Source organism: Bradyrhizobium sp. ORS 375 (genome assembly GCF_000239775.1).
Lineage (GTDB): Bacteria > Pseudomonadota > Alphaproteobacteria > Rhizobiales > Xanthobacteraceae > Bradyrhizobium.
Window position 1 is genome coordinate 1 of sequence record NZ_CAFI01000273.1, and the last position, 51,143, is coordinate 51,143.

Below are 51,143 nucleotides of genomic sequence, written 5' to 3' on the forward strand. Positions count from 1 at the left end.
TCCTGATGACCGCTGGAGCTGTTGTGCTCGGCTCGCCGGCGGCCGCCGCCCCGCCGACCGATGCGCCCGCCCCCGGGGTCGGTGCCGACATCGCCGGCGGCCGGGCGACGACGCTGATGCAGACGCCCGTGAGCCATCTCGTCCCCGGCGGCTTATCTTCACCACCTGAGCTCAAGAATCCCGCCGCCGGAGATCCGCAATCGGCCGAGCGCGGCATGAACGCCTTCATCAGCATGAACTGCGTCGGCTGCCACGCGCCCAACGGCGGTGGCGGGATGGGACCGGCGCTGAGCAACAACGTCTTCATCTACGGATCGAGCCCGGCGAACATTTATCTCTCGATCTATCAGGGCCGGCCCAACGGCATGCCGGCCTGGGGCGCGATGCTGCCCGACTCCATGATCTGGGACCTCGTCAGCTACATCGGCAAGATCAGCAGTGAGCCGACGACCGAATGGGGCCGCACCTTCTCGGCCGCGCCGCTGTCGCCGGCCATCGAGCAGGTCCCGGTCGAAAAGGGCCTGACGGCCGATCCGTGGGCAACGACGACGACGTTCAAGCAGGGCCAGAAGCCTTGATGATGTCGTCGGACGATAGGCGCCGGGTCGGCGCAGCCTCGCCCGGCCGCGTCGCAGGCGCTGTCGCGTGCGCCATGATCGCAGGCGCCGTCCTTGCGCCCGCAGCCGCGCGGGCCGAGACGCCGCTGGATTACTGGTGGACGCACGGCTCGCGCGCGCAATCGATCTCCCATCTGCTGTGGTTCTCGACCGCCGTGTCGATCCTCGTGATCGTGATCGTCAGCGCGCTGCTGCTCGGCGGCATCTTCCGCCGCCGGAGCCTGCCGGCGCCGGATCTGCCAGGCCAGGCGGCCGTGGCGCGGCCGCACGGTGGCGCATCGTGGATCACGATCGGCGTCGGCATCACCACTGTCGTGCTCGTGTTCACCACCGTCTGGACGTTCGCCACGCTGGCGCATACGGGGCCGCAACCGGGCCCCGCCGCCGTGCGGCTGCAGATCACGGCGCATCAATGGTGGTGGGAGGTGCGCTACCTCTCCGACAAGCCGTCGGAGGAATTCACCACCGCGAACGAGATCCACATTCCAGTGGGACAGATCGTCGAGGTCAAGCTGCGCGGGCCCGACGTGATCCATTCGTTCTGGGTGCCGAAGCTCGCGGGCAAGACCGACGTCATCCCCGGCCAGGAGAACCAGACCTGGCTGCAGGCCGACCGCGAAGGCGTCTATCGCGGCCAATGCGGCGAATATTGCGGCCAGCAGCACGCACACATGGCGTTCGAGGTGATCGCCTCACCTCCCGACGCCTACGCGCAATGGCGTCAACAGCAGCTGCAGCCGGCGCATGCGACCGACGCGACGGAGCCGCAGTCCGGCGAAGGGCTGTTCACGACCCGCTGCGGCATCTGTCACACCGTGCGCGGCAGCCGGGCCGGCGGCATCCTTGGGCCCGACCTCACCCATGTCATGAGCCGGCGTACCATCGCCGCCGACACGCTGCCCAACACCACCGGCAATCTCGCTGCCTGGATCGCCGATCCGCAGCACATCAAGCCGGGCAATCGGATGCCGCGGCTGGCGCTGTCGGGCGAGCAGCTCACCTTGATCCGGCACTATGTCGAGACGCTGAAATAGGGAGCCGCCGATGACCGCCGCGGAATATGATCGCGTCCCCCGGCTTGCGGTGCGCGACTATGCCTCGCCGCTGGCCGAGAAGCTGCGCCATCTGTGGGAGACAAAGCCCGGCGTGATCGGCTGGCTGGCCTCGGTCGATCACAAGGAGATCGGGCTGCGCTATATCGTGACCGCCTTCATCTTCCTGATCGTCGGCGGCATCGAGGCACTGATCTTCCGCATCCAGCTGTCCCAACCGAACCTCACCGTGCTGACGCCCGAGCAGTACAACGAGCTGTTCACGATGCACGGCGCCACCATGATCCTGTGGTACGCCTTCCCGATCCTGACCGGCTTCAGCGTCTATCTGCAGCCGCTCGTCATCGGCACCCGCGACATGGCGATGCCGCGGCTGAATGCCTTCACCTACTGGCTGTTCGTGCTGTCGGGCATCTACCTCTATGTCGGCTTCGCGCTCGGCGCGGCGCCGAACGCCGGCTGGTTCAACTACGTGCCCTATGCGTCGAAGGCGTTCAATCCCGGGCTCAACATCGACTTCTACGCGCTGTCCAACATCCTGCTCGGCATCTCCACCACCTTGGGCTCGCTGAACTTCGTCGTCACCATTCTGCACATGCGCGCACCCGGCATGTCGATCAACCGGATGCCGATCCTGAGCTGGGGCACGCTGACGATCTCGGTCGGCAATCTGTTTGCGATGCCGAGCGTCACGCTCGCGTTCTTCCTGTTGTACATGGACCGCCAGTTCGGCACGCATTTCTACCAGCAGCCGACCGGGCAACCGCTGCTCTGGCAGCATCTGTTCTGGATGTGGGGCCATCCCTGGGTGTACGTGATCGTGCTGCCGGCGATCAGCCTGGTCTCGGACGCGCTTCCGGTGCTGTGCCGCCGGCCGCTCGTCGGCTACACCGCCGTGGCACTCGCCACCGTGCTCACCATGGTGCTCGGCTTCGGCGTCTGGCTGCACCACATGTTCGCGACTGGCCTGCCGGGCCTCGCGCTCGGCTTCTTCAGCGCGGTGTCGATCATCATCGTGATCCCGAGCGCCGTGTCGGCGTTCGCCTGGCTCGCCACGATCTGGACCGGACAGCCGGTCCTCAACACCGCCTTTCATTTCTTCGCCGGGTTCATCGTCGTGTTCGTGATCGGCGGCGTCTCCGGCTTCATGACCGGTTCGGTGCCGGTCGACTGGCAGCTGACCGACACCTATTTCGTCGTCGCGCACATCCACTATGTTCTGATCGGCTGGAACCTGTTTGCCGTGATGGGCGCGAGCTATTTCTGGTTTCCCAAGGTCACAGGCAAGCTGCTCGACGAGCGGCTCGGGCGCTGGAATTTCTGGTTGATGTTCGTCGGCTTCAACGTCGGCTTCTTTCCGATGCACATCTCCGGCCTGCTCGGCATGCCCCGCCGGATCTACACCTTCCCCGAAGGCATGGGGCTGGACTGGCTGAACCTGATCACGACCATAGGCTCCTACGTGTTCGCCTTCGGCTTCCTGCTGTTCCTGATCAACATCGTGCTCAGCCTGCGCCACGGCGTGGAGGCCGGCCCCAATCCATGGGACGCCGCCACGTTGGAATGGACCACGCCCTCCCCGCCGCCGCCCTACAATTACGTGGTCCTGCCGACGCTCGCGACCCGCGAGCCGCTGTGGGAGACCCGGCTCGACGAGGCGCCCTTCCACTCCGACCTCGGCAAGGGCCTGCCGCTCGACCACGGCAAGGAGGCGCTGGCGACCTCGACGCTCGACGGCCAGCCCGAGGCGATCCTGCGCATGCCCGAGGATTCGCTGATGCCGCTGCTGCTGGCGTTGGCGCTCACCCTGATGTTCGCGGGGTTGATCGTGAAGCTGTGGTGGCTGGTGATCGCCTCCTTGCTGATCGGTCTCCTGTTCCAGCTGATATGGCTGTGGCCGCGCGCACAACTTGCCGAGCGGAGGCTGTGAGATGACCATCGTCGCCGTCCCGCGCACGGAGCTTCCGATCGGCAGCGTCACCCCGCGCACCGTCGGCTGGTGGGGCATCATCGCCGGCATCGTCACGGAAGCCTCGCTGTTCGCCTATCTGCTGTTCGGCTATTTCTACTTCGCGATCCAGCCGCACGGCGAGATGTGGCCGGCTGAAATGCCGACCTTCAAGCTCGCCGGACCGAACACCGTGATCCTGCTGATCAGCAGCGTGGCGGTCTGGTATGGCGAGCGCGGCGGCCGTCAGGGTTCGCGCCTGAAGCAGGCCGCGGGCCTCGGCACCGGCTTTCTGCTCGGCGTCATCTTCGTCACCATCCAGGTGCTGGAATGGAAGGCCAAATCCTTCTCCTACAATTCCGGGCCCTATGGCTCGCTGTTCTTCGTCATCACCGGCTTCCACATGGGCCATGTCGTGCTCGGCCTGCTGATGCTGTTTCCGCTCACGATCTGGTCCATGCTCGGCTATTTCGGCCCTGGCCGCGACGCGCCGATCTCGATCGGCGCGATCTACTGGCACTTCGTCGATGCCGTCTGGTTGACCGTGTTCTTCAGTCTCTACATCACGCCTTATCTGGGCCTGCGCCATGGCTGACGTCGAAACCGCCGTCCATCACGGGCATCCCGCGCCGCATCGCCATCGCTTCGGCATCGGCTGGCTGCTGGCCGCGCTGGTCGCGCCGCCGATCGGCTGGTCGCTGCATCTCCTCGCCAACTACGCGCTCGCCAGCCACGCCTGCTATCCGATCGACATGCCGAAATCACCTGTCCGGCCCGACCTGTTGTGGGGCGGCCTGATCGCGATCGATGTCGTCAGCCTCGCACTCTCAGCCGCATCGGCCTTCATCGCCTACAGCGCCTGGCAGACGAGCCGGCAGGAAATGGCCGAGCATCGCGCAGCCATGATCGAGGCCGGCGAAGGCCGCACGCGCTTCCTCGCCGCCTGGGGATTGCTGACGAGCGCGTTGTTCTTCATCACCGTCGCATCGGACTCGGCAAGTCTCTGGATCCTCAAATCATGCAGCTGAGCCTCATCCGCCGGCTATTGCCATTGGCGCTGGCGGCCCTGCCCGCCCCCGTGGCTGCGCATGGCACGGGTCCGCCGCCGGGCATCGCCGAGCTCGTTTTCGGCCATGGCTGGAGGCTGGAAGCCCCGACGGCCGTGCCGATGGCGCTTGCGACAGGCCTGTATGCGCTGGGCATCGGCCGCGCCATGCGTGAGAACAGGACCGAGCTGGTCTCGACGCGACGCACGCTGGCGTTCGCCGCAGGCATGCTGGTCCTTCTGGTCGCGCTGGAGTCTCCGCTGGATACGATGAGCGCAGACCTGTTCTCGGCCCACATGGTGCAGCATCTGCTGCTGATGCTGGCCGCCCCGCCGCTGCTGGTCGCCAGCGACTGCGTCAGCATCTTCCTGCGCGCTTGTCCTTCACCGGCCCGCAAGCGCATCGTGCGGCTCTGGCACAAAGTCGGTCTCGGTTCCACCGTCCATGCTTTGATGCATCCTCTTCTGGTGTTCGTACTGTTCAACGGCAGCTTCGTGCTCTGGCACGCCCCGGGACCCTATCAATGGGCGCTGCAGAATGAGGCCATGCACATTCTCGAGCATTTCAGCTTCTTCGTCAGTGCGCTGCTGTTCTGGTCGGTGGTGCTGCCGGTGCCCAGCCATCGCCGCCGTCTGGCGCATGGCCCGGCGTTGCTACTGATCATTGCGACCGCGGTGCTCAGCGGCCTGCCTGGCGCGCTGATGATCTTCGCGCCGCGGCCGCTCTATCCGGCCCACGCCGATGGCGTGATGAGATGGGGCCTCAGCCTGATGCAGGACCAGGAGCTCGCGGGATTGATCATGTGGATTCCCGCTGGCGGCGCCTACGTACTCGCCGCGGCATTGGTCTTTCTCGGCTGGCTCAACGAGGCCGAGGCGCGCGCCTCCCGGGCGGCGCGCCGCACTGCGAGCCTGCAACGCTTCACGGCAGGTTGAGCATGTCCCAGGCATTGGAGATAGCCGCGGCGGCAACTCGTTGGATACGAGCCTATGAGTTCACGCCGCAGCACGCGCTCTATACCGGCCAGGCCCTGTTTACACTGGGCTGGTCGCTCGTCTGGGCAATTGCGCTGGCGATCATCACCTTCGTGCCGATCGGCGTCGGCCCGCTGCTGATGGCAGCAGGCCTGGCTTGTCCGGCCGCGCAGCGCTGGTGGCGGTCGCGCCGCTAGCCTGGCGCTAGTCCTTGGCAGTCCCCGGCTCGGCCATCTTGCGGTGCTGCTTGGCCAGCGTCTCCGCCGGCATGACATTGGCGATCGTGGTCTGGAGCTTGTTCTTCATCCCTGTGACGACGTCGCTCTCGCCGTCCATCATTGCCTGGAATCCCTGGCGCGCAACGTCGCCGGCATCGTCCTTTTTCTCGGTGCCGACCTTGGTGTCCATCATGTCGGCGCGGCGGAAGAAGTCGGTCTCGGTGGCCCCCGGCATCAGGCAGGTCACGGTGATCTTGGTGTCCTTCAGCTCCTCGCGCAACGCGAAGGAGAACGAGTTGAGGAAGGATTTGCTGGCATTGTAGACAGCCTGGAAGCTGCCGGGCGTAAAGCCGGCGATCGATCCGGTGATGAGGATGCGCCCGGCATTGCGGCTGCGCATCTGGTTGCCGACCTTGTGGATCAGCTCCACCGTTCCCATCACGTTGGTGTTGATGAGGCGGCGGATATCGGCAAGATCCTGATCGAGAAAGGCATGGCCCAGACCACGGCCGGCATTGGCCAGCAGCGCGTCGACAGGACGGCCCTTGGCCGCGGCATACAGCTTCTCGACGCCTTCACTGGTCGAGAGGTCGGCTTGCACGGCCTCGACCTTGGCGCCGTCGGCGCGCAAGGACGCGGCCGCCCGCTCGATCTCCGGCTCGTCGGCTGCAATCAGGAGATCGAAGCCTTCATCGGCGCAACAGCGCGCGAGCTCGAGGCCGATGCCGGTCGATGCGCCGGTGACGATTGCGAACTGGCCTGATGATGCCATTGAGAGTCTCCTGGGTGCGCGCGTGAGCTGGTGATGTCGCCCAATCGCAGCGCGTGCCGATCGTTCCTGACGATCCACACCTGCGTGGGAGCGACGTCAGCGTGAATGGAACCAATGAACCTCTCTCCGCTTGGAGGCGCGACCTCATCTCACAGAAGGTGCGACCTCAGCTCATGCCGCCCGCTCATTCCAACTGGATCGCCGCCGCCAAGCTCGGGCTGGTCAGCAGCACCTTTTCGACCATCGTCAGCCAGCTTGCGGCAGCTCAGTTCGGCCGCGACGCCGCGGTCGACTGGATGACGGTCGCCGCGATCCCGCTGCGCGACGGCATCATCGGCTCGGAGCCGTCCTGGGGCGCGATCATCTCCGGGATCGCGTTTCATCAATGGGCCGACTTCTCCTGGGCGCTGGTGTTCTTCGGCCTGTTCGGTCGCTGGACGGCGGATTTGCGTCCGCTCACAATCCTCGCGCTGGCGCTGCCCTGGGCGGTGTTCACCTCGGCGTCCGAATGGTTCGTGCTGGTGCCTCTGTTTCCGTTCTTCCAGCCGATCTTCACGCTGCAGCAGCCCTACTGGATCGGCCTGCTGGTGCACGCCTCCTCGGCCGTGATGTACCCGCTGTTCGTCTGGCTGCGCTTTCCGTTCGCGACGGCGCCGCAGACCAGCGCTGTCACCTTCGCCAAAGCGTGGGCCATCGGTGGCGTCGCCGTCGTCGCGGCGCTCGGCAGCGTCGCGGCGCTTGGCACGCTCGGTCATCAGCTGCCGTGGATGGGAACGGATCGCGCCGGCGATCAGCACTATATGCGCCACATGACGGCGCATCATCGGCAGGGCATCGCGCTGGCCCGGCTCGGCGCGGAGCGCGCGCGGGATCCTCAGCTCAAGGCACTCGCTCGCCTGATGGTCGCAAGCCAAGCGGGCGAGAACCGCATCTTCGACGCGTGGTGGCAGAACTGGTTTGCAACGGCAATGCCGGCCTGCTCGACCCAGGAGCTCGCCGAGATGCCCGGCTATCTCACCGACGCGCAGCAGGCCGAGGCGCGCAACGCCGCGCCCGACCAGTTTGACGCCACCTTCATCCGCTTGATGAGTCTGCACCATGCGGGGGCGGTGCGAATGGCCGATGCGGAATGGCGCGGTCGTGGCGACACGCGCCTGCGCATCATGGCGCACGCCATCCGCCATGAGCAGCAGGGCGAGATCGCTCTCATGCACAAAGTCAACGGTTTCGATGCGGTTCGCGCGGCGGTCCGCAACATGCTCGCCGACAATGTCAACGCGACGGACGCGGGAACCCGATAGGAACCGACGCGCGCTGGAAGGATTGTACGTTCCGTTTTGATGGATCTCACCATGCGGATCGTCGTGAGCTTAGTGTGCATCGTGACGCTGTGCGGCTGTCAACGCGAGGAACGGCAGCTTAGGCTCGATCCACCGACGGCCGCTGCGCTGGACGGCATCGCGCTGATGCCGAACAAGATCGGCGGCGCGCCGCCGCAGATCTACTTCGCGCTCGATCGGCCCTATGAGACCAATGCCTACAATCTGAGCCAGGGCAAGCGGCTCTACACCTGGTTCGGCTGCAAGGGCTGTCATGGTGACGGCCAGGGCGGCATCGGCCCGTCGTTCCTCGACGGCTGGTGGTACTACGGACCCGAAACCGTCTCGATCTTCGCCTCGATCCGTGATGGCCGGCCGCACGGCATGCCGGCGTTCAGAGACAAGATGACGAGCGAGCAGATCTGGCAGCTCGCCGGCTATGTCCAGACCATCGGCGCCTATTCGGCCAAGACCGCCGCGCCGTCGCGCAATGACGACAAGCAGACGCGGCCCGCGGAGAACCGCGCCCCGGCGGCGATCCTCTTCAATGAGGGACCGACGCCTGTTCATCCCGATCAGGGGCCTCAGCCGTGACGCGCCGGATCAGAACAGCGCTGTCGAGCGTACCGCTGCTGCTGCTCGGAGGCTGCAGCAATTGGCAATCGGCCCTGGACGCGCGCGGCGCATCGGCGATCAGCCTCAAGCACCTCATCGTTCTGATCGTGGCGGTGTGCTCGGTGATCTGGGCGCTGGTGATGATCGCGATGATCCATGCGCTCTGGCGGCGCCGCGAGGCGTGGCGGGCGCCGCTGGACCTGAGGGCGCCGCGCGAGCGACGCATCGGCTGGATCGTGAGTATCTGCGTCGGCCTGACCGCCGTGATCATTGCCGGCTTCACGGTCGCGAGCTTCTTCACCACGCGCAACATCAGCGTCGCCGGGCAGGACGACCTCACCATCCGCATCGGCGGATTGCAGTGGTGGTGGAGCGTCGAATATCTCGGCCCCGATCCGGCCCGGGGCTTCGTCAGCGCGAACGAAATTCACATTCCGACCGGACGCAATGTGCGCCTGCTGCTGCAGGGCGACGACGTGATCCATTCGTTCTGGGTGCCGAGCCTCGCAGGGAAGCAGGACCTCATTCCCGGGCGCATCAACGAGATCACCATCCGCGCCGACAGGCCGGGCACCTATCGCGGCCAATGCGCGGAATTCTGCGGCCTGCAGCACGCGCATATGGGCTTTCTGGTGACGGCCGATACGCCCGAGGAGTTCGCGAAATGGGCCGAGGCGCAGCGCGCCACGGCCGCAAGCACCACCGACGACGAAGAGATCGCCGCCGGCCGCGACACCTTCATGCGCAAGCCTTGCGCCGGCTGCCACAGCATCCGCGGCACGCAGGCGACCGGCACGAGCGGCCCCGACCTCACGCATGTCGGCAGCCGCGCCTTCATTGCCGCCGGCCTGCTGCCGACCTCGCGCGGCGCGCTCGCCGCCTGGATCAGCGATCCGCAGACGCTCAAGCCCGGCAACAACATGCCGCTGGTGCCGCTATCGCCCGATGAGCTGCGCGCGGTATCGGCCTATCTCGCGAGCCTGAAATGACCGACACGATCGCCCACGCTCAGATCCTGGATACCGAGCTGGAACGTCCCAGGCTCACCGGCCAGCTTGCGGAGACCTGGAAGACTGAAAGCGGCCTGTGGGGCGCCCTGTCCACCGTCGACCACAAGATCATCGGCCGCCGCTACATCACCACCGCCTTCGTGTTTCTCCTGCTCGGCGGCGTGCTGGCGATCCTGATGCGGTTGCAGCTCGCAGGACCTGAACAGCGGCTGATCGGCCCCGACCGCTACAACCAGATCTTCACGATTCATGGCGCGAACATGATGTTCCTGTTCGCGGTGCCGGTGATGGAGGCGATGGGCGTGTATCTGGTGCCGCTGATGGTCGGCACGCGCAACATCGCCTTTCCGCGGCTGAATGCGTTTTCCTACTGGATGTTCCTGGCCGGCGGGCTCGTGCTGTGGATCTCGTTCGCGCTGGACATGGGACCTGACGTCGGCTGGTTCGCCTACGTGCCGCTGTCCGGGCCGCAATATGCGCCGGGCAAGCGCGCCGACATCTGGGCGCAGATGATCACCTTCACCGAGGTCGCAGCCCTCGCGGTCGCGGTCGAGATCGTCGTCACCGTGTTCAAGCAGCGCGCGCCCGGCATGTCGCTCGACCGCATTCCGCTGTTCGTGTGGGCGATGCTGGTGACGTCGTTCGTCGTGATCATGGCGATGCCCGCGATCATGGTCGCCAGCACCAGCCTCATCCTCGACCGTCTCGTCGGGACGCACTTCTTCAACCCGGCCGAAGGCGGCGACGTGCTGCTGTGGCAGCATCTGTTCTGGTTCTTCGGTCATCCCGAGGTCTACATCATCTTCATTCCCGCGGTCGGCATGGTCTCGACCCTGGTCGCAACGTTCTCGCGCCGGCCGGTGTACGGCTATCTCGCGCTGGTCGTGGCGCTGATCGGCACCGGCATTCTCGCCTTTGGCCTGTGGGTGCACCACATGTTCACGACCGGGCTGCCGCGGCTCGGCGAGAGCTTCTTCACCGCCCCCAGCATGGCGATCGCCATTCCCTCCGGCGTCCAGATCTTCTGCTGGATCGCAACGCTGTGGGAGGGCCGGCCGGTGTTCAAGACGCCGCTGCTGTTCGTGATCGGCTTCATCGTCACCTTTGTCATCGGCGGCCTCACCGGCGTGATGGTCGCCTCGGTGCCGTTCGACACCCAGGTGCACGACACCTATTTCGTCGTCGCCCATTTCCACTACGTGCTGATCGGCGGCGCCGTGTTTCCGCTGCTCGGCGCGGTGTATTACTGGTTCCCCAAGTTCACCGGCCGGATGATGAGCGAGCGGCTCGGCCGCTGGGCGTTCGGGCTGATCTTCATCGGCTTCCACGCCACGTTCTTTCCGATGCACATTCTCGGCCTCGAGGGCATGCCGCGGCGGGTCTACACCTATCAGCCCGACCTGCCCTGGCACGGGCTCAATCTGTTCGCCAGCGCCAGCGCGGTCGTTCTCGCCGCGGGCTTTCTCGTCTTCTTCATCGACGTCGTGATGAGCGCCCGCTCGGGCAATCTCGCCGGTGACAATCCCTGGGACGCGCCGACCCTGGAATGGGCGACATCCTCGCCGCCGCCGGCCTACAACTTCGCCCACATGCCGGTCGTCAGCGGCGCCCACCCGCTGTGGGAACAGCCGGGCGCATTGAACGTGGCCGATGGATTGCATACCGATAGGCGCGAAGTCCTGGTGACGGCGATCACGACGGCCGCCCCTCAGGCGCGCGAATCCTCGCCGCAGAATTCGATCTGGCCGCTACTGACGGCGATCGCCACCAGCATCATGCTGATCTGGTCGATCTTCTCGCCCTGGGCGGTGGTGTGGGGCTCGATCCCGATCGCGATCACGCTGATCGGCTGGTTCTGGCCCAAGGGCACGCCGGAGGACGAGGCATGAAGGAGCGCGTCGTTCTCGATCTGTCGAAGCTGCCGCTGCACGGGCTCGGCCCGGCCAGCGTGACCTGGTGGGGCACGCTCGGCTTCATGCTGATCGAGGGCACCGGCTTCGCGCTGGTTATCGCGGTCTATCTCTATCTGATGAGCCTCGCGCCGGTCTGGCCGTTGAACGCGCAACCACCGGACGTGCTGGCGGGCACGCTGATGACAGTGGTGCTGGCCGCGAGCGTCATTCCGAACATCATGCTGTCGCGCTGGGCCGAGCACCAGGATCTGCGCAAGGTGCGCATCGGCATGGTCGTGATGTCCGCGCTCGGCATCGTGCCGCTGATCATCCGCGTGTTCGAGTTCGCGGCGCTCAACGTGAAATGGGACACCAATGCCTATGGCTCCGTGGTGTGGACGCTGCTCGGGCTGCACACCACGCACATCGTCACCGACCTGATCGACACGCTGGTGCTGACCGCGCTGATGTTCTCGCGGCATGGCGACAACCTGCGCCGCTACGGCGATGTCCAGGACAACGCGATGTATTGGAACTTTGTCGTGGCGGCGTGGCTTCCGATCTATGGCTGCATCTATTGGCTGGCACGGATATGACCGCACCGACGACCACGGCAAAGCTTTCGGCCTGGGCCGGCCTCGTGATCGGGGGGCTTGCGTGGGCCGCCAACACCCAGCTCGGGGAGATGCTGCCGACCAACGATTGCATCAGCACGATGCGCCCGTCGGCCATCGTTTCGGCAGCGCTGCTCGTCATGGTTCTCGCCGCCGCCGGCCTGTCATGGTGGCTCGACGGCAAGCCATCGGCGCGGGCCGACCGGACGCTGCCGTTCGCGTCCCACTTGAGCGCGCTGACCGCGCTGCTGTTCGCCTTCGCGTTGCTGCTGCAGGCGATCGCCTCCCTGGTGCTGAGCGGATGCGAGCGCTGATCCTCCCTCTGGTGCTGCTGCTTGCGCCCGACGGCGCAGCGTGGGCGCATGGCGGTGCGCCTGATGGCGAAGTCGCGTCCTGGACGTTCGATCCCTGGATCGTCACGCCTCTGCTCACCAGCGGGCTCCTCTATGCGGCCGGCAGCGTGAGGCTGGCTCGCCGCGTCCATCGTCTCAATTCGGTTCGCGCCGGCGCGTTCTGGACCGGCTGGCTCACACTCGCGGCGACGCTGACCTCGCCGCTGCATTGGCTCGGCGAGCATCTGTTCACCTTTCACATGATCGAGCATGAGATTCTGATGGCGATCTCTGCGCCGCTGATCGTCGCCTCACGCCCACTCGGAACGATGCTCTGGGCTTTGCCCCGCGGCGTGAGACGCTGGAGCGGCAGGACGTTGAACCTGCCGATGCTGCGCAGCGCATGGTCCTGGCTCGTACGCGGCGGCAACGCCACCCTGCTCCACGGCGTCGCGATCTGGGTCTGGCACGTCCCAGTCCTGTTCGATGCCGCCGTCGATCAGGTCGCGCTGCATCGGCTGCAACATCTGAGCTTCTTCGGCACCGCCGTGCTGTTCTGGTGGGCCGTGCTGTGGCGCAGCCAGGCGGGCGCCGCGGCGTGGCACGTGGTGATCACGATGCTCCACACCAGCGTGCTCGGCGCGCTGATGGCGCTGGCGCCGCGCGTACTCTACAGCGCCCAGACCGCCAGCTCGGCCGCATGGGGATTGACGCCGCTCGAGGACCAGCAGCTCGCCGGGCTGATCATGTGGGTGCCAGCCGGCACGATCTATGCCGGCGCAGCGCTCGTGCTCATCGTGCTTTGGATCAAGAGCTCCAGCGAGAAAGCGAGGCCGTCCGATGTCCTCCATGCTGTCTAGACCGGTGCTGATCAGCGCCGTCGTCGTCATCGCGCTCGTCGCCATTGCCGGCCCGACCACCATGGCCTGGTCGTCACGCCAGCAGAGCGAACGCGCCGCCCGCGCGATGACCGGCGGAGATCCGGCTCATGCCCCCGAGTTGATGCGGCGCTACGGCTGCGCCGGATGTCATACCATTGCCGGCATCACCGGCGCGGACGGACAGGTCGGACCACCACTCACCGGGTTGCGCCAGCGGGTCTATATCGGCGGCGTCGCCAACAACTCCGCCGACAATCTGGTGCAATGGATCGTCTCGCCGCAAATCTTTTCGCCGCGCACCGCAATGCCGGCCACGGGGATCACCGCGGCCGAAGCCCGCGACGTCGCGGCCTATCTCTATTCGCACTGAGCGGTCACGGCTTCGGCGTCGGTCGCGCCGGCAACGCCTTGATGTAGGCCGCGATCGCATCGCGGTCCTGCTGCGGCAGTTGCGCAGTGTTGATGACGACGTCAGCCATCGACGAGCCGACGCGGCCATGGTCGGGCGTGTTGCCGGACTTCAGCAACTCGGCAATCTGGCTTTGCGACCAGTGCCCGATCCGCGCCGGCGTGATGTTGGGATAGAAGCCGGTGCCGACCGGGTCCTCGCCACCGGCAAACCGCGTCTTGTCCTTGACGCCGCCAAACAGGTCGCGCGAGGAGTGGCATTCGTCACAGTGCCCGAGCGCTTCGACCAGATAGCGGCCGCGATTCCATTGCGCATCGTGCGACGGATCCGGCTTGATCTCGCCCGGCCTGAAATACAGCAGCTTCCAGAAACCGACGACGCGACGGATCTGGAACAGCGGATCGAGCTGATGCGGCGGCGCGCGCCCATGCACCGCCGGCAAGGTGCGCAGATAGGCCATGAGATCGGCCACGTCGCCGACGCTCATATGCGCAAAGCTCGGATAGGGAAACACCGGATAGTAATGGCTGCCAGCGGGCGAGACGCCGCTCAGGAGCGCGTTTCCGAGGTCCTTGACCGTCCAGGCGCCGATCCCGTCGACAGGATCGCTGGAGATGTTCGGCGCGCGGAACGTGCCATAGGGCGAGGCCAGCGCAATGCCGCCGCCAAGCTTCAGCCGGTCCGACTGGCCCGGCGAGGCGTGACAGGACGAGCAATCGCCGGCGAGGAACACCTGCTCGCCGCGCTTGGGATCGCCCACCTGATCATAGAGGCCGGTCGCATCCGCCGAGAAGGCGGGCCTCGGCGCGGTGATCAGCCACGCCACCGCGGCGCCGATCACACAGATGCCAAGAGCTGCTGCAGACAACCTGATCCAGAGCCGCTTCCACCGCCGCGTCAACGCGCTTCACTCCCTGAGCAGACGCGAGCCTGAACGCGATCGCGGCCGCGAATGTTCCTGCGCGGGGAACACAGGCTCACGGAACAATAGGAACGATTCGACCTGCCGATCTTGAATTGGGTTGTGAGTGGGAATGGGCCGCCGGGATCCGACGGCTGATGAGGACGATGCCGGATGCAGGCAGGTTTTGCGTTCACGAAGCTGGCTGACCGCCTGACCAGCCTGTTGGAGCTATCAAGCGACGATCTCGAGTTCCTGGCGCGAATGCCCAGCTCCATCCGAAGCTTCGTCCCGCATGAGGAGGTCTGGCGCAAGGGCGATGAGCCCTCGGCGTGCTGCCTGCTGCTGCAGGGCTATCTCTGCTGGAAGGATGCCGACGCCGGCGCCGGCCAGATCACCGCGATCTACGTTCCCGGCGACGTGCCCGATCTCTTCACCACCATCGTGCCGCAAGTCACCGCGCAGCTCTGCGCGTTGAGCCCGGCCGTGGCGGCATTCGTGCCGCACGCCTTCTTTCGCGAGGCTCGCGCACACTCCGCGCGGCTGGCGCACGCGCTGTCGCTGCTGATGCTGGCGGACGCCGCAGCGCTCAGGACGTGGCTCACCAATCTCGGCAGCCGCGACTCGCTGAGCCGGGTGGCGCATCTGATCTGCGAAGTCACCATGCGGCTGCGCGCGGTCGGCCTCGGGCGCGACCTGCGCTTCCCATCGCCGTTCACGCAATCGGATCTCGCGGCGATCTGCGGCATCTCGCCGGTGCACGCCAATCGGACGATCCAGGATCTCCGCCGCCGCGCGCTGCTGCACTGGCATTCGCGCACGATCACGGTGACGGATTGGGATGGACTGACGCGGCTGGCCGGCTTTCGTCCGGACTATCTGATGCTGCGCCAATCGCCGGCGCTGGAGCCGCACGCTCTCCTGCAGCAGTCCGCAGGCTCTCCGCTCGAATCGTCTGCCCAGAGCTGATCGCAGCAACGCGGCCACGAAGCGCTTGCACGACCTCTGCGACGACCCCGCTCCAGTCTCCAGGAGACTGCTGGTGAAACAGCCTTGCCTGCGGATACCAATAGGTTCGGCATCCCCAGGCGGGCCAGCGCCAATCGCAATCCGCATGCAGCATGATCCAGGCCTCGCACCCGAGTGCGCCAGCCAGATGCGCCACCATGGTGTCGACGGTGATGACGAGATCGAGCGCACGCAGCGTGTTCGCGAGCACCTCGATATCGGGTGAACTTGCGTCGCGAGCCCCGATGTCAGTCACCTCGGCGGCCGGGAGTTCGGGCTGCAATGAGAACGCGGCCACGCCGGGGATCACCAGGGTTCGAACGAGGCTGGCCGGCAGCTCGCGCCGCTTATCCCAATTCCCGACTCGCCACACCAGCCCGACGGAGACTGCATCTCGCGCCGGCAACGCGAGCGGCGGGCCTGCCGGCGCGAGATAAGCTGCGCGCATGCTGACGTCGTGGCGGTCAGCTCGGAGCGCATGCGCAAGCTCCATGATCTCGATGTCGACGTCGAAGCTGACATCAGGCGCGCCGTCATGCAGGGGAAGCACACGCGCTATGCCCGGGATTCGCGCGATCAGACCGCAGAGCGGCGGCTGGCACCACACGATGACCTCTCGGGCGATGCGCGCCAGTGCAGGCAGAAAACGGGCAAACTGAATCGTGTCGCCGAGCCCATGATAGCAGCGCACCAGCACAACCCGGTCGGCGAGGTCCTCGCCGCGCCAGATCTTCTGCAGGTGACGCGGCCCCTCATGCTTGGGCGGGCCGCTGGCCCGGAGCTCCGACAGATCGCGGTCGGCGATCGCCCATGCGCGCGCGAAGTCTTGCCCGCGCATGGCGGCGACCCAATCGTTCTCGTCCGAGCTGTAGCCCCCCGCTTCGCTCACGAGTCGCGGCGAACGAATTTGTGGAACCGGCTGATCTTCCCGTCCTTGGTGCGGTCCTGGTAGAGGAAGGCCAATTCGGACTCATCGAACTTGCGGAAGAATTCGTCCCAATCGATCTCGTCCAACGACTTCTCCTTGGCGCCGAAGTCGATGCGCAGGATGCCTGCGTGACCGTTTTCTTCGGTCGACGCGACCGTGGACGGTCGGCCGTCGCGCTCCTCGGCCCATTTGCGGATCTTGTTGTGATCGGTGGTGGTTGCGCTCTCGCTCATGGCGGACTCCTCACAAGACGTGCGAGGCCGATCATGCCTCGCTGCTGCGATCAAACGCGAGAGCATGAAAATCGTTCGTAGGACGGAGAGTGCTCGGCTGCCCGAGCTTCTTCTTCATCATTGAAGAAGATCGTTCCTCCATGACGTTGTCGGACTCTAACTTGGATCAATGTTTTTCTGCTTTCCGGTAGCAAACAATGACGCGGCGTACAGGCCGGCCGTCTCGGCAGGAACGAACATACCTTTGGCACGTTCGCCGACGTACTTAGGTTTCATTCGCGTCACGCGACAAAGCCATCGCCGGAGGACGACACTCGATGCACTCCCGTCTTCAAGACAGACGCCGCGTCCGCGTCGGTGTCGTCGGGGTCGGCAATTGCGCCAGCTCCTTCATCCAGGGCCTCAGCTACTACCGTAATGCGAAATCCAACGAGCCCGTTCCCGGACTGATGAATGCGGAAGTCGGCGGCTACCACATCAGCGACGTGGAGATCGCCTCCGCGTTCGATGTACATGCCGACAAGGTCGGCCGCGATGTCGCCGACGCGATCTGGGCTCGGCCCAACAACACCTACCGCTTTGCGGATGTGGACGAGACCGGCGTGATCGTCGCGCGCGGCCCCGTGCTGGACGGCATCGGACGCTATCTCGAGGATGATGTTCCCGTTGCAGACGAGCCGGAAGCCGACGTCACCGATGTCCTGAAGCGCTCGCGTACCGACATCGTGGTTTCCTATCTTCCGGTCGGCGCGCAGAAGGCAACGGAATACTATGCCGCGCGCGCCATCGAGGCCGGCTGCGGCTTCGTCAACTGCATCCCGGTCTTCATCGCGTCCGATCCGCCGTGGCGCGAGCGCTTCGAGCAGGCAGGCCTGCCCATCGTCGGCGACGATATCAAGAGCCAGGTCGGCGCCACCATCGTTCACCGCATGCTGGCCAATCTGTTTCGCGAGCGTGGCGTCCGGCTCGACCGCACCTATCAGCTCAACGTGGGTGGCAACACCGACTTCAAGAACATGCTGGAACGCGAGCGGCTGAGCTCCAAGAAGATCTCGAAGACGCAGGCCGTGACCAGCCAGTTCGACGTGCCGCTCGACGCCGACAACGTCCATGTCGGCCCGAGCGACCACGTGCCGTGGCTGACCGATCGCAAGCTCGCTTACATCCGGCTAGAAGGCACGACCTTCGGCGGCGTGCCGCTGAGCGCCGAGTTGAAGCTGGAGGTGTGGGACTCGCCGAACTCCGCGGGCGTGGTGATCGACGCCGTCCGCTGCGCCAAGCTGGCCCTGGACCGCGGCATCGGCGGCGCGCTGACCGGGCCGTCCAGCTACTTCATGAAATCGCCGCCCCAGCAGTTCACCGACGAGGAAGCCAGGCGCAGAACGCGGGCCTTCATCGACGATGTGCCTGTCGACGACGCCGGCTGAAGGCCTGATGATGACGACCACGATCCACATGATCCGGCACGGGCATCATCCTCTGCTCGGCCGCGTCCTCTGCGGCCGCATGCAAGGCGTCGAGCTCGATGATCAAGGCCGCCGCGAGGTGGAGATCTGCGCCGCGCTGATCGAGCCTCCCTCGTTGATCCAGTCGGGCCCGCAGCTGCGCGCACTGCAGACGGCGGACATCCTTGCCGGCCGCTATCGGCTTCCGGTCGAGATTGCGCCGGCGCTGGACGAGCTCGATGCCGGCGACTGGACCGGCCGCAGCTTTGCCGAGCTGGAAATCGATCCGGCCTGGCGGCAATGGAACGAGAAGCGCGCCTCGAGCACGCCGCCGAACGGAGAGAGCATGGCGGCAGTCCAGCAGCGGATCGTATCTCACATCAGTCACCTCTGCCGGAACCGCAGCGGCGAACGCATCGTGCTCGTCAGCCATGCGGAGCCGATCCGGGCTGCGATCATGCATTATGCGCGGATCGCGCTCGACGACTTTCATTCGGTCGAGGTGGCGCCGGCCAGCATCAGCACGCTGATCGCGGATTCAACTGGGATCAAGCTTGACCAGGCCAATCAGAAGGTGCCGGCGTGAAGATCGTGATTTTTGGCCTGACCATCTCATCGTCCTGGGGCAACGGTCACGCCACGCTATGGCGTGGGCTGTGCAAGAACCTGATCCGCGCCGGCCACAGCGTGGTGTTCTTCGAGCGTGACGTGCCCTACTACGCCGAGAATCGCGACATGGCGGAGCTCACCGGCGGCGGCCTGGTGCTCTATCGGTCGTGGCAGGATTGCGCGCCGGTCGCTGCCGCCGAGCTGCGCGCCGCAGATGCCGCTGTGCTGACCTCCTATTGTCCTGATGGACATGAGGCCACAGCGTTGATGCTCGATCGAGCACGCGGGCTCAAGGTGTTTTACGATCTCGACACGCCCGTCACGCTCGACCGGCTGCGCGCCGGAGAAACACTCTCCTACATCGGTCCGCGCGGGCTTGCCGATTTCGACCTCGTGCTCAGCTTCACCGGCGGGCCGCGGCTGGTCGAGGAATATCGCAATCGCCTCGGCGCGCGCCAGATTGCGCCGCTCTACGGCCATGTCGACCCCGACGTACATCGACCGGTCGCGCCGGAGCCGCATTACCGGGCAGCGCTGTCCTACCTCGGCACGTACTCCGCCGATCGTCAGGCGGCGCTCGAGGAGCTGTTCGTCGACCCGGCCCGTACCCGCCGCGACCTCCGCTTCCTGATCGGCGGCGCGCAGTATCCGCAGGATTTCCCCTGGTCGTCCAACATCTACTTCGTGCGCCATCTGCCGCCGGCCGAGCACGCCGCTTTCTTCGCATCCTCGCGGCTGACGCTCAACGTGACACGGCGCGCAATGGCCGAGATGGGCTGGTGCCCGTCGGGCCGGCTGTTCGAGGCGGCCGCGTGCGGCGTCCCGCTGCTCAGCGACAGCTGGGACGGCATCGAGCAGTTCTTCTCACCTGACGCCGAGATCATCTTGGCCGCTCGCGCGCAGGACACGCTTGCCGCGCTCGCGCGCGACGATGGCGAGCTGGCGCGCATGGCGGCCCGCGCCCAGCAACGTACGCTCGACGAGCACAGCTCACAGCAGCGCGCAGCCGAGATGATCAGCCTGTTCGAACGGGCGGTCCGGCGCGCACCGGCATTCACGACTCAGGAGGCCTGACATGTGGGGCATCGTCCCAGCCGCCGGCCGCGGCAGCCGCATTCAGCCCTTGGCGTTTTCCAAGGAGCTGCTGCCGGTCGGCAGTCGCAGCGACAATGGCACGGACCGGCCTTGCGCGGTTTCGGAGTATCTCGTCGAACGGCTGATCCTCGGCGGCGCCGACAAGATCTGCTTCGTCATCTCGCCGGGCAAGTCGGACATTCTCGAGTATTTCGGCGACCGCTATGGCAGCGCGCGTCTCGCTTACGTCGTGCAGCCGGAGGCCGCCGGCCTGTGCGACGCCGTGTTCCGCGCCTCCACCGTGATCGGCGAACGTGAGGACGTGGTGGTGGGGCTGCCGGACACCGTGTGGTTTCCCAAGGGCGCACTGGCGAGCCTGCCCGATGCCGATCTGTCGTTCCTGCTGTTTCCGGTCGAGCATCCCGAGTTCTTCGATGCGGTCGTGCTCGACGGCGACGCGGTCAAGGAGATCCAGGTCAAACAGCGCGATGCCTCGTCGAACTGGATCTGGGGCGCGTTCCGCATGTCGGCCCGCGGTTTCCACGATCTCAACACTCTGTGGGAAGCCCGCAACCGCAGCGATGAGTATTTCGGCACGCTGGTGAACAGCTATCTTGCCGCCGGCGGTTCCGGCGTCGGCATCATGGCCGGCGAGGCCTATGTCGATGTCGGCACCATCAACGGCTATCGCACGGCGATTGCGCTGCTGGCAGCGTCCCAGGACAGCGTCGAGCCGCGGCCGACGGTGCGCGCCGCCGTTCGGACCGGCGTACTTCCAACGCTCAACGGAGGCCGGGCATGACGAGCGATTTGCTCTCGCGCGACGAGATCCGCCGCCGGGTGGATGCGCTCGGCCCGTGGTTTCACAATCTCGACCTCAAGGGCGTGCCGACCGCGCCGACGCACTTCCTCGGCGACTATCCGAATGTCAAGTGGCAACGCTTCGCCGAGATCATTCCGGATGATCTCACCGGCAAGTCGGTGCTCGACATCGGCTGCAATGCCGGCTTTTACGCCATGGAGATGAAGCGCCGCGGCGCGTCCCGCGTGCTCGGCCTGGATACCGATGACGACTATCTGGCACAGGCGCGCTTTGCCGCCGGCGTCAACGGACTGGACATCGAGTTTCGCAAGCTCTCGACTTACGACGTCGGCCAGCTCGGCGAGACGTTCGATCTCGTGATCTTCATGGGCGTGCTCTACCACCTGCGCCATCCGCTGCTCGCGCTCGACCTCATCCGCGAGCACGTGGTCGGCGATCAGCTGCTGTTCCAGTCGATGCAGCGCGGCTCCTCGGAGGTCGACGAGATCGCCCGCAACTACGATTTCTGGACGACCAGTCCGTTCGACAGTCCGGGCTATCCCAAGATGCATTTCATCGAGCACAAATATGCCGATGATCCCACCAATTGGTGGGCGCCGAACCGGGCCTGCGTCGAAGCCATGCTGCGCAGCGCCGGCTTTGCGATCCTCGCCCATCCCGAGGAGGAGGTCTATCTGTGCCGCAAGGTGCCGCGGCCGCAGCAGGACGGTCCGGTCTATCCAGCACGAGGTGAGCGATGATCGAGGCGGCGAAGATCTGGAACGAGCCGAACAACAAGTCGCATTGGGACCTGCAGCTCGATCCCGACTGGGCGCGCTTCGCCGAGACCGCGATCGCGGCTGGCAAGGCGATCCGCTCGGCAAATGCGACGCTGCCGCGCGTGCTCGGCGGCATCTCGCCGATCGATCCCGCCTTCATCAACAACATGAAGGCGCGCGGCGCGCTCGATCACGTCGACGCCGTCGCGGTGCACGGCTTCCCGCTGGATTGGAATCTCTGGAAGATCGACGAATGGCCGGCCAAGCTGGCTGAAATCCAAGCGCTGGTCTCGGTGCCGGTCTGGGTCACCGAGGTCGGCGTGTCCTCGTTCGGCGCCGACGAGGTGCAGGCCTGGGGATTGCAGCGCACCGCGGAGCTGCTCAACGGCCGTTCGCCGCGCATTCATTGGTACAGTCTCTACGATCTGCCGACGGCATGGGAGGCGACGACGCGGCACAAGGAGGCGGAGGGTTCGTCCTACTATCGGCACTTCCATATGGGCCTGTTGCGCGAGGACGGCTCACCGAAGCTGGCCGCCGAGGTGTTTCCGGAGCATTCCCACGGCATGGGCCTGTGCCAATGGTTTCACTTCGAGGACCATCGCCTGGACGAGGCCGTGCGCTGGCTGCGTCGGCTCGGCGTCCGGCACGTTCGCACCGGACTGTCCTGGGCCGACAGCTTCCGCCCCAACGCGCTCGACTGGTTCGATCGCCAGATGGAGGCGCTGGCGGAGTTCGACGTCACCGTGACGTTCTGCTTCACGCCCGAGCATCGCGGCGTCGCTCCGCATCACACCAGCCCACCGATCGATGTCAACGAATTTGCCGATTTCTGCGCCGGCATGATCTTGCGTTATTGCGCAACCACCGGCGTGACAGCTCCGCCTCCGACGCTGCCGGAGCCGCTGCCATGCGCGCCCTGATCCTGGTGATGGATTCGGTCGGCATCGGCGGCGCGCCTGATGCGTCCAGCTATGGCGACGACGGGGCCGATACGGTTGGCCACATTGCCGAGGCCTGTGCCGCCGGCCGCGCCGACAACGGTCAGCGTCAGGGACCGCTACAAGTTCCGTATCTGGCTGCGCTCGGACTTGGCGACGCCTGCCAACGCGCCACCGGCCGCAAGCCACCAGGTCTCACGCAGCGAGCCGGCGCCGGGGCGGCGTTCGGCATCGCCCACGAGCAGTCGCGCGGCAAGGATACACCATCGGGACACTGGGAAATCGCCGGCGTGCCTGTTCCCTTCGAATGGGGCTATTTCCCGAGGACCGTCCCAACCTTTCCGCCCGACCTGATCGAGCAGCTGTGCGCGTCCGCTGGCCTGCCCGGCATACTTGGTGATTGCCACGCCTCGGGCACCGAGATCATTGCCGAGCTGGGGGAGACGCATATGCAGACCGGCCGGCCGATCTGCTACACATCCGCCGACTCCGTATTCCAGATCGCCGCCCATGAAGAGGCATTCGGGCTCGACAGGCTCTATCAGCTCTGCGACCTCGCGCGCCCGCTGGTCGATCGCTTCAACATCGGCCGCGTGATCGCGCGCCCCTTCGTCGGAGGCTCCTCGGCCGATTTCCGACGAACAGCCAATCGTCGCGACTACGCCGTCCCGCCGCCGGAGCCGACGATCCTCGACATCGCCTCTGCGGAGCAGCGCCACGTCGTCACGATCGGCAAGATCGCCGACATCTTCGCCCATCGCGGCACAGGCCATAACCTCAAGGGCGAGAGCAACGATGTGCTGTTCACGCGCATGCTGGAGGGTCTCGATACGCTGGAGGACGGCGGCCTGCTGTTCGCCAACTTCGTCGACTTCGACACGCTCTACGGTCATCGCCGGGATATCGCGGGCTATGCCCGTGCGCTGGAAGCCTTCGATGCGCGATTGCCTGAGTTGCTGAACGCGCTGCGCACCGACGATCTCCTCATCATCACCGCCGATCATGGCTGTGATCCGACCTGGAGTGGCTCCGACCATACGCGAGAGAGCGTTCCCGTGCTGATCGCAAACGGCCGCAGCGCCGGCCCGATCGGCGCGCGCAGCAGCTTTGCCGACATCGGCGCTACGGTTGCTCAGCAACTCCGGCTGACACCAACGTGTCATGGCTCTGCGTTCTGGTGAGAGCGCCGTCTCATGTGGGTTATTGATATAGGTTAGAGAAACTATTGTTTGTACGTCGCGTAGGAACCAACATTCGTTGCGCCGCTTCTCACCGGGAGAGTTCGTTCCAAAATCGCTTAGAGGGAGTAGCTCGGCATGACACGTGTCCTGATTACCGGAGGCGCTGGGTTCATCGGCTCCCATACGGCCGATGCGCTGATCTCCGCAGGCTACGAGGTCAGGCTGCTCGACTCGCTCTCTCCTCAGGTGCACGGCCAACAGCGCCAGCGTCCTTCCTATCTGCACGCCGACGCCGAGCTGCTGATCGGCGACGTCACTGATCCGATCGCCGTCGAGCGCGCGCTGCGCGGTGTGGACAAGGTGCTGCATCTCGCCTCCAGCGTCGGTGTCGGCCAGAGCATGTACGACATCGAGTCCTACGTGCGCACCAACGAGCTTGGCACCGCGGTGTTGCTGCAGGCTTTGGCCAACCGTCCCGTGGCCCGTCTGGTCGTCGCCTCCTCGATGAGCGTCTATGGTGAGGGCGCATGCCGCGCCGCCGACGGATCGATCGTCGCGCCCGACGAGCGCTCGCTGGATCAGCTCAAGCGCGGCGATTGGGAACTCACCGACACGGCCGGTGGCCTGCTCGCCCCGATGCCAACCCCGGAAACCAAGCAGCCGACGCTCAGCTCGATCTATGCCTTGAACAAATATGCGCAGGAGCGGATGTGCCTGATCACCGGCAAGGCCTACGGCATTCCGACGCTGGCGCTGCGCTTCTTCAACGTGTTCGGCCCGCGCCAGGCGCTGTCAAATCCCTACACCGGCGTGCTCGCGATCTTCGCGGCGAGGCTGCTCAACGACCGCCCGCCGCTGGTGTTCGAGGACGGAAGGCAGCGGCGCGACTTCGTCCATGTCCATGACGTCGCCCGCGCCTGCGTGCTGGCGCTCGAAAGCGACCATGCCGACGACGTGTTCAACGTCGGCTCGGGCCAGAGCCGCAGCATCGTCTCCGTCGCCGAGGATCTCGCCCGCGTGATGGGGCGCTCGCAGATGACGCCGACGATCACGGCCAAGTATCGCGCCGGCGACATCCGGCACTGCTTCGCCGATATCAGCAAGAGCGAGCGCCTGCTCGGCTTCAGGCCCGCGGTGCGGTTCGAGGACGGGCTCGACGAGTTGGCGCATTATCTCGCCGATCAGATCGCCGACGACCAGGCGGAGAAGGCGACCGAAGAGCTTTCGCGACGCGGGCTTGTTGCATGATGGACGCGACGACGAACCAGGCTCCGATCGTGATCACCGGCGGCTGCGGCTTCATTGGCTGCAATCTCGCCGACCGGCTCGCGACGCGTGGCGATCATGTGCTGATCCTCGACAATCTCGTCCGTGCCGGCGTGCGCGAGAACGCACAATGGCTGAAATCACGCCACGGCGACCGGATCACCATCACTGTCGGGGACATCCGGGATCCGATCACCGTGATCGACAGCGTGAAGCAGGCCAAGGCCGTGCTGCACCTCGCGGCACAGGTCGCCGTGACCTCCAGCCTCGACAGCCCCGTCGACGATTTCGAGATCAACGCACGCGGCACCTTGAACATGCTCGAGGCCGTTCGCCTGCATAATCCAGGCGCACCCGTGCTGTTCGCCTCAACCAACAAGGTCTACGGCCGGCTGATCGGCGACGACGAGATCACCCGCACCGGCCAGCGCTATCAGCCGATCAGTGACGCGCTGGCGCACGGCGTCTCGGAGCGCGCGCCGCTCGACCTCTACAGCCCCTATGGCTGCTCGAAGGGAGCCGCCGACCAATACGTTCACGACTATGCCCGCGTCTACGGCCTCAAGACCGCCGTGCTGCGGATGAGCTGCATCTATGGCCCGCGGCAGTTCGGCAATGAGGACCAGGGCTGGATCGCCCACTTCGTGCTCTCCGCCCTGCGCGGATCGCCGCTGACAATCTATGGCGACGGCTGCCAGGTGCGCGACGCGCTCTACGTCGCCGACGCCGTCGACGCCTGGCTCGCCGTGCTCGATCAGATCGACACCACGCGCGGGCATGTGTTCAATCTCGGCGGTGGGCCGTCGAATGCGATCAGCCTGCTGGAGCTGATCGATCAGATCGGACAACTCTCCGGACCTGTCAAATACAGCTTCTCGGAATGGCGCCCCGGCGACCAGCCCTGGTACGTCACCGACATCAGCGCGCTGGCCCGCGCGACCGGATGGCGGCCGCGGACATCCTTTGCCGACGGACTTCGCGGGCTGCACGGCTGGCTCGCTGGTCGCTTTGCCGAGCAGCGGGGCCAGGAGGCGCTGGCATGACCCGTGTCGCCCTGATCAATCCGAACTGGACGTTCGACGGCAGCATCTATTTCGGCTGCCGCAGCCCGCATCTACCGATCGAGCTGGGCTTGTCCCAACGTCTGCTGGACGAGGCCGGTCACACAACGCTGCTACTGGACGCTCACATGTTCGACCTGTCGCCGTCGGACATCCTGGCCGAGCTCGCGGCGTTCCGGCCCGACATGATCGTGCTGACGACGGCGCCGACCTATTTGTTCTGGCGCTGCGCGCCCCCCGAGCTGCGCGTCCCGCAGGAACTCGTGCTGACGCTGCGAGAGAGCGGCGCCGTCGTCGTCGCAGTCGGCCCGCACGGCTCGACAACGCCGCGCATGACGCTCCGCAAGCTCGGCGTGGACATCGTCGTGATGGGCGAATGCGAGCACGGCGTGCTGCGCCTCGCCAACGGCGAGCGCGACTTCGCCGGCATCTGCTTCACGGCCGCCAATGGCGACATCATCGTCAATGGCGGACCACAGGCGGCAGTCTTCACCGACCAGCTCGCGCTGCAATGGCCGGAGGAGATGATCCGCCGGCACCATCATCACCATCACCGCTTCGAGGCGACTCCGGTGGGCCCCGGCGCCGAGATCGAGGCGTCGCGCGGCTGTCCCTATCACTGTACATTCTGCGCCAAGGACAATTTCCGCAACGGCTATCGCAGACGCCCGCCGACCGTCATTCTCGACGAGGTCGATCGGCTGCGCGCGCAGGGCGTCGAATACGTCTATTTCATTGACGAGATCTTCCTGCCCAATGCCGAGCTGTTGCAGGGCCTCGTTGCGCGCGGACTCAAGTTCGGCGTGCAAACCCGCATCGATCTGTGGAAGCCCGAGATGCTGGAGCTGCTTGGACGCGCCGGTTGCGTTTCCATCGAGGCGGGGATCGAGAGCCTAACGCCGGAGGGCCGCGCGGCGCTGGCCAAGAACTGCCGGATGACAACCGAGCAACTCGCCGACCGGCTGGTCGAGGCGCGACGTCACGTGCCCTTCGTGCAAGCCAACCTCATCGAGATGCCGCAGGATGACGATCCCGTCGTGCAGCGCTGGCGCCAGCGGATGCAGGATGCCGGCGTGTGGGCCAACGATCCGGTGCCGCTCTACCCCTATCCGGGATCGCCGGACTATCAGAAGCTCTGGGGCTTGCCTGATGATCATGCCTGGGAGCGCGCGCACGCGCATTATCTGACGCTGTTCAGCCAGTTCAGCGACGTGCAGAACGAACGTCCCATCCCGCTTCCCGCCCTCGAGCTGCAGGTCGCGCCATGAGCACGCTTGCCGGGGTCAGCATCCTGATGACGACCGACACCGTCGGCGGCGTGTGGAGCTATGCGACGGCGCTGGCGACGACGCTCGCCGCGCGCGGTGCCGACATTCATCTGGTGACGCTGGGTCCGGCCCCACGGGCGGATCAACGCGCGATGCTGCAGGGAACGAGCGTCGAGCTCGTCGAGACGGACCTCGCGCTGGAATGGCAGGATCCGGACGCCGGTGACCTCGACCATGCCCGCAATGTGCTGCTTGCCCTTGAGCGCGACATCCGGCCCGACATCGTTCATCTCAACAGCTTTCGTGAGGCCACATTCGACTGGCGCGCGCCGGTGCTCGTCGTCGCGCATTCCTGCGTCCATTCGTGGGGCCTTGCCTGCAATGAGACCGGCTTTCTGCAGGAGCCGGGTTGGCAGCGCTACCGCGCGCTGGTCGCCGACGGTCTGCGGCGTGCCGATGCCTGGGTGGCACCGAGCTGCGCCTTTGGCGAGGTGATCGGCCGCATGCACGAGCCGCATCGCCCCGGTGCTCTGATCTGGAACGGCGCGGCCCCCGCGCGCCAGGTGCCGACCGCGAAGGACACCTTCGTGCTCGCGGCGGGACGGATGTGGGACAAGGCGAAGAATCTCCAAGTGCTTGCGGAGTGCGCCGACGGTCTGCCCTGCCCGATCCGCGTCGCAGGAGCCGGCACCGACATCACTCGTCCTCAATCGTCGCTGCAGCAGCTTGGCGAGCTTGCACATGGCGAGCTGCGCGACTGGATGAGCCGCGCTGCGATCTTTGCAAGTCCGGCGCTGTACGAGCCGTTCGGCCTGTCGGTGCTCGAGGCGGCGTCTGCCGGCTGTGCACTCGTGCTCGCGGACATTCCGACCTTCCGCGAACTCTGGCAGGATGCGGCCGTGTTCGTCGTTCCGAGCGATGTCCGCGCGCTCAGGAGCACTCTGAGCTGGCTCGCAACCGATCATCGCGCGCGCGTCATGCTCCAGGACGCCGCACGCCAGCGTGCGGCCCGCTACACGCTCAGTCGCATGGCCACGTCCTACGGCGAGCTCTATGGCAACCTGCTCGCGCAGACCGCGCCCGATCATCGTACGAAAATCCTCGCCGAGGCCTGTGCATGAAGTGCGTGCTGCTCTACCATGCGTTCTCGTCGTGCTGGAACAATGGCAACGCCCATTTCCTGCGCGGCGTCGCACGCGAGCTGCATACGCTGGGTCACGAGGTCATCGTCTATGAGCCCGCTGATGGCTGGAGCCGCCTGAACGCAATCAAGGACGGCGGCAATGACAGCCTGCGCGCGGTCCCCAGGCTGTTCCCCGGCGTGACTGTCAGAGCCTATGATTGCACGCTCGACCTCGACGAGGTGCTCGACGGAGCCGAGCTCGTGATCGTGCATGAGTGGAACGAGCCCGATCTCGTCAAGGCGATCGGCCGCCATCGCATCGCGAACGGGCGATTCGTGCTGCTGTTCCACGACACGCATCACCGCGCCGTCACCGCCCCGCATGAGCTTGGCCGCTTCGACCTCGCCGGCTATGACGGCGTGCTCGCCTTCGGCGAGGTGCTGCGTCAGATCTATCTCGCACTCGGCTGGACGTCGCGCGCCTTCACCTGGCATGAGGCCGCTGACACCGCGCTGTATCGTCCGCTGCCCGATGTCATCGCGCGACACGATCTTGTCTGGATCGGCAATTGGGGCGACGACGAACGCAGTGCCGAGCTCAGGGAATTCCTCATCGCGCCGGTCGCAGCGCTTCAGCTCGACGCCACCATCTACGGTGTCCGCTATCCCGACGACGCGCTCGCGGCCATGCGGCAGGCAGGCATCCGCTACGGCGGCTGGCTGCCGGCCCACCGTGCGCCGCAGGCATTCGCGCAGGCCCGCGCCACCGTCCACGTGCCCCGCGCCCCCTATGCGCGATCGCTACCGGGGATCCCGACCATCCGCATGTTCGAGGCGATGGCCTGCGGCATTCCGATCGTGTCAGCGCCATGGAGCGACGTCGAGGCGCTGTTTCCGGAAGACAGCTATCTGCGCGCCGCGAACGGCGCCGACATGCGCGAAGCACTCCGACTGCTGCTGTCCGTTCCCGATGTCGCTGCCGAGATCGCGGAGAAGGCCCGCAGCGCCGTGCTTGCCCACCATACCTGCCGGCACCGCGCGCAAGAGCTGCTGCACATAGCGACCAAGCTGCGCGGCCAGGGTCAGGCAGCCTCCACGCAACTCGCAGGAGCCGCATCGTGAACATCTGCTTTTTCGGCTCCAGCCTGGTGTCGTCCTATTGGAATGGAGCAGCCACCTATTATCGCGGCATGCTGAAGGAGATTGCCAGGCTCGGACATCAGATCACCTTCTACGAGCCGGACGCCTTCGAGCGGCAGGCCCATCGCGACATCCAAGATCCCAACTGGGCCAGGGTCATCGTGTATCCCGCGTCGCCCGATGGCTGGCAGCGTTCGGTGGACGACGCCGTGCGCTCGGCCGACCTCCTGATCAAGGCCAGCGGCGTCGGCGTGTTCGACGCCGAGCTCGAGGACGCGATCGCCACGATCTCGACCGATGCCCTGCGCATCTATTGGGACGTCGACGCGCCCGCGACCCTGGATGCGATCGCTGCCGACCCGCAGCATCATCTCCGCCGAGCGATTCCGCGCTATGACGCGGTCCTGACCTATGGTGGCGGCGATCCGGTCGTGCGGGCCTATCGCGCCGCTGGCGCTCGCGATTGCGTACCGATCTACAACGCGCTCGCCCCCGACACTCATCATCCGGCGAGCCCGCGCGCCGAATTCGAATCCGATCTCAATCTGCTCGCCAACCGCCTGCCGGACCGTGAGGCGCGGATCGAACGCTTCTTCATCGATGCCGCCGCGCAGCGTCCGGGACAGCGCTTCGTGCTCGGCGGCTCGGGCTGGCACGACAAGCCGATGCCGGCCAACGTCCGCGCCATCGGCCATGTTGGCACCGCCGATCACAACGCCTTCTTCTGCTCGGCACGCGCAACGCTGAACGTCAATCGCGACAGCATGGCAGCCTATGGCTTCTCGCCGCCGACCCGCGTGTTCGAAGCCGCCGGCGCCGGCGCCTGCCTGATCACCGACCAATGGGAGGGCATCGATCTGTTTCTCGAACCCGACCGCGAGGTCCTGGTCGCCGCCGACGGCGCCGCCGTTGCCGCGCACCTCGACGCACTGTCGCCGGACCGCGCCCGCGCGATCGGCGAGCGCGGCCGCGCGCGCATCCTGGCGCATCACACCTATCGCCAACGCGCTCACCAGTTCAACACCCTGCTCGAGGGCATGAGCACCCGCATCGAGGCCGCAGAATGAACCTGAACATCGTCGTCATCGGATTGTCGGTCACATCGTCCTGGGGCAACGGCCATGCCACGACCTATCGTGCGCTGCTGTCGGCGCTCGCGCGGCGCGGCCACAGCGTGACATTTCTGGAGCGCGACGTGCCCTGGTATCGCGAGCACCGGGACCTCACCGATCCGGACGGCTGGAGCGTGAAGCTCTATCAATCGCTGCAGGATCTGCCCCGGCTGTTCGGCACGACGGTGCGTGACGCGGATCTCGTGATCATCGGCTCCTATGTGCCTGACGGCATCGCGATCGCCGACTGGGCGACATCGCATGCGCGCGGCGTCACCGCCTTCTACGACATCGACACGCCCGTGACCCTGGCGCAGCTCGAGCACGGACTGGCCTATCTGTCGCCAGCGATGATCCCTCGCTTCGACCTCTACCTGTCGTTCTCCGGCGGGCCGGCACTGGCGATGATCGAGGACCTCTATGGCAGCCCGCTGGCGCGCGTGCTGTATTGCAGTGCCGATCTCGACCTCTATCAACCGCGCGAGACGCCGCAGCGCTGGACGCTGGGTTATCTCGGCACCTACAGCGCCGACCGCCAGCCACAGCTCGAGCGCCTTCTGCTCGAGCCGGCGCGCGGCCTCAACGCGGACAGATTTGTCGTCGCGGGCGCGCAATATCCCGATACGATTACATGGCCTGCTAATGTCGAGCGGATCGCTCATCTCCCGCCGCGCGAACACGCCGACTTCTTCTCCGCTCAGCGCTTCACGCTCAACGTCACCCGCGCCGACATGCGGGCCCTCGGCTTCTCGCCGAGCGTTCGGCTGTTCGAAGCCGCTGCCTGCGGCACGCCGTTGCTGTCAGATCATTGGCCCGGCCTCGAAACCATCTTCGCGCCAAACAGCGAGATTCTCGTCGTCTCGACGCCGCAGGAGGTCAGCGCAATCCTGCGGGAAATGACCGAGGATACGCGACGTGGCATCGCCGAGCGCGCCAGCCGCCGCGTCCGCCGTGACCACACGCCCGATCACCGCGCCCGGCAGCTCGAGGACTACTACCGCGAGGCGCTGTCCCGCCGGACACGTCCGGTACGCCAGGCGCTCAAGCAGACCTCGCCCGAGGCCGTCGAACTGAAACTGGGATTGTCATGACCATTCAGATCTCCATCCCCACACGACGCTCATTCCGTACACTGGTCGCCGGCGGCGCAGGCTTCATCGGCTCGCACATCTGCGACACGCTGCTCCGGCGCGGCGACACCGTGATCTGCGCCGACAATCTGCATACGGGCTCGCTGCGCAACATCCGCCCGCTGCTCAATCATCCGAATTTCAGCTTCATCGAGCACGACGTGCGTGAGCCGCTCGAACTGGAGGGTCGGCTCGACCGTGTCTACAATCTGGCCTGTCCGGCCTCGCCGCCGCATTATCAGCAAGATCCTGTTGGCACGATGAAGACCTGCGTGCTCGGCACGCTCAACCTGCTCGAGCTCGCGCGGGAGAAGTCAGCGCGAATCCTGCAGGCCTCGACCAGCGAGGTCTATGGCGATCCCGAGGTGCATCCGCAGCCAGAAAACTATGTCGGCCATGTCAACACGATCGGACCTCGTGCCTGCTATGACGAGGGCAAGCGGGCCGCCGAGACGCTGATGTTCGACTATCAGCGCATGTACGGCATCGAGATCAAGGTCGCACGCATCTTCAACACCTATGGCCCCCGCATGCATGAGAACGACGGCCGGGTGGTGTCGAACTTCATCGTCCAGGCGCTGCGTGGCGCGCCGATCACGGTGTATGGCTCCGGCAGCCAGACGCGCAGCTTCTGCTTCGTCGACGACCTCGTCCGTGGCCTGGAGATGCTGATGGAAAGTCCGGGTTCGGTCACAGGCCCCATCAATCTCGGCAATCCGCACGAGATGAGCATCGAGGCGATCGCACGCGAGGTGCTGACCTGCACGCAGTCGCGCTCGACGCTGGAGTTCAAGCCGCTGCCGGTCGACGATCCGAAGCGGCGAAAGCCGGTGATTGCGACAGCAGAGCGACTGCTCGGCTGGCGTCCACAAATTCCGCTGCGCAAGGGCCTGGAAGCGACGATCGCCTATTTCGCCCTGGAGGTCGCCGGGCGCGGCCCGTCAGACCCGGACAAGCGGACGCCATCGCGGCGTGCTGGACGAGCGCAGCTCGCCTTGGCGCGATCTCAGTAGACGACGATCTCAGGAGACGAAATGGCATCGCCCGGGACCAGCCCGGGCGATACTCCGTCGAGGCGACCATTCTCGACGATCACTTGCTCAGCGACTTGGCCATGTCGAGATGCTTCTGCAGCACCGGCACGGTCTGCTGGGCGAAGTCCGACAATGGCGAGTTCGCCGACGCCTCCTTCTGATACTTTTTGATGTCCTCCTGATGGTCGCGCACCATCGCCTGGGCAAAGGCGCGGTCGAACCGATCGCCGGAGAGACCTTCGAGCTTGTTGTAGACGGCCAGCTGCTTCTTGCTGGGCTGTGACGGCGCCTGCATCCCGTTCTGGCTCGCCAGTTGCTGCGCCTTCTGCAGATGCTCGCCGTGGTCCTGCTGCAGCGCCTGGCCGAACTGCTTGACCTGGTCACTCTGCCCCTTCTGCTGCGCCAGCTTGCCCATGTTCACTTCGGACAGATCGCCCTGGATCGCCTCCGTCATAAAATGCTGATCCTTTGCCGGCGACTGCCCCTTCGGCGCAGCAGCGGCGCTACCGACAACGAGCAGGGTCACTGCGCATGCCGAAAGGACGGTCGGGATCATTCTCATCTGATTGGAAGGTGCCATCTTGCTTCGCATTTGGATCTCCGGGGTTCGAATCTGGTCGTCGCGACGGCAAGATTCAGCGCCTTCGATCGTTCCTATGCCTCTCGCCACAGAGGGCCTGAGCTCGGCGACGCCTCGAGTTCCGCGAGCTCGCGGCTGCCGATCGATCCCGGACAGCTCTGCGCACGCTCAGGCGGTGCGCACGCGCGCGAGAAAGTCGACGACCTCCTGCTTCAGGCGCAGACCGTCGGCGGAGAGCGACTGCGCCGCCGTCAGCACTTGCGATGACGCCGCACCGGTGCTGGTCGCGCCGGACTGTACCTCGACGATTCCGGACGAGACCTGAGTCGCGCCCACCGCGGCCTGCTGCACATTGCGGGAGATTTCCTTGGTCGCATTGCCCTGCTCCTCGGCGGCAGCGGCAATGGCGCCGGTGATATCGGACATGCCCGCGATCGTCGACATGATGTCCTTGATCGCACCGACCGCCATCGAGGCCGCGGATTGGATTTCGGCGATATAGCCGGAGATATCCTTGGTCGCGTCGGCGGTCTGCGCAGCAAGCTCCTTCACCTCGGAGGCGACGATGGCGAAGCCGCGTCCGGCGGAGCCGGCGCGCGCGGCTTCGATCGTGGCGTTGAGCGCCAGCAGATTGGTCTGCTGGGCGATCGCCGTGATCATGCCGACGATGCTGCCGACCTTGTCCGCAGCCGTGGCAAGCTTGGTCATCGACTGGTCGGTGCTCGTCGCCTGCGTCACCGCGTTCTGGGCGACGCGCGAGGCGCCGTCGATCTGGCGGCCGATCTCGGCCGCGGTCGCCGCCATCTCCTCGGTCGCTGCGGCGACCGACTGGACGCTGGCCGAGGCTTCCTCCGAGGCGGACGCCACCGTGGTCGACAGCTCCCTGGTGGTCGATGCCGTGTTCGCCAGAGTGGACGCCGCCTGCTCCAGACTGACCGAGCTCGATGAGACACGATCGACGATGCCGCCGATCGCGCCCTCGAACGCGGCAGTGAAAGCTTCGACGTCCTGTTTGCGCTGGGCTTCCGCGCGCGCTTCCGCCGCGACCTGCTCGGCACGCAGGCGCTGCGTATCGATCAGGCTGGTCTTGAACACCTGCGTCGCCCGCGCCATGTCGCCGACCTCGTCGCCGCGCTCGAGTCCGGTGATCGAGATCGACAGCTCACCGCCCGCCAGCGCGGCCATGTTCTGCACCATCAACCCGATCGGCCGCGACACGGCGAAGACGCTCATCAGGCCTGCCGCGCCCAGCACCAGAATAGCGATGGCGCCAACCGTGACAGACGTCGTTTCGGACCGGGAAATGACCGTCCAGACCGCACGCTTGTCCGCCGTTGCCTTCGAGGAGGCGAAGCTCACGATGCCGTCGGCCAGATCGTCGATGGTTTTCGCGATCGGCAAGGTGACGTTGCGCGCCAGCTCGGCCGCCTCGGCCTCGAGCGCACCATTGTCTACGGATGTGCCGGCCGCGAGGTCATCCGCGATCCGCTGCCGGATCGCAACGATGCGCTTGGCATTCCCGGCGTACGCATCGATTGCTTTCTGCAGCGTCTGGACACGGGCCTTGTTCTCGGCCGAGACCGATCTGAGCATCATCTCGGCGCAGAACTTGTCAGCTGCACGACGCCCGTCGGCAAGATGCTGCTCAGCCGCGCGGATCTCTGCGTCCGACCTTGCGAGCCGGATGTCACGCACGGCGAGCTGCATCTGCCTCGCCGCGGCTTTGGTGTCGATCGCCAGCCCGGCGACCTCCTGCTGCTCAAAGGCGCGGCCAAGATCGCGATCGATGCTCGCGTTGCCGACGACTTGGCTCGTGATCATGATCACGACGAAGACCATTCCGCCGAGCGTGGCGGTCACGAGCTTAGTCGAGATACGGAAACGGTTGAGGAAGCGGAACATGACCGGTTGAGACTTGTGAGTTGACCTCCGCGCAGTCTCGCACCCGCCGAGTGGAAGATCGTTGTGTCAGCACAAGCAGATACGTGAGTTTTCTCACACCACAACCACACGACTTAACGCGCTGTTCATGACTCTTCGGATGAGCCCGAGACCGGCCTTCCGGAGACCGCGTGCACGGACGACCCGAGCCGCCGCCCCGCGCTGCGATGTCGCGTTCATTTGGAGAGGACCTCGCGCCGCACTCAGTCAGCGCAGCACATGCGAGGTGAAATCGGGAAGCGTGAATTGTCACGCCAGAAATGGTCGGAGCGGCAGGATTCGAACCTGCGACCCCTGCGTCCCGAACGCAGTGCTCTACCGGGCTGAGCCACGCTCCGACTTGGGAAGCCGGCTTATAGCGTCGGGTTTCCGTCTTCGCAAGGCACACGAGGCAGGAAATCGCATCGAAATGGCAGATCGCAGGACAGGGGGGTAACCGCTTGAGGGGGCGAGACTTTACCCGCCAGCCATGGCGCCTGTGCAGCCTGGCCGCCGATTTGCGCGCTTCATTCGGACGCCTGCGCCCGCTATAGGCGAGCGCGGAAGCCACCGCCGTTCCGTACCAGTGATGCCCGCGCCAGACACACACGCGATCGAGACCCGGATCCTGCCCGCCGATGCGGCTGGAATCACGCAAGCGGCTGCGACGTTCGCACGCGGCGGGCTGGTCGCGTTTCCGACCGAGACCGTCTACGGCCTCGGCGCCGACGCGGCCAACGCGACGGCGATCGCACACCTGTACCAGGCGAAGGGCCGCCCGGCGTTCAATCCGCTGATCGCCCATGTCGCCGACATCGCCGCCGCCCGGCGGATCGGCCGCTTCGAGGCCACGGCGGAGCGGCTCGCCGCGGCGTTCTGGCCGGGGCCGCTGACCCTCGTGGTGCCGCAAGCGGATCAATGCCCCGTGGCGGATCTCGCCACGGCCGGTCTCGACACCGTCGCGATCCGCGTGCCGGCGCACCCGATTGCGCGGGCGCTACTCGCCGCATTCGGCGGCGCTGTGGTCGCGCCCTCGGCGAACGTCTCCGGCCATGTATCCCCAACCAACGCGGCGCATGTCGCCGCCGACCTGTCCGGGCGCATCGACCTGATCCTGGATGGCGGAGCCGTCGATGTCGGCGTCGAATCGACCATCGTCGGCTGCTTCGACAAGCCGACTTTGCTCCGCCCTGGCGGGGTTCCGAGCGAGGCGATCGAAGCCGTGCTCGGCGAGCCGCTGGTCCGGCCGCCCGCTGCGGAGATGCATGCCGCCGAGCAGCCGCTCGCACCGGGCATGCTGGCCTCGCATTATGCGCCGCGCGCCGCCGTGCGGCTCGATGCGACCGAGGTCGCGCCCGGCGAGGCCCTGCTCGCCTTCGGACCCCTGACCTTGCCTGGCGCCGCGCAGGCCGCCGCTGTTCTTAACCTCTCGGTCGTCGGCGATCCGGCAGAGGCGGCCACGCACCTTTTCGGCTATCTTCGCAGCCTCGACGCCACGGCCGCGCGCAGCATCGCCGTGATGCCGATCCCGAACGACGGGCTGGGCGAGGCCATCAACGACCGGCTGCGCCGCGCCGCGGCGCCGCGATAATACTGGAAGCGACCGACCATGAACATCAGCCAGCCTGCCGTCCCGCCGCTGCCTCCCGAGCTGATCGCGCAATTCGCCGCCATCGTCGGCGAACGCCAGGCGTTGACGGCGGAGGCGGACGTCACGCCTTACGTCACCGAGGAGCGCAACCTGTTCCACGGTCGCTCGCCGCTGGTGCTGCGTCCCGGCTCGACTGCGGAGGTCGCCGCGATCTGCAAGCTCGCCAGCCAGCACCGCATCGCGCTGGTGCCGCAGGGCGGCAACACCGGCCTGGTCGGCGGCCAGACGCCGCATAATGGCGAGGTCGTGGTGTCCTTGAAGCGGATGGACAAGATCCGCGACGTCGACACCGCGTCCAACACGATGATCGCCGAGGCCGGCGTGGTGCTGCAAGTCGCGCAGCAGAAGGCCGCGGAGGTCGATCGCCTGTTCCCGCTGTCGCTCGGTGCCGAGGGCAGCTGCACCATCGGCGGCAATCTCTCGACCAATGCCGGTGGCACCGCCGCGCTCGCCTACGGCGTCGCGCGCGAGATGGCGCTCGGCGTCGAGGTGGTGCTGGCTGACGGGCGGGTGCTGAACGCGCTGTCCAAACTGAAAAAGGACAACACCGGCTACGACCTGCGCAACCTGTTCATCGGCGCCGAAGGCACGCTCGGCATTATCACGGCGGCGAGCCTGAAGCTGTTCCCAAAGCCGCGCGCCATCGAGACGGCCTTCGTCGGACTGAAGTCGCCGGAGGATGCGCTGAAGCTGCTGGCGATCGCGCAAGCGGAGGCCGCGGGCAGCCTGACCAGCTTCGAGCTGATCGCCCACATCGCGCTCGACTTCTCGATCCGCCATGTCGCCGGCAACCGCGCGCCGCTGTCCGGCCCGCATCCGTGGTTCGTGCTGATGGAGCTGTCGTCGTCGCGCGACGATGCACGGGCAACGCTGGAGACCATCCTCGAACAGGGCTTCGAGGGCGGCATCGTCGACGACGCCGTGATCGCCGACAATCTCACCCAGCGCATGGCATTCTGGAAGCTGCGCGAGGACATCTCCTGGGCGCAGAAGCCGGAGGGCGGCTCGATCAAGCACGATATCTCGGTGCCGGTTGCTGCCGTGCCGGCGTTCATCGCCGAGGCCAATGAGGCCGTCGTCAGGAAAGTGCCCGGCGCGCGTCCGGTGCCGTTCGGTCATCTCGGCGACGGCAACATCCACTACAATGTCAGCCAGCCGATCGGCGCCGATACCGCCGACTATCTGGCGCGCTGGCACGAGGTGAATGCGGTCGTGTTCGAGATCGTGCTGCGCATGGGCGGCTCGATCTCGGCCGAGCACGGCATCGGCGTGCTCAAGCGCGACGAGCTGCCGGACGTGAAGGACCCGACCGCGATCGCGCTGATGCGCGCGATCAAGGCGCAGTTCGATCCGCTGGGGATCATGAACCCCGGCAAGGTGCTCTAGGCTTCCGACGCACTCATGGACACGACCTCCGCTCTCACCATCTCCGACATCACCGATGCCGACGTGCCCGCGATCATCGCGCTGTGGCAGCGCTGCGGCCTGACGCGGCCGTGGAACGATCCGGCCGCCGACATCGCGCTCGCCCGCCGCGGCGATGAGTCCACCGTGCTCGTCGGCCGCAGCGGCGGCGCGATCGCGGCCTCCGCCATGGTCGGCCATGACGGTCATCGCGGCTGGGTGTATTACGTCAGCGTCGATCCTGATCATCGCGGCCAGGACCTTGGCCGCGCCATCATGGCCGCCGCCGAGGATTGGCTGCGCGGGCGCGGCATCGCCAAGCTGATGCTGATGGTGCGCGGCGACAACACCAAGGTGCAGGCGTTCTATCAGGCGCTCGACTATGCCGTGCAGGACAGCGTGGTGTTCTCGAAATGGCTCGACGGGCGCCCGCCGACTCCCGGCATGAAGTAGAGGTTCCGCATGAGCATCTCCGACCGCATCCGCGTGCACGAGCGGCGCGTGCTCTCCGACCATTACGGCACGCTGACCTCGACCAGGTTCGAATGGCGGCGCGACGACGGCACCTGGCAGATGCAGAGCCGCGACGTGTTCGAGCGCGGCAACGCGGCGGCGATCCTGCCCTACAATCTGGTCCAGCGCAGCGTCATCCTGGTCAAGCAATTCCGCTATCCCGCCTTCATCAACGGCTACGATGATCTCCTGATCGAAGCCGCTGCTGGCCTACTCGACGAAGCCTCCCCGGAGGAGCGCATCCGCCTCGAGGCCGAGGAGGAGACCGGGTTCCGGCTGCACGACGTCAAGTTCCTGTTCGAGGCGTTCATGAGCCCGGGCGTGGTCACCGAGAAGATCCACTTCTTCGTCGCCGAGTACGAGCCGCATATGCGCGTCAGCGCCGGTGGCGGGCTGGCGCATGAGGGCGAGGAGATCGAGGTGCTGGAGGTCAGCATCGACGAGGCGCTCGCGATGATCGCCGACGGCCGCATCCAGGACGCGAAAACCATCATGCTGCTGCAGCATGCGGCGCTGCGGATTTTCGTCTGAGCGCGGCCAACGCCTCAGTCGCGGGTCTTGCTCCCCTGTCGTCCTCCGCGAAAGCGGGGGACCCAGGATTCCACCAGCAGTCGTTTCAACACGAGAAGCCGCGGCGTACTGGATCCCCGCTTTCGCGGGATGACGACCTTTTGCGTTGTTACAGCCTGCCTCAGAACAAACTTCCCTGACCATCATCCACTGGCGCAATTGCAATCTTACGCGATGCAACCTTCTTCGCCGGCTTGCGCTGCGCATCTTCCGCCGCGCGCATCTCCTCGGTCATCGGCAGCAGCAATCGCTCGTCGTCATTGGCCACCGCGTTGACGCGGGTCGACACTTCGTACCAGGAGAACTCGCCGTCTTCCGGCGCGACCAGCAGCCGCATCGCGTCGGTCGGATCATCGCTGCGGCAGTCGAGCCACAGCGAGAAATCATCCGGCCTGATGGTCACCGGAACCCGATGATGCAAGGCAGCGAGAGCGGGGTTGGCAGCCGCGGTCACGATGGCGACCGTATCGACCTCCTCGCCGTTCGGTCCCATCCAGGTTTCGGCGAGTGCGGCGAAGCCGAATGGCGCGCGATCGCTGCGATGGATGAAGAACGGCCGCTTGCGGCCGTCGATCACCTGCCACTCGTAATACCCATCAGCGGGCACAAGCACACGCCGTCGACGAATCGCGTTCTTGAAGGCGGGCTTCTCGCGTACGGACTCCGAACGCGCATTGATCAGCAGCGTGAAACTACGGGGATCCTTGACCCACGCCGGCATGAAGGCCCAGCGCATCAAGCGATAATGTCTGACGTCGTGATCCAGCAAAACTACGGGAATCGGCTGCGTCGGCGCAATGTTGTGGCGCGGCGGAAAGTTCGGTTGTTCCTCGTAGCCGAAGATCTGCCTGAGAGCCGCGGGTGGTGAAGTGATGACGAAGCGTCCACACATAATGTCACTCAAATCCTGCTGTGTTCAGCACCTTTTAACCGGGGTTGGGAACACTGCAGCGGATGACCGCAGCGGCGACCCAATCCGTGCCTTCCGATCGCACGACCCAACGACCGGCTGGCAGCGCTATCGATCCGGCGCGCGCCGCGATCCTGCGTGCCGCCAACATCAATCCGCGCACCGGCCTCGCCACCGACTATCTGAATCATTTCAACGAAGCCGTGATGCTGCTCGAGATGATTCCCGATATCCCGGAATGCGCCGAGGATTTCCTGGCGTGGTCGCCGCTGACCTATCCAGAACATTTCACGCACACCAATTTCAAGGCCCGCGATCTCGTCATCGAAGCCTATGAGCAGGCCGAGCCGGCGATCCGCGACCGCTTCGACCATCTCACCAAGACCATGACCGACATCCTGCTCGCGGTCGGCAGCGCGATGCGCGAGGCCAAGCAGGACGCAACCAAGGCCAAGCTCGCCGAGCAGGCCGCGGGCTGGGTCAAGCCGCTGGTGTCGCAGGCCGGCGGCATCATCAATGGCGACATCGATTTCGATCCGGAACCTGTGGCGGAGGTCGACGAGGTCGACGCCGTCGACGCGATCATGGCGAGCTTCTAGTGTCGCACGGAGCTGCGGCCGTGCGCTCTTCACGTTAGAGTGCACACTGCGCCCCGGAGCAGACCTGCCATGATCCTCGCCCCACCTCCCCGCCACCCCCAGCTCGCCGTCAGCGCCGCAATCTTCCGCGACGGCAAGATCATGCTGGTGCGCCGGGCGCGGTCTCCGGCGAAGGGCGCCTACACCCTCCCGGGCGGCCGGGTGGAGTTCGGCGAGAGCCTGCACGACGCGCTGGCGCGCGAGGTGATGGAGGAGACCGGGCTGTCGATCACGATCATCGGGCTGGCCGGCTGGCGCGAGGTGCTGCCAGCCAAGGGCGGCGGCGGCCATTACGTGATCCTCCCCTTTGCCGCGCGCTGGCAGGCCGGCGAGCCCGTGCTGAATGACGAGCTGGACGACGTGCTGTGGCGCGCTCCCCACGACCTGGACGGACTGTCCCTCACCGAGGGCCTGCCGGGCATCATCGCCACCGCCCGGGCGCTGCTGTAGGCGCCTTGCGTCCGCCACCGGGCGAAGGCATATGACGGCGGTGCTCCTGATGGTCCCCAAACGCCTGCTGGCTGTTCTCGTCCTCGTTGCGGCCTGCGCCGCCGCGCCTGCGCGGGCGCAGGATGCGGCTGCGCCGTTCGACGGCGATCTGCAGCGGCTGGCCGAGATCCTCGGCACCCTGCATTACCTCCGCGGCATCTGCGGCAGCAATGAAGGCGCCAAATGGCGCAACCAGATGCAGGCGCTGATCGACGCCGAGACGCCTTCGGGCGAACGCCGCGCCCGCATGATCGCCGGCTTCAACCGCGGCTATAACGGCTTCCAGCAGACTTACCGGACCTGCACGCCGGCGGCGATGGTGGCGATCCGCCGCTACATCGACGAGGGCTCGAAGATTTCGCGCGATCTCACCGCTCGCTACGCCAATTGACGGGGCCGGCGCGTTATCCACGTTTGTGTTAACCTTGTTAACCTTTCCTAAAGAACTGGCCTAGGCGTCCGCGTTCCCCGTGATACACCTGCCTTGTCCGGCGCGCCCGCGTTCGGATTTCCTTGCGCCCCGGCGCGCCGCCAGACTGAACTCAATGAGCTTCCCCGTTACCTTCAGTGCCCTTCCCGCCGCCCTGCCCGATCACGAGCAGAAGCAGGCCGCGCTCAGCTACCTCAACGAGGCCTGGGCCGAGGCGCGCCACGACGGCGTCGACGGCGATTGCCTCGCGCAAGCCAGCCTGTTCGCGGCGTTGGCCGAGCTCGTCACCACCTATGGCGAGGACGCGGTCGCCAGCTTCGTCGAGGGCATGCCTGAGCGCGTCCGCAACGGCGAGTTCTCGCTGTCCCGCGCGATGCAGTAGTTACACACGGGCTGTCGTCGTCCGGCTTGACCGGACGACCCAGTATTCCAGAGCCGCCAGTGTGTCCTCGATAGGCCGCGGCGTACTGGATCCCCGCTTTCGCGGTGATGACAGTGGTGGATGCCGAACGGCCTCCGGGCCACCGCAGCGCTGATCAGCGCGGGGCTGTCTTTGCGAGCTTGCCGTCCATCTACACATTTCAAATAGCAGGACACGCCTCATCATCCTCGCGGCGCGATGCACCCGAGCGATGACCGACGTTCGTCCCCCGCAAGATCGAGGGCGCAGGGAAGGCTGGGCGTCGGCTGACGCCCATGGCCCCCGTGCGAACAAGAATGCACGGGGCAGGAACCACAGGTGCAGCCGGATGAGCCCAGCCTTCCCTGCGCGATGGGTTTAACGCTTACTCCGTGCTCTCCCTGGGGACCGGCTGTCTTGCCCCCATCATCAGCGCCGACGCTCTCGCATCGACAGCCGACTTGACCTCGGCACCGGGAGGTCAGAACCACACGGCTTGACGTCCGCATCGAGATTGTTCGTCCGCGCGGACAAGCCACGCTGCAACCCGACACGTCCACCGCCTCCCCGCCTCGCGTCTCGTGACGACCGCGCGTACGCCCCTCTCGTTGAGGCGGGATGCGAGAGCAGTGGCATGAATTCTGGAAAAAAGAAAGATGTTTCTGAACCCAGACGGGACGGTCGACGCGATGGCATTGAGGCGACGCGCAAAATTGTCGTTTCGGCGCATGTGCTTTGTAGAGTCGTCGTGGCTGAGAGTACCGCCCTGACCAACCTGATCGCGCACTGATTTGCCCGACGAGCAGCCGGGCGCGGCAGCAGCCTACTTCATTCGGTCGGCGCGAAATCAGGAATTGCGATCGAGCACGCTGAACTTGCCGGAGAGCCCGCGTCACCGATGTTCTCAATGAGCAAGCACGCTCCGACCCCTCAGACCGGCACCAGCGGAACACGCCGCTTCATGGATTCCGATGTTCGAGGAATTCCTTCACCGGCCCGACGAAGGGGTGCATGAACTGGCCGAGCATGCCGCCGGGGATCGGCTTCACCGTGCCGTATTTGACCGGCCAGCGATCCTTGGGCAGGTGCCAGGTTCGGCCCAGCATATCGAACAGCGGCGTATGCGCCGCGTAGTTCTTGTCGATCGCCTCGGCGTCCGACGCGTGGTGCCAGTGATGGAATTGCGGCGTGACGATCACGTAGCGCAGCCAGCCGACATCCATCTTGATGTTGGAATGGATCAGCACCGACTGCACGGAGATGAAGATGAGATAGGCAAAGATCGTGTCCTGCGGGAAGCCGAGCAGGACGATCGGCACCAGCACCAAAGCGCGCGTGGCCAATGGCTCGAGGAAATGCAGGCGCGATCCCGACAGCCAGTCCATGTGTTCCGGCGAATGATGGACCGCATGGATTCGCCACAGCCACGGCACCTCGTGATAGGCGCGGTGGGCGACGTATTCGACGGCATCGGCCGCCAGGATGACAAGCAGGAAGCGGACGAACGCCGGCAGGGCCACGACATGCGCCTGCAGGGACGGGCTGATCGCCCAGGCGAAAGCGTCATGGGCAAAATGGGTCGAGACCACCAGGAAGACGCCGATCAGCAGGTGGTTGACGCCGAAATAAGCGAGATCGAGCCGCCAGCCGGGGCTGAGCGGCCCCTGCTCCGGCCGTACCCGTGGGAAGACCCACTCCAGCAGCATGAAGGCTGCGCCGGTGAAGAAGAGATCGAGCACCAGCCAGTCGAGGCCGAGATAGAAGCGCGGCTGGAGAAAATCCGGCGTGGACACGTAGGGCCCGCCCAGCAGCATGGCGAGGAACAGCGCGCTGAGGCCGATCGCAGCGCTCAGCCGCAAGCCGCCAAGGACGATTCCGATGACGCCGAACCAGGCACCTGCGACCATGGCGATCGCCAGCGTGAGGCGGAGCAGTTCGACGTCGTAATGGACGCGCAGCTCGGGCGTCGTGAGAAAGGCGGGATAGCGCAGGCACAGCACCGCAGCGACACTGAGCACGCCGATCGCAGCGCAGAGCGAACTGCCGATGCGCCCTTCGCCAATCCGCGGCCTCGAACTTGCTTGAGCCATCGACGCTCTCCCCCAAACGCTCTCCAGCGCGGAAGCAGGCGCGCGAGAGTTTTCTCACATCCATCGCTACGGTAAGTAGATGCCCGACAAGAGTTAAAATTGCCGGAAGCCAAAGTCTGCTTTGGGCCAAAGCGGTCTTCCGACCCCGCGACTGCGTCCTTTCGCTGCTCCCTGAGAGCGGGCATCGCCAGGGACGACGAGACGATCCGAGCTAGGTCAATGGACGACCTTTGGCGTTCAATGACAAAAGGCCGCGAAGGAAAACGAAAGCAGGCTGCTTTTCACCTGCCGTGACCACCGTCCGTGGCTCGGATGAGCGAAAGCGATCCCCGGGGTCTCACATGCGGCATTGGTGAACCCGGATGTCGCTACGCTCATCCGGGTTACATGATCTGCACCCGTCCTCTCTCGCTCTCGTCGGCCGTATCGCTTCCGAAACCTTCACAATAGAAATTTGCGGGCTTTTGACGCGAATGAACATGTCCCCTTAACGAAAACGGGAAATACTAGGCAGCTGATTTTTACCTAAATGGCCGCAGGACCGTTTCGAGCTTACGCGAGATCTCGATGGCCATATCGCGAGCTGGTCACCACCGAATCGAAATCCGAGATGCCATCACAGAAGAGCACGCCGGAGTCTGCACTGACCACGTGAAGACTTTAGTAAGAAACGTCGAAGGGAAAGTCGGGGATTACTGATGATTGCGCCGGAAGAAGAGAGATTGCTGAAAACCTACCTGGTCGAGATGTTCGGCCAGATCAGCAGCATGCGGCGCGAGCTCGCCGCTCTTCAAGGCGACGGCAAGGGCAGTTTCGCCTCGATGACCGACACGCTCGACGCGATCGTGGAAAACACGGAAGCAGCCGGGAACACGATCCTCGAAAGCATGGAGGCGATCAGCGAGAGCGTCGGGAAGCTGCAGGGCGTCAAGGACCCGAAGACCGTAGCGGTCTGCGAGGAGATCGTCGACAGCACCAACAAGGTGTTCGAGGCTTGCGCGTTTCAGGACCTCACGGGGCAGCGGATCACGCGCGTGGTCAAGTCGCTGAAGTTCATGGAGGACCACATCAACAAGCTGGTCCGCATCTGGGGCAAAGAGGAGCTGGCGCGGATGGCCGCCGAGCTGACTGCGGCGCCCAGCGAGCCGGACCTGCTGGAGGGCCCGAAACGGCCGGGCGTGGCGATTTCCCAGGACGATATCGACAAGCTGTTCGGGTGAGTTGCCGCGGGGCGCGAGACTCTCCGTCCCCTGCGCTGTCAGATACAGTGCCCTCTCTCCTCGTGGGAGAGGGCATCTCCGAACTATCAACGTCCTCGGTTGGGTGAGGGGTTTGTCTCCGCAAGCGCGGCACGCCGATAGAGACCCCTCACCCGACCGAGCTTGAGGATGCGCCGTACCTGCCCTCTCCCACCCTGGCGAAGCTTCGCTTCGCCTTGGGGGAGAGGGCACTGTATCTGACAGCGCGTCGCTAACCACGCCAGCTCAATCCGGTGCGAGGATTGAGCGATCTAACTCAGTGCAGCAGCGCCTTACGGCCGCAACGTCTCCATGAACCTGACCGGCTCGCCCGTCGCGGGCGTCAGCAGCTCGCCCTGCCACATCACCCGGCGGCCGCGGACGAAGGTGCCGACCGGCCAGCCGGTCACGCGTACACCGTCGTAAGGCGTCCAGCCAGCCTTGGAAGCCACCCATTTGTTGGTGATGGTCTCGCTGCGCTTGAGGTCGACGATCGTGAGGTCGGCGTCATAGCCGGCGGCGATGCGGCCCTTGCGGGCGATGTTGTAGATGCGGGCGGGGCCGGCGCTGGTGAGGTCGACGAACCGTTGCAGCGACAGGCGGCCGGCGTTGACGTGGTCGAGCATGATCGGCACCAAGGTCTGCACGCCGGTCATGCCGGACGGCGAGGCCGGATAGGTCTTGGCCTTCTCCTCGGCGGTGTGCGGCGCGTGGTCGGAGCCGAGGATGTCGACGATGCCCTGGTGGACGCCCCACCAGATGACGTCGCGATGATCGGCTGAGCGCACCGGCGGGTTCATCTGCGCGTAGGTGCCGAGCCGCTCGTAGCACTCCGGCGCCGCCAAGGTGAGATGATGCGGCGTGGCCTCAACGGTCGCGACGTCCTTGTGGTCACGCAGATACACGATCTCTTCCTTCGTCGAGATATGCAGCACGTGGATGCGCTTGCCGGTCTCGTGCGCGAGGTTGACCAGGCGCTGGGTGGCGCGCAGCGCCGCCTCCTCGTCGCGCCAGACCGGGTGCGAGCGGGGGTCGTTCTCGACGCGCAGGCCCTTGCGCTCGTTGAGGCGGTATTCGTCCTCGGCGTGGAACGCGGCGCGGCGGCGGATCACCTGGAAGATGCGGCGGAGACTGTCGTCGTCCTCGACCAGCAGCGAGCCGGTGGATGAGCCGACGAACACCTTGACGCCGGCGCAGCCCTCGGCGCGCTCCAGCACCGGCAACTGCTCGACGTTCTCGCGGGTGCCGCCGATGAAGAAGGCGAAATCGCAATGCATGCGATGCCGGCCGGCTTCGATCTTGGCGGTGAACGCCTCCTCGGTGACCGTCAGCGGATTGGTGTTGGGCATCTCGAACACCGCGGTGACGCCGCCCATCACGGCGCCGCGCGAGCCGGTTTCGAGATCCTCCTTGTGGGTGAGGCCGGGCTCGCGGAAATGCACCTGGGTGTCGATCACGCCGGGCAGCACGTGCAGGCCCTTGCAGTCGACGATCTCGGCGGCCGAGGCCGCGCCGAGATCGCCGATCTCGACGATGCGGCCAGCGGTGATGCCGATGTCGCGGACACCTTCGCCGTCCTGATTGACCACGGTGCCGGATTTCAGAATGACGTCGAACCGCTGGCTCATGAACCCCTCATAGGATTTCATTCTCCTGATCACCCCAAGGCAGTTCGATCATGCTGCGCGCCTGCCCATTTGCTGGCCTCTGAGGGCGCGCGCATCTCAATCTTTAGAATGAAGCCACCGCGCAGGGGTGTTTCAGCCTTGTGGTTTATGCCAGGGCGGCTTACGTTTCAGTGCGGCGTGTCGCAAGAGGTTTTTCGAATGAAAGCGACGTTTCTCGACGACCGGGGCGTGGTCCAGGTCAGCGGCGACGATGCACGCAAGTTCCTCAACGGTCTGGTTACCACCGACGTCACCAAGCTCGTTCCGGGCGAGGCCCGGTTCGGCGCGTTGCTGACGCCGCAGGGCAAGATCATCATCGATTTCCTCGTGACGCAGGTACCGGCAACAGAAGGCGGCGAGCGCTTCCTGCTCGACGTTCCCCGCGCGCTGGCGCAGGCGCTCGCCGACAAGCTCAACGTCTACAAACTCAGGGCCAAGGTCGCGGTCGGCAACCTCTCTGATAGGCTCGGCGTGATCGCGGTCTGGGATGGCGCGGTCGGCACAATGCCGGAGCAGAGCTTCATCGATCCGCGGCATGAGCGTCTTGGCGCGCGCGTCATTGCGTCGCAGGATGCGCTCGCCGACATCGCGGCCAGGCTCGGCGCCGAGATCGCCGGCGCGGAGGCTTATGAGGCGCATCGCATCGACTGCAGCGTGCCGCGCGGCGGGCTCGACTTCATGTATGGCGATGCCTTCCCGCACGAGACCAACATGGACCGGCTGCACGGCGTGGACATCGGCAAGGGCTGCTATGTCGGCCAGGAGGTCGTGAGCCGCATGCACCATCGCGGCACCACGCGGACGCGCACCGCTCAGGTGCTGCTCGATGGCCTGAGCCCCGAGCCCGGCACGCCGATTCTCGCCGGCGAGAAGACGGTCGGCACCATGGGCTCGGCCGCGCAGCGGAAGGGCATGGCGCTGCTCCGGATCGACCGCGCCACCGAGGCGATGGAAGCGGGCACGCCGCTGACGGCAGGCGGCCTCACCCTGCGCGTGGCCGATCCGGACGCGCTGCAGGGCGCGCCGAAGCAGACGGTCGCCTGAGCCGTCCGCATGGGTCGCTCCTCTGTCGTCCATCCCGATGGCCTGACGCGCTGCCCCTGGCCGGGCAGCGATCCGCTCTATGTCGCCTATCACGACACCGAATGGGGCGTGCCGGAATATGACGATCGCGCATTGTACGAGAAGCTGATCCTCGACGGCTTCCAGGCCGGCCTGTCGTGGATCACGATCCTGCGCAAGCGCGACAATTTCCGCCGCGCCTTCGATGATTTCCAGCCGGACAAGATCGCGCGCTATAGCGACAAGAAGATCCACGCGCTGATGAACGATGCCGGCATCGTCCGCAACCGCGCCAAGATCGAGGGCGCTGTTCTCAGCGCGAAATCCTGGCTCGACATCCAGGACAAGGGCCCCGGTTTCTCGAAGCTGTTGTGGGGCTTCATGGACGGCGCGCCGAAGGTCAATCAGTTCAAGACGACGGCGAGCGTGCCGGCCTCGACGCCGCTGTCAATCAAGATGTCGAAGGAGCTGGCCTCGCGCGGCTTCAAGTTCGTCGGCCCCACCATCGTCTACGCCTTCATGCAGGCGACCGGCATGGTCAACGACCATCTCGTCACCTGCTTCTGCCACGAGACCTGCAGCGGCAAGCGCCGCGCTCCGCGCCTCAAACCTCCCAAATGACAACTGAGAAGTCCCCGAGCGGGCAAGATCGTGTCTGGCAGCGCATGCTCTCAGGACGGCGGCTCAACCTCATCGACCCCTCGCCGCTCGATGTCGAGATCGGCGACATCGCGCACGGGCTGTCGCGCGTGGCGCGCTGGAACGGCCAGACGTCCGGCGCGCACATCTTCTCGGTCGCGCAGCACACGCTGCTGGTGGAGACGGTGATGCGCGCGAAGAAGCCCAACATCGATGCCAGGCTGCGGCTCGCGGCGCTGCTGCACGATGCGCCGGAATACGTCATCGGCGACATGATCTCGCCGTTCAAGGCGGTGCTCGGCGGCAGCTACAAATCGGTCGAGAAACGGCTGCTCGGCGCCATTCACGTCCGCTTCGGCCTGGCCGCAGAGCTTGCGCCCGAGATCGAGCGTCAGATCAAGGCGGCCGACCGCGGCTCGGCCTATCTGGAAGCCACCCGGCTCGCCGGCTTCTCGGAGAGCGAGGCGAAGAAGCTGTTCGGTCGCGACCCCGGCCTCCCCGACGCGACCGTCACCGAATATCTCACGCCGTGGAGCGCAGCCAAGGCGGAGAAGCGGTTCCTGACCCGCTTCAACCTGGTGCTGGGGTCATGCTGAGATGCCGCTGACGCCGGAGGAACGCCAGAACGAGCGGCTGAAGCTGTTGGCCAACTGGATGAACACGCTGGCGACCGCGATCGTCACCGCCGGGACATTCGTGCCGCTGGCCCAGTTCGTCTACGGGGTGCTGCCGCCGGGCACCCCGGCCGGCCTGATCTATGGCTCGGGCGTGGTTTGCATTGCCACCGGAGTCCTCCTACATTTGCTGGGTCAGTGGATCCTGGGAGGTCTTCGATGACCACGCACCAGCTCGTTGCCCTGAGCTTCCCGCTCCTGACCGCCCTGGCCGTCGCCGTGGTGGCTCTGTTCGTGCGCCGCCCCTGGACCGAAAAGCCGGTCGAGGTCGGCTCGCCGAGCCGCGAGCGCGTGCTCGAGCACGTCGAGCGCCTCAACGCCGAGATCGAGGTCAAGACCCATCTGGTCCGTCAGGAGCTGCGGCACCTCAAGAACACGCGCTGACGGCTGCTCGCCCACGCATGCGCCGGAGCGGGACATATGCGCCCGCCCGACAGCTGACATCCAAAACGCGCTTTTGCCCTTGTGTCGCCGTTCGTATAATCGGGCGTCCAAAGGCTCCTCATGATCCACGTCTGCTCACTCGCCGCTTTGCCCGAGACCGTGCGCCTGACCGGCGCCAGTCACGTGCTGACCATCATGGCCAATGTCGAGCAGGTGCAGCGGCCCGAGAGCATCCGGCCCGAGAACCACCTGCGGGTCTCGGTCGACGACATCACCGAGCAGCTGCCGGGCTTCATGGCGCCGAGCGACGACCATGTCACCCAGGTGCTGGAGTTCGTGCGCGGCTGGGACCGCGCGGCGCCGCTGGTCATCCACTGCTATGCCGGCATCAGCCGCTCCACCGCCAGCGCCTTCGCGGCGGCTTGCGCGCTCAACCCGCACCGCGACGAGCTCGATATCGCCTGGGCGATCCGCCAGGCCTCGCCGATCGCCTCGCCCAACCGCCTGATCGTCAGCCTTGCCGACCGCGCGCTGGGCCGCCAGGGCCGCATGGTGCGCGCGCTGGATGCGATCGGCCCGGGCGCGATGATGGTCGACAGCCAGCCCTTCCGCATCGACTTGGAATGAGCCGCAGCCGTCTCAGCCCCGTCGTTCCGGGGCGCCGCGCCAGCGGCGAACCCGGAACCTCGAGCTGGTCGCGCTCGATAGACCGCCCGGACTCAAACCTCTGGGTTCCGGGTTCGCGGGTCGCGCGCCCCGGAACGACGGTGCATCGAAAGGCGCGCGCCGAGTAGCCGTGTACCAGCGCAGCTTGAACTTCCCGTCCGCCGTTTGACACTCAAGGAACTGCAGCCATCGTGACGGCACGCGCGTGCCGTCACGTCGATTCGCGGCGCGAGCCGCGGGCCGGCATGGCCCTGTTCCCTCCCCATGACGCCGGCGGGCGCCATCGATTTCAGGACTGCGACTTCGTGATGTTCGACTGGCCTCTGGACTGGATTGCCCTCCTGGTTGCGTTCGCGGCGCTCGCCTTCGCGCGCCGCACCTCCGACCGATTGGCCGAGGTGCAGGCCCGGCTGGCCAAGCTGGAAGCGGCACGGGCCGTCGTCGCTGGCCCGGCGGTGCCGGACGCTCCGCCGCTGAGCCCGCT

The 51,143-nt window shown here is 65.9% G+C and carries 55 protein-coding genes and 1 tRNA gene; 47 read left to right on the forward strand and 9 right to left on the reverse strand.

Going from position 1 to position 51,143, the window contains the following annotated elements; translation table 11 throughout:
• Nucleotides 1–5: 5 nt before the first annotated feature.
• Genes BRAO375_RS19720 through BRAO375_RS19750 form a run of 7 tightly spaced genes read left to right on the forward strand, consistent with a single transcriptional unit; the run spans nucleotide 6 to nucleotide 5,834 of the window.
• Complete coding sequence (locus BRAO375_RS19720) at nucleotides 6–578, forward strand: c-type cytochrome (RefSeq protein WP_052536109.1); 573 nt, start codon at nucleotides 6–8, stop codon at nucleotides 576–578.
• Nucleotides 575–1,651, forward strand: coding sequence for a cytochrome c oxidase subunit II (coxB, locus tag BRAO375_RS19725; RefSeq protein ID WP_009029204.1), 1,077 nt, complete (start codon nucleotides 575–577; stop codon nucleotides 1,649–1,651). Before BRAO375_RS19720 ends, coxB (BRAO375_RS19725) begins: the two co-directional genes overlap by 4 nt.
• Before the next feature lie 10 nt (nucleotides 1,652–1,661).
• Nucleotides 1,662–3,599 carry a cytochrome c oxidase subunit I gene (locus BRAO375_RS19730; protein ID WP_009029205.1) on the forward strand — a complete coding sequence of 646 codons (1,938 nt, stop codon included), beginning with the start codon at nucleotides 1,662–1,664 and terminating at the stop codon, nucleotides 3,597–3,599.
• Nucleotide 3,600: 1 nt separating this feature from the next.
• Nucleotides 3,601–4,212, forward strand: a complete 612-nt coding sequence (locus BRAO375_RS19735; protein ID WP_009029206.1) for a cytochrome c oxidase subunit 3 — start codon at nucleotides 3,601–3,603, stop codon at nucleotides 4,210–4,212.
• Nucleotides 4,205–4,645, forward strand: coding sequence for a hypothetical protein (locus BRAO375_RS19740; protein WP_009029207.1), 441 nt, complete (start codon nucleotides 4,205–4,207; stop codon nucleotides 4,643–4,645). Before BRAO375_RS19735 ends, BRAO375_RS19740 begins: the two co-directional genes overlap by 8 nt.
• Nucleotides 4,636–5,598 carry a cytochrome c oxidase assembly protein gene (locus BRAO375_RS19745; RefSeq protein ID WP_009029208.1) on the forward strand — a complete coding sequence of 321 codons (963 nt, stop codon included), beginning with the start codon at nucleotides 4,636–4,638 and terminating at the stop codon, nucleotides 5,596–5,598. The genes BRAO375_RS19740 and BRAO375_RS19745 overlap by 10 nt, the downstream gene beginning before the upstream one ends.
• 2 nt (nucleotides 5,599–5,600) lie before the next feature.
• Entirely contained in the window at nucleotides 5,601–5,834 is a 234-nt protein-coding gene (locus BRAO375_RS19750) for a hypothetical protein (RefSeq protein ID WP_035641365.1), read from the forward strand.
• 7 nt (nucleotides 5,835–5,841) lie between these two features.
• Here the strand turns inward: BRAO375_RS19750 and BRAO375_RS19755 are convergent, their stop codons facing one another.
• The gene (locus BRAO375_RS19755; RefSeq protein WP_009029210.1) at nucleotides 5,842–6,627 is read right to left on the reverse strand and encodes an SDR family NAD(P)-dependent oxidoreductase; all 786 of its coding nucleotides are present in this window, start codon (nucleotides 6,625–6,627) and stop codon (nucleotides 5,842–5,844) included.
• Between the two features lie 173 nt (nucleotides 6,628–6,800).
• Between BRAO375_RS19755 and BRAO375_RS19760 the strand changes: the two genes are divergently transcribed.
• Genes BRAO375_RS19760 through BRAO375_RS19795 form a run of 8 tightly spaced genes read left to right on the forward strand, consistent with a single transcriptional unit; the run spans nucleotide 6,801 to nucleotide 13,660 of the window.
• On the forward strand, nucleotides 6,801–7,928 hold the full coding sequence (locus tag BRAO375_RS19760) for a DUF305 domain-containing protein (RefSeq protein WP_009029211.1): 1,128 nt from the start codon (nucleotides 6,801–6,803) through the stop codon (nucleotides 7,926–7,928).
• A gap of 51 nt (nucleotides 7,929–7,979) precedes the next feature.
• Nucleotides 7,980–8,540 (forward strand): c-type cytochrome, encoded by a 561-nt coding sequence (locus BRAO375_RS19765; protein WP_009029212.1) that lies wholly within the window; start codon nucleotides 7,980–7,982, stop codon nucleotides 8,538–8,540.
• Nucleotides 8,537–9,550, forward strand: coding sequence for a cytochrome c oxidase subunit II (gene coxB, locus BRAO375_RS19770; RefSeq protein WP_009029213.1), 1,014 nt, complete (start codon nucleotides 8,537–8,539; stop codon nucleotides 9,548–9,550). The genes BRAO375_RS19765 and coxB (BRAO375_RS19770) overlap by 4 nt, the downstream gene beginning before the upstream one ends.
• Nucleotides 9,547–11,460, forward strand: a complete 1,914-nt coding sequence (gene ctaD / locus BRAO375_RS19775) for a cytochrome c oxidase subunit I (protein WP_009029214.1) — start codon at nucleotides 9,547–9,549, stop codon at nucleotides 11,458–11,460. Before coxB (BRAO375_RS19770) ends, ctaD begins: the two co-directional genes overlap by 4 nt.
• Nucleotides 11,457–12,059, forward strand: coding sequence for a cytochrome c oxidase subunit 3 (locus BRAO375_RS19780; RefSeq protein ID WP_009029215.1), 603 nt, complete (start codon nucleotides 11,457–11,459; stop codon nucleotides 12,057–12,059). The genes ctaD and BRAO375_RS19780 overlap by 4 nt, the downstream gene beginning before the upstream one ends.
• Entirely contained in the window at nucleotides 12,056–12,391 is a 336-nt protein-coding gene (locus tag BRAO375_RS19785) for a hypothetical protein (RefSeq protein WP_009029216.1), read from the forward strand. The genes BRAO375_RS19780 and BRAO375_RS19785 overlap by 4 nt, the downstream gene beginning before the upstream one ends.
• Nucleotides 12,379–13,269: a cytochrome c oxidase assembly protein gene (locus BRAO375_RS19790; RefSeq protein ID WP_009029217.1), complete on the forward strand. Its 891-nt coding sequence runs from the start codon at nucleotides 12,379–12,381 to the stop codon at nucleotides 13,267–13,269. Before BRAO375_RS19785 ends, BRAO375_RS19790 begins: the two co-directional genes overlap by 13 nt.
• Complete coding sequence (locus tag BRAO375_RS19795; RefSeq protein ID WP_035641367.1) at nucleotides 13,250–13,660, forward strand: c-type cytochrome; 411 nt, start codon at nucleotides 13,250–13,252, stop codon at nucleotides 13,658–13,660. The genes BRAO375_RS19790 and BRAO375_RS19795 overlap by 20 nt, the downstream gene beginning before the upstream one ends.
• Nucleotides 13,661–13,664: 4 nt before the next feature.
• Here BRAO375_RS19795 and BRAO375_RS19800 read toward each other — a convergent pair whose 3' ends face one another.
• The gene (locus tag BRAO375_RS19800; protein WP_052536108.1) at nucleotides 13,665–14,600 is read right to left on the reverse strand and encodes a c-type cytochrome; all 936 of its coding nucleotides are present in this window, start codon (nucleotides 14,598–14,600) and stop codon (nucleotides 13,665–13,667) included.
• 174 nt (nucleotides 14,601–14,774) lie between these two features.
• Between BRAO375_RS19800 and BRAO375_RS38960 the strand changes: the two genes are divergently transcribed.
• Complete coding sequence (locus tag BRAO375_RS38960; RefSeq protein ID WP_009029221.1) at nucleotides 14,775–15,569, forward strand: Crp/Fnr family transcriptional regulator; 795 nt, start codon at nucleotides 14,775–14,777, stop codon at nucleotides 15,567–15,569.
• A 924-nt stretch (nucleotides 15,570–16,493) separates the two neighbouring features.
• On the opposite strand, the gene BRAO375_RS19810 is transcribed toward BRAO375_RS38960, so the two are convergent.
• Nucleotides 16,494–16,769 (reverse strand): hypothetical protein, encoded by a 276-nt coding sequence (locus BRAO375_RS19810; protein ID WP_009029223.1) that lies wholly within the window; start codon nucleotides 16,767–16,769, stop codon nucleotides 16,494–16,496.
• 317 nt (nucleotides 16,770–17,086) lie between these two features.
• Between BRAO375_RS19810 and BRAO375_RS19815 the strand changes: the two genes are divergently transcribed.
• The 15 genes from BRAO375_RS19815 to BRAO375_RS19885 all read left to right on the forward strand — a co-directional run bounded on the left by BRAO375_RS19815 (nucleotide 17,087) and on the right by BRAO375_RS19885 (nucleotide 32,713).
• Entirely contained in the window at nucleotides 17,087–18,196 is a 1,110-nt protein-coding gene (locus BRAO375_RS19815; RefSeq protein ID WP_009029225.1) for an inositol-3-phosphate synthase, read from the forward strand.
• A gap of 28 nt (nucleotides 18,197–18,224) precedes the next feature.
• Nucleotides 18,225–18,800: a histidine phosphatase family protein gene (locus BRAO375_RS19820; protein ID WP_502688932.1), complete on the forward strand. Its 576-nt coding sequence runs from the start codon at nucleotides 18,225–18,227 to the stop codon at nucleotides 18,798–18,800.
• Nucleotides 18,797–19,897 (forward strand): CgeB family protein, encoded by a 1,101-nt coding sequence (locus tag BRAO375_RS19825; protein WP_009029227.1) that lies wholly within the window; start codon nucleotides 18,797–18,799, stop codon nucleotides 19,895–19,897. The genes BRAO375_RS19820 and BRAO375_RS19825 overlap by 4 nt, the downstream gene beginning before the upstream one ends.
• A gap of 1 nt (nucleotide 19,898) precedes the next feature.
• Nucleotides 19,899–20,699 carry a nucleotidyltransferase family protein gene (locus BRAO375_RS19830; protein ID WP_009029228.1) on the forward strand — a complete coding sequence of 267 codons (801 nt, stop codon included), beginning with the start codon at nucleotides 19,899–19,901 and terminating at the stop codon, nucleotides 20,697–20,699.
• Nucleotides 20,696–21,460 (forward strand): TIGR04290 family methyltransferase, encoded by a 765-nt coding sequence (locus BRAO375_RS19835; RefSeq protein ID WP_009029229.1) that lies wholly within the window; start codon nucleotides 20,696–20,698, stop codon nucleotides 21,458–21,460. Before BRAO375_RS19830 ends, BRAO375_RS19835 begins: the two co-directional genes overlap by 4 nt.
• Nucleotides 21,457–22,401: a glycoside hydrolase 5 family protein gene (locus BRAO375_RS19840; protein WP_009029230.1), complete on the forward strand. Its 945-nt coding sequence runs from the start codon at nucleotides 21,457–21,459 to the stop codon at nucleotides 22,399–22,401. Before BRAO375_RS19835 ends, BRAO375_RS19840 begins: the two co-directional genes overlap by 4 nt.
• Nucleotides 22,389–23,600, forward strand: a complete 1,212-nt coding sequence (locus tag BRAO375_RS19845; protein WP_009029231.1) for a phosphopentomutase — start codon at nucleotides 22,389–22,391, stop codon at nucleotides 23,598–23,600. The genes BRAO375_RS19840 and BRAO375_RS19845 overlap by 13 nt, the downstream gene beginning before the upstream one ends.
• Nucleotides 23,601–23,735: 135 nt before the next feature.
• Nucleotides 23,736–24,848, forward strand: coding sequence for an NAD-dependent epimerase/dehydratase family protein (locus tag BRAO375_RS19850; RefSeq protein ID WP_009029232.1), 1,113 nt, complete (start codon nucleotides 23,736–23,738; stop codon nucleotides 24,846–24,848).
• Nucleotides 24,845–25,909, forward strand: coding sequence for an NAD-dependent epimerase/dehydratase family protein (locus BRAO375_RS19855; protein WP_009029233.1), 1,065 nt, complete (start codon nucleotides 24,845–24,847; stop codon nucleotides 25,907–25,909). Before BRAO375_RS19850 ends, BRAO375_RS19855 begins: the two co-directional genes overlap by 4 nt.
• Nucleotides 25,906–27,195 carry a TIGR04295 family B12-binding domain-containing radical SAM protein gene (locus tag BRAO375_RS19860; protein ID WP_009029234.1) on the forward strand — a complete coding sequence of 430 codons (1,290 nt, stop codon included), beginning with the start codon at nucleotides 25,906–25,908 and terminating at the stop codon, nucleotides 27,193–27,195. Before BRAO375_RS19855 ends, BRAO375_RS19860 begins: the two co-directional genes overlap by 4 nt.
• Nucleotides 27,192–28,316 (forward strand): glycosyltransferase family 4 protein, encoded by a 1,125-nt coding sequence (locus tag BRAO375_RS19865; RefSeq protein ID WP_009029235.1) that lies wholly within the window; start codon nucleotides 27,192–27,194, stop codon nucleotides 28,314–28,316. Before BRAO375_RS19860 ends, BRAO375_RS19865 begins: the two co-directional genes overlap by 4 nt.
• Nucleotides 28,313–29,440 carry a CgeB family protein gene (locus tag BRAO375_RS19870; RefSeq protein WP_009029236.1) on the forward strand — a complete coding sequence of 376 codons (1,128 nt, stop codon included), beginning with the start codon at nucleotides 28,313–28,315 and terminating at the stop codon, nucleotides 29,438–29,440. Before BRAO375_RS19865 ends, BRAO375_RS19870 begins: the two co-directional genes overlap by 4 nt.
• The gene (locus tag BRAO375_RS19875; protein WP_009029237.1) at nucleotides 29,437–30,525 is read left to right on the forward strand and encodes a CgeB family protein; all 1,089 of its coding nucleotides are present in this window, start codon (nucleotides 29,437–29,439) and stop codon (nucleotides 30,523–30,525) included. The genes BRAO375_RS19870 and BRAO375_RS19875 overlap by 4 nt, the downstream gene beginning before the upstream one ends.
• On the forward strand, nucleotides 30,522–31,661 hold the full coding sequence (locus tag BRAO375_RS19880; protein WP_009029238.1) for a CgeB family protein: 1,140 nt from the start codon (nucleotides 30,522–30,524) through the stop codon (nucleotides 31,659–31,661). The genes BRAO375_RS19875 and BRAO375_RS19880 overlap by 4 nt, the downstream gene beginning before the upstream one ends.
• Nucleotides 31,658–32,713 (forward strand): UDP-glucuronic acid decarboxylase family protein, encoded by a 1,056-nt coding sequence (locus BRAO375_RS19885; protein ID WP_009029239.1) that lies wholly within the window; start codon nucleotides 31,658–31,660, stop codon nucleotides 32,711–32,713. Before BRAO375_RS19880 ends, BRAO375_RS19885 begins: the two co-directional genes overlap by 4 nt.
• 79 nt (nucleotides 32,714–32,792) lie before the next feature.
• Here the strand turns inward: BRAO375_RS19885 and BRAO375_RS19890 are convergent, their stop codons facing one another.
• The 3 genes from BRAO375_RS19890 to BRAO375_RS19900 form a co-directional block, all read right to left on the reverse strand.
• The gene (locus tag BRAO375_RS19890; protein ID WP_009029240.1) at nucleotides 32,793–33,326 is read right to left on the reverse strand and encodes a DUF4142 domain-containing protein; all 534 of its coding nucleotides are present in this window, start codon (nucleotides 33,324–33,326) and stop codon (nucleotides 32,793–32,795) included.
• Between the two features lie 156 nt (nucleotides 33,327–33,482).
• Nucleotides 33,483–35,216, reverse strand: a complete 1,734-nt coding sequence (locus BRAO375_RS19895; protein WP_009029241.1) for a methyl-accepting chemotaxis protein — start codon at nucleotides 35,214–35,216, stop codon at nucleotides 33,483–33,485.
• A gap of 300 nt (nucleotides 35,217–35,516) precedes the next feature.
• Nucleotides 35,517–35,593, reverse strand: a tRNA-Pro gene (locus BRAO375_RS19900).
• Nucleotides 35,594–35,823: 230 nt separating this feature from the next.
• On the opposite strand from BRAO375_RS19900, the gene BRAO375_RS19905 reads away from it, so the two are divergent.
• The 4 genes from BRAO375_RS19905 to BRAO375_RS19920 are packed head-to-tail and all read left to right on the forward strand — an operon-like array spanning nucleotide 35,824 to nucleotide 39,333.
• Nucleotides 35,824–36,825 carry an L-threonylcarbamoyladenylate synthase gene (locus tag BRAO375_RS19905; RefSeq protein ID WP_009029242.1) on the forward strand — a complete coding sequence of 334 codons (1,002 nt, stop codon included), beginning with the start codon at nucleotides 35,824–35,826 and terminating at the stop codon, nucleotides 36,823–36,825.
• 18 nt (nucleotides 36,826–36,843) lie between these two features.
• The gene (locus BRAO375_RS19910; protein ID WP_009029243.1) at nucleotides 36,844–38,271 is read left to right on the forward strand and encodes an FAD-binding oxidoreductase; all 1,428 of its coding nucleotides are present in this window, start codon (nucleotides 36,844–36,846) and stop codon (nucleotides 38,269–38,271) included.
• Between the two features lie 15 nt (nucleotides 38,272–38,286).
• A complete protein-coding gene (locus BRAO375_RS19915; RefSeq protein ID WP_009029244.1) occupies nucleotides 38,287–38,742 on the forward strand; it encodes a GNAT family acetyltransferase in 456 nt (151 codons plus the stop codon).
• A gap of 9 nt (nucleotides 38,743–38,751) precedes the next feature.
• A complete protein-coding gene (locus BRAO375_RS19920; RefSeq protein WP_009029245.1) occupies nucleotides 38,752–39,333 on the forward strand; it encodes an NUDIX domain-containing protein in 582 nt (193 codons plus the stop codon).
• Between the two features lie 160 nt (nucleotides 39,334–39,493).
• Here BRAO375_RS19920 and BRAO375_RS19925 read toward each other — a convergent pair whose 3' ends face one another.
• Nucleotides 39,494–40,264 carry an SOS response-associated peptidase gene (locus tag BRAO375_RS19925; RefSeq protein WP_083842505.1) on the reverse strand — a complete coding sequence of 257 codons (771 nt, stop codon included), beginning with the start codon at nucleotides 40,262–40,264 and terminating at the stop codon, nucleotides 39,494–39,496.
• A gap of 62 nt (nucleotides 40,265–40,326) precedes the next feature.
• Here BRAO375_RS19925 and BRAO375_RS19930 point away from each other — a divergent pair, with 62 nt between their 5' ends.
• The 4 genes from BRAO375_RS19930 (at nucleotide 40,327) to BRAO375_RS19945 (ending at nucleotide 42,221) form a co-directional block, all read left to right on the forward strand.
• A complete protein-coding gene (locus BRAO375_RS19930; protein ID WP_035641374.1) occupies nucleotides 40,327–40,881 on the forward strand; it encodes a hypothetical protein in 555 nt (184 codons plus the stop codon).
• Nucleotides 40,882–40,950: 69 nt separating this feature from the next.
• The gene (locus tag BRAO375_RS19935) at nucleotides 40,951–41,370 is read left to right on the forward strand and encodes an NUDIX hydrolase (protein ID WP_009029248.1); all 420 of its coding nucleotides are present in this window, start codon (nucleotides 40,951–40,953) and stop codon (nucleotides 41,368–41,370) included.
• Between the two features lie 31 nt (nucleotides 41,371–41,401).
• Nucleotides 41,402–41,800 (forward strand): TIGR02301 family protein, encoded by a 399-nt coding sequence (locus BRAO375_RS19940; protein WP_009029249.1) that lies wholly within the window; start codon nucleotides 41,402–41,404, stop codon nucleotides 41,798–41,800.
• Nucleotides 41,801–41,954: 154 nt separating this feature from the next.
• On the forward strand, nucleotides 41,955–42,221 hold the full coding sequence (locus tag BRAO375_RS19945; RefSeq protein WP_009029250.1) for a hypothetical protein: 267 nt from the start codon (nucleotides 41,955–41,957) through the stop codon (nucleotides 42,219–42,221).
• Nucleotides 42,222–43,198: 977 nt separating this feature from the next.
• Here the strand turns inward: BRAO375_RS19945 and BRAO375_RS19950 are convergent.
• Nucleotides 43,199–44,329, reverse strand: coding sequence for a sterol desaturase family protein (locus BRAO375_RS19950; RefSeq protein WP_009029252.1), 1,131 nt, complete (start codon nucleotides 44,327–44,329; stop codon nucleotides 43,199–43,201).
• A gap of 698 nt (nucleotides 44,330–45,027) precedes the next feature.
• On the opposite strand from BRAO375_RS19950, the gene BRAO375_RS19955 reads away from it, so the two are divergent.
• A complete protein-coding gene (locus BRAO375_RS19955) occupies nucleotides 45,028–45,549 on the forward strand; it encodes a protein phosphatase CheZ (protein WP_009029253.1) in 522 nt (173 codons plus the stop codon).
• A gap of 311 nt (nucleotides 45,550–45,860) precedes the next feature.
• Here BRAO375_RS19955 and BRAO375_RS19960 read toward each other — a convergent pair whose 3' ends face one another.
• Nucleotides 45,861–47,195 (reverse strand): dihydroorotase, encoded by a 1,335-nt coding sequence (locus BRAO375_RS19960; protein ID WP_009029254.1) that lies wholly within the window; start codon nucleotides 47,193–47,195, stop codon nucleotides 45,861–45,863.
• A gap of 198 nt (nucleotides 47,196–47,393) precedes the next feature.
• Between BRAO375_RS19960 and ygfZ the strand changes: the two genes are divergently transcribed.
• The 7 genes from ygfZ to BRAO375_RS19995 form a co-directional block, all read left to right on the forward strand.
• Nucleotides 47,394–48,278, forward strand: coding sequence for a CAF17-like 4Fe-4S cluster assembly/insertion protein YgfZ (gene ygfZ, locus BRAO375_RS19965; RefSeq protein WP_009029255.1), 885 nt, complete (start codon nucleotides 47,394–47,396; stop codon nucleotides 48,276–48,278).
• 9 nt (nucleotides 48,279–48,287) lie between these two features.
• Nucleotides 48,288–48,917 (forward strand): DNA-3-methyladenine glycosylase I, encoded by a 630-nt coding sequence (locus tag BRAO375_RS19970; protein WP_009029256.1) that lies wholly within the window; start codon nucleotides 48,288–48,290, stop codon nucleotides 48,915–48,917.
• On the forward strand, nucleotides 48,914–49,531 hold the full coding sequence (locus BRAO375_RS19975; protein ID WP_009029257.1) for a YfbR-like 5'-deoxynucleotidase: 618 nt from the start codon (nucleotides 48,914–48,916) through the stop codon (nucleotides 49,529–49,531). Before BRAO375_RS19970 ends, BRAO375_RS19975 begins: the two co-directional genes overlap by 4 nt.
• 1 nt (nucleotide 49,532) lies before the next feature.
• Complete coding sequence (locus BRAO375_RS19980; RefSeq protein WP_009029258.1) at nucleotides 49,533–49,772, forward strand: hypothetical protein; 240 nt, start codon at nucleotides 49,533–49,535, stop codon at nucleotides 49,770–49,772.
• Nucleotides 49,769–49,993 carry a hypothetical protein gene (locus BRAO375_RS19985; RefSeq protein ID WP_009029259.1) on the forward strand — a complete coding sequence of 75 codons (225 nt, stop codon included), beginning with the start codon at nucleotides 49,769–49,771 and terminating at the stop codon, nucleotides 49,991–49,993. The genes BRAO375_RS19980 and BRAO375_RS19985 overlap by 4 nt, the downstream gene beginning before the upstream one ends.
• Nucleotides 49,994–50,113: 120 nt before the next feature.
• Nucleotides 50,114–50,620, forward strand: a complete 507-nt coding sequence (locus BRAO375_RS19990; protein WP_009029260.1) for a tyrosine phosphatase family protein — start codon at nucleotides 50,114–50,116, stop codon at nucleotides 50,618–50,620.
• Nucleotides 50,621–50,904: 284 nt separating this feature from the next.
• On the forward strand, nucleotides 50,905–51,143 hold a 239-nt coding region (locus BRAO375_RS19995; protein ID WP_035641376.1), incomplete at its 3' end, for a hypothetical protein.

Bases quoted from the DNA above. Each gene is read 5' to 3' on its own strand.
- BRAO375_RS19720 (WP_052536109.1), top strand. From the start codon at position 6: ATGACCGCTGGAGCTGTTGTGCTCGGCTCGCCGGCGGCCGCCGCCCCG.
- BRAO375_RS19730 (WP_009029205.1), top strand. From the start codon at position 1,662: ATGACCGCCGCGGAATATGATCGCGTCCCCCGGCTTGCGGTGCGCGAC.
- BRAO375_RS19735 (WP_009029206.1), top strand. From the start codon at position 3,601: ATGACCATCGTCGCCGTCCCGCGCACGGAGCTTCCGATCGGCAGCGTC.
- BRAO375_RS19740 (WP_009029207.1), top strand. From the start codon at position 4,205: ATGGCTGACGTCGAAACCGCCGTCCATCACGGGCATCCCGCGCCGCAT.
- BRAO375_RS19745 (WP_009029208.1), top strand. From the start codon at position 4,636: ATGCAGCTGAGCCTCATCCGCCGGCTATTGCCATTGGCGCTGGCGGCC.
- BRAO375_RS19750 (WP_035641365.1), top strand. From the start codon at position 5,601: ATGTCCCAGGCATTGGAGATAGCCGCGGCGGCAACTCGTTGGATACGA.
- BRAO375_RS19755 (WP_009029210.1), bottom strand. From the start codon at position 6,627: ATGGCATCATCAGGCCAGTTCGCAATCGTCACCGGCGCATCGACCGGC.
- BRAO375_RS19760 (WP_009029211.1), top strand. From the start codon at position 6,801: ATGCCGCCCGCTCATTCCAACTGGATCGCCGCCGCCAAGCTCGGGCTG.
- BRAO375_RS19765 (WP_009029212.1), top strand. From the start codon at position 7,980: ATGCGGATCGTCGTGAGCTTAGTGTGCATCGTGACGCTGTGCGGCTGT.
- ctaD (WP_009029214.1), top strand. From the start codon at position 9,547: ATGACCGACACGATCGCCCACGCTCAGATCCTGGATACCGAGCTGGAA.
- BRAO375_RS19780 (WP_009029215.1), top strand. From the start codon at position 11,457: ATGAAGGAGCGCGTCGTTCTCGATCTGTCGAAGCTGCCGCTGCACGGG.
- BRAO375_RS19785 (WP_009029216.1), top strand. From the start codon at position 12,056: ATGACCGCACCGACGACCACGGCAAAGCTTTCGGCCTGGGCCGGCCTC.
- BRAO375_RS19790 (WP_009029217.1), top strand. From the start codon at position 12,379: ATGCGAGCGCTGATCCTCCCTCTGGTGCTGCTGCTTGCGCCCGACGGC.
- BRAO375_RS19795 (WP_035641367.1), top strand. From the start codon at position 13,250: ATGTCCTCCATGCTGTCTAGACCGGTGCTGATCAGCGCCGTCGTCGTC.
- BRAO375_RS38960 (WP_009029221.1), top strand. From the start codon at position 14,775: ATGCAGGCAGGTTTTGCGTTCACGAAGCTGGCTGACCGCCTGACCAGC.
- BRAO375_RS19810 (WP_009029223.1), bottom strand. From the start codon at position 16,769: ATGAGCGAGAGCGCAACCACCACCGATCACAACAAGATCCGCAAATGG.
- BRAO375_RS19815 (WP_009029225.1), top strand. From the start codon at position 17,087: ATGCACTCCCGTCTTCAAGACAGACGCCGCGTCCGCGTCGGTGTCGTC.
- BRAO375_RS19820 (WP_502688932.1), top strand. From the start codon at position 18,225: ATGATCCGGCACGGGCATCATCCTCTGCTCGGCCGCGTCCTCTGCGGC.
- BRAO375_RS19830 (WP_009029228.1), top strand. From the start codon at position 19,899: ATGTGGGGCATCGTCCCAGCCGCCGGCCGCGGCAGCCGCATTCAGCCC.
- BRAO375_RS19835 (WP_009029229.1), top strand. From the start codon at position 20,696: ATGACGAGCGATTTGCTCTCGCGCGACGAGATCCGCCGCCGGGTGGAT.
- BRAO375_RS19840 (WP_009029230.1), top strand. From the start codon at position 21,457: ATGATCGAGGCGGCGAAGATCTGGAACGAGCCGAACAACAAGTCGCAT.
- BRAO375_RS19845 (WP_009029231.1), top strand. From the start codon at position 22,389: ATGCGCGCCCTGATCCTGGTGATGGATTCGGTCGGCATCGGCGGCGCG.
- BRAO375_RS19850 (WP_009029232.1), top strand. From the start codon at position 23,736: ATGACACGTGTCCTGATTACCGGAGGCGCTGGGTTCATCGGCTCCCAT.
- BRAO375_RS19855 (WP_009029233.1), top strand. From the start codon at position 24,845: ATGATGGACGCGACGACGAACCAGGCTCCGATCGTGATCACCGGCGGC.
- BRAO375_RS19860 (WP_009029234.1), top strand. From the start codon at position 25,906: ATGACCCGTGTCGCCCTGATCAATCCGAACTGGACGTTCGACGGCAGC.
- BRAO375_RS19865 (WP_009029235.1), top strand. From the start codon at position 27,192: ATGAGCACGCTTGCCGGGGTCAGCATCCTGATGACGACCGACACCGTC.
- BRAO375_RS19870 (WP_009029236.1), top strand. From the start codon at position 28,313: ATGAAGTGCGTGCTGCTCTACCATGCGTTCTCGTCGTGCTGGAACAAT.
- BRAO375_RS19880 (WP_009029238.1), top strand. From the start codon at position 30,522: ATGAACCTGAACATCGTCGTCATCGGATTGTCGGTCACATCGTCCTGG.
- BRAO375_RS19885 (WP_009029239.1), top strand. From the start codon at position 31,658: ATGACCATTCAGATCTCCATCCCCACACGACGCTCATTCCGTACACTG.
- BRAO375_RS19890 (WP_009029240.1), bottom strand. From the start codon at position 33,326: ATGCGAAGCAAGATGGCACCTTCCAATCAGATGAGAATGATCCCGACC.
- BRAO375_RS19895 (WP_009029241.1), bottom strand. From the start codon at position 35,216: ATGTTCCGCTTCCTCAACCGTTTCCGTATCTCGACTAAGCTCGTGACC.
- BRAO375_RS19905 (WP_009029242.1), top strand. From the start codon at position 35,824: ATGCCCGCGCCAGACACACACGCGATCGAGACCCGGATCCTGCCCGCC.
- BRAO375_RS19910 (WP_009029243.1), top strand. From the start codon at position 36,844: ATGAACATCAGCCAGCCTGCCGTCCCGCCGCTGCCTCCCGAGCTGATC.
- BRAO375_RS19915 (WP_009029244.1), top strand. From the start codon at position 38,287: ATGGACACGACCTCCGCTCTCACCATCTCCGACATCACCGATGCCGAC.
- BRAO375_RS19920 (WP_009029245.1), top strand. From the start codon at position 38,752: ATGAGCATCTCCGACCGCATCCGCGTGCACGAGCGGCGCGTGCTCTCC.
- BRAO375_RS19925 (WP_083842505.1), bottom strand. From the start codon at position 40,264: ATGTGTGGACGCTTCGTCATCACTTCACCACCCGCGGCTCTCAGGCAG.
- BRAO375_RS19930 (WP_035641374.1), top strand. From the start codon at position 40,327: ATGACCGCAGCGGCGACCCAATCCGTGCCTTCCGATCGCACGACCCAA.
- BRAO375_RS19935 (WP_009029248.1), top strand. From the start codon at position 40,951: ATGATCCTCGCCCCACCTCCCCGCCACCCCCAGCTCGCCGTCAGCGCC.
- BRAO375_RS19940 (WP_009029249.1), top strand. From the start codon at position 41,402: ATGACGGCGGTGCTCCTGATGGTCCCCAAACGCCTGCTGGCTGTTCTC.
- BRAO375_RS19945 (WP_009029250.1), top strand. From the start codon at position 41,955: ATGAGCTTCCCCGTTACCTTCAGTGCCCTTCCCGCCGCCCTGCCCGAT.
- BRAO375_RS19950 (WP_009029252.1), bottom strand. From the start codon at position 44,329: ATGGCTCAAGCAAGTTCGAGGCCGCGGATTGGCGAAGGGCGCATCGGC.
- BRAO375_RS19955 (WP_009029253.1), top strand. From the start codon at position 45,028: ATGATTGCGCCGGAAGAAGAGAGATTGCTGAAAACCTACCTGGTCGAG.
- BRAO375_RS19960 (WP_009029254.1), bottom strand. From the start codon at position 47,195: ATGAGCCAGCGGTTCGACGTCATTCTGAAATCCGGCACCGTGGTCAAT.
- ygfZ (WP_009029255.1), top strand. From the start codon at position 47,394: ATGAAAGCGACGTTTCTCGACGACCGGGGCGTGGTCCAGGTCAGCGGC.
- BRAO375_RS19970 (WP_009029256.1), top strand. From the start codon at position 48,288: ATGGGTCGCTCCTCTGTCGTCCATCCCGATGGCCTGACGCGCTGCCCC.
- BRAO375_RS19975 (WP_009029257.1), top strand. From the start codon at position 48,914: ATGACAACTGAGAAGTCCCCGAGCGGGCAAGATCGTGTCTGGCAGCGC.
- BRAO375_RS19980 (WP_009029258.1), top strand. From the start codon at position 49,533: ATGCCGCTGACGCCGGAGGAACGCCAGAACGAGCGGCTGAAGCTGTTG.
- BRAO375_RS19985 (WP_009029259.1), top strand. From the start codon at position 49,769: ATGACCACGCACCAGCTCGTTGCCCTGAGCTTCCCGCTCCTGACCGCC.
- BRAO375_RS19990 (WP_009029260.1), top strand. From the start codon at position 50,114: ATGATCCACGTCTGCTCACTCGCCGCTTTGCCCGAGACCGTGCGCCTG.